Raw genomic sequence first — 57,671 nt, 5'->3', positions numbered from 1 at the left:
CAGGGCATCAGCGAGGTGGAAGCACGCCGCCTGGCCGTCGTCTCGGCACAGAGCGCGTACGACGCCTCGCAGGTCGGCCTGGAAGTGGGTACCCGCACGGTGCTGGACGTGATCCAGAACCAGCGCATCCTGTTCTCGGCACAGCTGGACTACGCGCAGGCCCGCTACACCTTCCTGCAGAACCGCCTGCTGCTGAGCCAGTCGCTGGGCGCGCTGGACGTGGCCGAACTGCAGGACATCAATCGCCTGCTGACCCAGGACGCGGGCAATCCCGCCACGACCACGCAGTAAGTCGTCACCCGCGTTGACGGAAAGCCACCCGACCGGGTGGCTTTTCTGTTTGTGCAGCTGCGATGTGATCTAGCGCAGGAGCGGCAGCAGGCACAACGCTGCTGCCGCCATGCCCAGCACGGCGTCGGCAGGCGAGCGCGTCACCTCGCTGCGCCGCTGAAGTCCTCCCAGGCACACGGCGGCCACCACCAGCAGTCCCACCGGCCCCGGCATCGTCGGCAAGACGCCGGCCGGCAGCCACAGCGCCAGCAGGGTCGCCAACAGGATGATCGCCACGGTCGCCACGCACGCCGCCGGTGGGTCGCCCTCGTTTCCAAGCGGCCACAGCGGCAGCGCCAGCCGCGTCGCCAGCATCAGCAGCACCAGCTGCAGCGCCGCCAACCCTGCATAGCCTGCCAGCGGCAGCCACGGCAACATCCAGGACAACTGGGGATGGCTTCGCAGCGCAACCGTCAAGGGCCGGCTGCTGGCCAGCGCTGGATAGTCGACCAGGCCCGCCTGCAGTGCGGCCAGTGCGATCAGCATCAGCGTCGCCGCGACGAGCACCATGAGCATCGTCAGTGGGCGTCGCGCCAGCCCGCCAACAGGCACCCCGGGAACACCCAGTGCCAGGCCGGCGCTGGCAAAGATGCCCAGCAGCGGCACAGCCGCAGCGAGCACGCCTCCCAGGCCGAAGCGATACGGTGCAGTGGCGGGGGGAACCCATGGGATCCAGTGCGCGTAGTGCACATACCGGGCCGCCAGCGCCAGCAGCAGCACGCCGATGCCGATCTTCACGGTCAACAGCGCACACACCAGCAGCACCGTCCGCGCCGGTCGCATCAGCGCGGTGGCTCCCAACAGCAGCAGGCCTGCAGCGGCCGTCACCTGCACCGGCAGCGTACCGGCGCTGGATGCGCTCGCCGCCGCCAGTGCCGCATGCAGATGGCCAGCCCCGGACTGCGCCGCACCCGCCAGCGTCGCCGTGCACTCCAGCAACAACGCCAGGCACAGTACGCGGGCAATCGACCGCCCCCAGCCGGCCACCAGCAGGCCATGCAGGCCATCGGCCATATCCGCCTGCGTCACCACCCTGTACAGGCGTGCCAGCACCAGCGCCGCACCGAGGGCTGCGAGCAGCAGACTGAGAACGACGGCCGGCCCCGCCTGCGCCGCCGTGTACTGACCGACCCGTGCGATGACACTGCCACCGAGCAGCAACGTCATCAGGATCACGCCCAGATGATCCATTCCAAGCCGATGGCCATCGCTGCCGCTCATCTCAAGCTCCCTTGATGCCGTCCAAGCACGGTCGACATCAGGCTGGCAGCCTGTGTTGGCAATCGATAGTCAATTTGCATCTGCATGCCGCGAGGTGTGATCCGAGGCACGTTGCGGCGTCGGCAATCGGTCCTGCGGCGACAGAACAATGGCCGTCAAGCAGGCTTAATCCAGTTGATCGCGACAGTACGGCGGCGAGCGCGCCGCGTGCGGCTCAGCCGCGGGGCGGTGGCAGGTGCGGGGCCACCAGCGCCAGCGTCCGCTGCAGCGCGCCGCGCCCATTGCTGACCAGCGTGCATCCAGCGTGCGCCATGTCCTCGCGGGCCTGCGGATCCTCCAGCAGGTGCTGCAGCAGACCGCCGACCGCCTGCACGTCTTCGCCGATCAACAGCGCACCGGCCTCGCGCATGCGCCGCGAGATCTCCGAGAAATTGTGCAGGTGCGGACCGGTCACCGCGGCAGTACCCATCGCCGCCGGCTCCAGCAGGTTGTGGCCACCGATCGGCTGCAGGCTGCCGCCGACGAAGGCGACCTGCGCACAGCCATAGAACGGCATCAGTTCACCGAGGGTGTCGATGATGAAGGCGTCGGTATCGGCGGACGGCCACTGCTGCGCACGGCGGGTCGCCACGTTCCAGCCCTGCTCGCGCGCCAGCGCCTCCACCTTCGGGAAGCGCTCGGGATGCCGGGGTGCCCACAGCAGCAGCAGGTCCGGATGGTGCTGGCGCAGGCGCCGGTGCAGTTCGATCACCGCCTGCTCTTCGCCATCATGGGTACTGGCCGCGATCCAGACCGGTCGCGTGTCCGGCACCCGTGCGTGGAACTGTTCGATGAAGGCCTGCACGTCCGGCGTGGCGATGTCGAATTTGAGGTTGCCCAGTGCCTGCACCTGGTCAGGCGCCGCCCCCAGCTGCACGAAGCGCTCTGCGTCGTCCTGCGACTGGGCTGCCACGCACGTCACCGTGCGCAGCGCGCGGCGGATCAGCGCGGCCAGCAGCCGGTAGCCACGCAGCGAACGGGCCGACAGGCGGGCATTGAGGATGTAGACCGGAATGTCGCGGTCACGGCAGCCGAACAGCATGTTCGGCCACAGCTCGGTTTCCAGGATCAGCGCCAGGCTGGGCTGGAAGTGGCCGAGGAAACGGTTGACGCTGCCGGGCACGTCATACGGCAGGTAGACGTGGTCCAGCGCATCGCCCCACAGCGCGCGCACGCGCTCGGAGCCGGTGGGGGTGATGGTGGTGATGACCCAGCGGATATCCGGGCGCTGCTGGCGCAGGGCGTTGACCAGCGGCGCGGCGGCGTTGACCTCGCCCACCGAGACCGCATGCAGCCAGACCCGTGGCTGGCCGCTGGGCTGGGGATAGGAGGCGTAGCGCTCGTCCCAGCGGCGGAAATACTCACGGACCCGGAAGCCGCGCCAGACCAGGTGGTACACGGTGATCGGCAGCAGGATGTAGAGCACGACCGAATACAGGCCGCGCAGGATCCATTCGACAGGGTCTTTGCGCATGCGGCAAGGATACGGGACACCCCCGGGAAAGACACGCAACCGGATTGCTAGAATGGCGCCATGTCCGATGCCTCCACTGCCGTCCGCCCGTCACTGCGCGATCCCCGCAACTGGCCGATGTTCGCCGCCATGTACGGCGCTTTCGCCATCGCCCGCCTGCCGTGGATGCTGCAGCGCGCCCTCGGTCGCGGGGTGGGGTCGATCGCCTGGCGCCTGGCCGGAAGCCGTCGCCGTGCAGCCGAGGTCAATCTCGCACTGTGTTTCCCGGAAAAGGACGATGCCTGGCGCAAGCGGTTGGTTCGCGACAGCTTCGATGCCCTGGGCGTGGGCGTGTTCGAGTGCATCCGTGCCTGGTGGGGCAGCATCGACAGCATCCGCCCGCAGGTGCAGATCGAAGGGCTGGAGCACCTGCGGCAGATGCAGGCCGAGGGTCGCGGCGTGCTGCTGGTGTCCGGGCACTTCATGACCCTGGAGATGTGCGGCCGCCTGCTGTGCGACTACGTCGACCTGTCCGGCATGTACCGCAAACACAAGAATCCAGTGTACGAGTGGGCGGTGAAGTTCGGCCGCCTGCGCTATGCCAAGGCGATGTTCGCCAACGAGGACATCCGCGCCACCGTGCGCCACCTGAAGAAGGGCGGCTTCCTCTGGTATGCCCCCGACCAGGACATGCGTGGCAAGGACACCGTGTTCGTTCCGTTCTTCGGCCACACCGCCGCCACCATCACCGCCACCCACCAGCTGGCGCGGATGACCGGTTGCGCAGTCATTCCGTACTTCCACCGCCGCGAAGGCGGGAAGTACTTCCTGAAGATCGGCGCGCCGCTGGAGAACTTCCCGAGCGAGGATGTGGAAGCCGATACCGCGCGCGTCAACCAGGCGATCGAAGAGATGGTGCGCGAAGCCCCTGACCAGTACCTGTGGATCCATCGCCGCTTCAAGCGCCAGCCCGGCGGGCGCAGCGACTTCTACAAGTAGACCCAGGCACGCCTCGATCCGCCCGGATTACCTGCCCGTCTCCATCGCGCGTGAGGGCTCATCCACGTCACGCGCCAGCAGGCTGCCGGCAAACAGCGCCGCCAGCAGCACGGTCAGCCCACCCCAGAACGCAGAGTAGAACGCCAGGTGGGTGTTGAGCGGGAACACGGTGACCGCCAGCGCCAGCATCGCCGGCCGCGCCCGCTCGCGGGCCGCAGGCGGTGCGAAGCGCCACGCCCGCCAGGCCTGTGCCACGGCGGCCAGCCACAACAGCAGGCCCAGCACGCCGGTCTCGGCCAGGATCTCCAGCACGATCTGGTGCGCGTGCAGGGCCGGTTCCGCGCCCCACACCGCGGTTCCCTCCCCTGCGACGCAGGCGGGATACGCATCGCGGAAGCCACGCGCGCCGACACCGTTGATCGGATGTGCTTCGATCATGCAGGCCGCTGCGCTCCAGATCCGCGCACGCCCGGACAACGCCTGGTCGACGCCCGTCTCGCCCCCCTCCCAGGCCATCGTCGTGCGCAGCACGCGCTCGCGCAGCTGCGGCACGCTGGCAACCAGGGCTCCGGCCCCCAGGACCCCGACCATCGCCAACAGCGCCAGCCGCTTCCAGCCGAACTGGCGCATGCCGCTGTAGGCCAGCACGAGCGCGAAGGTGATCCACGAGGCGCGTGAGCCGGCCAGCAGCAACACACTGCCGAGGGCCGCAGCGGCCAGCAGCCAGCCGGCAGCACCGAAGCGGCGCGCCAGCGGCAGCAGCAGGAACGGCGACAGGCTGGCCAGCACCTGGCCGAATTTCAGGTTGCACGGGCCCAGTACGCCACTGAGCCGGTCGGCCAACGCCGCTTCATCGGCCGGGCACAGCGCACGCCCGCTGATTGCCAGTTTGAGCTGCTCCAGCGACCAGAACCATGGGCTGGTGCCGGCCACCGCCTGTACCAGCGCATCCAGCGTCCAGGCGCCGGTGATCACCGCCAGTCCACCCAGGGTGAGTCTGCGCCGCTCCGGCGTGGCCACCGCGATCGCTACCAGCCACATGAAGGGCAGGTAGCGCAGGCCTGCTGCTGCCTTGGTCCACGAGGCCGACGGGTCGATCGCATCGAATGCGGAAAATGCCTGCGGCAACCAGTAGCCGAGGAACAGGATCGAGGTCAGCGCCCAGGCCGCCGGGCTCAGCAGATGCGGCCGGCGCTGCAGGCGGCGGATGACCATGCGCACTGCGGCATAGATTGCACCCAGGCCCAGGACGGTCTCGGCGATGCCTGGCAGCGGCCACAACGCCACGTAGGCAAGCACCCACCAGGGCGCCCAGCGCCCGGCGCGTTCATCGCGCAGGACGGCTGCGGTGTCAGCCTGCGAGGTCGGCATAGAGACGGAGGGTATCGCGCTGCATGGCCTGCAGGGTAAACGGGATACGGCCCGGCAACGATGGCGGCTGCGCCAGAAGGGCCAGCGCACGTTCACCCAGTGCCTGCGCATCTCCCAGCGGCACCGCACCGGTGGGCTGGAGCTGCTGCAGCAGTTCGCCCACCCCACCGTGGTTCCAGCCGAGCACCGGTCGGCCCACCGACAGTGCTTCCACCACGGTACGGCCGAAGGCTTCGGGCTTGTCGGACAGCTGCAGCACCAGATCGCTGGCGGCATAGGCCTGGGCAATGCGGGCGGTCGGCGTGCTGATGTGGACCGCGTCTGCGATGCCGAGCGTGGCGGCCTGGCGGCGCAGGTCGGCCACATAGGCTTCGCGCCCCGGCTCGTCGGTGCCCAGCATCCACAGCTGCGCCGGCACGCCGGCAGCGCGGACGTCGGCCAGCAGCTGCAGCGCGTGCGCGTGCCCCTTCAGGCGCGTGCCACGGCCCGGCAGCAGCAGCAGCGGCCCGTCCACCCCGGCCAGCCACGGGTAGTCCGCCACCAGCGACAGGCGCGGCCGGCGATCACCGCGCGCCACCCGCGGGAACTGACTGACATCGACACCACGCGGGATCACCCGCAGGTGGTCCTCCGGCACGGTCGGATAGTGGCGCTGCACGTATTCGCGCACGCTGTTGGAGACACAGATCACGCGCTCGCCGCTGGTCATCACCGCGCTGTAGCGGCTGGGCGAGTTCAGCCCGTGCACGGTGGTTACCCAGTGCGGCCGCTGCGCCTGCGGCATCGCCCGGATCGCATACAGCCCCAGCCACGCGGGCAGGCGCGAGCGGGCGTGCACGATATCGGCGCCGACCTCGGCGAACAGGCGACGCAGGGTCGGCAGATGACGCAGGGTCAGCAGCGACTTGCGGCCGATATCGAGGGTGAGATGCTCGGCACCGCTGGCCAGCAGCGGTTCAACGAGGCGGCCACCGGCAGACACCACCAGCGCGCGATGGCCGGCTGCCACCAGTGCCGACGCGATTTCCAGGGTCGAGCGCTCGACGCCGCCGGAGTGCAGCGCCGGCAGCAACTGCACCACGGTCAGTCGACGCATCGGTGAAGGCCGTTCAGTCAGCCAGTACGAACACGGAACCGCAGTACGGGCACTGCGCTTCACCGTTGGGTTCGTCTTCGATCGCCAGGTAGACCCGCGGATGCGAGTTCCACAGCGCCATCTCCGGGGTCGGGCAGCTCAGCGGCAGGTCGCTGCGGTGCACGGTGTAGCGCTTCTCGGCGTTGGCGGGCGCGGTGGCGGTATGGCTCATGGCGGATGTCGATGAACGGATTGCGAGGCCTGCGATTCTAGCACCTGGGGCGGCGACCCGGCCGCCCCTGTCCTTTCCTGGCCCCCGCCCCCTGACAGCCGGGACCTGCCAGCGCCCGGCCTACTGGAAGTCCAGCGACAGCTCCAGGAAGGCCGAGCGGCCATAGGCGTTGTAGATGCCCTGGTCGTAGTACGGCCAGTTGCCGTTGCTGCGGTCGATCGGCGGCATCTCGTCGGTCAGGTTGTTGACCGTCAGCAGCAGGCTGGCCAGGTCATTGATGCGGTAGCCGACCGTGGCGTTCCAGGTGGTCCATGGGCCGATGTTGCGCTGCTCGCCACGGCTGTCCCAGGTGGGTGCGTTGCGCACGCCGAACGCGCTGGCGCTGAACGGCCCGCGCTTCCAGTTCACGCCCAGCGTGGCCCGGTACTGCAGTTCATTGGAATTGCCGCAGCACAACTGGTCGTAGACCGGATCGCCTTCCTTGTCCTGGGTGGTGTGCTTGAGCGGGCGGTAGTAGCCCGCATTGACCGTGAAATCTCCCACCGACGACGTACCCCAGCGATAGTCCAGCGCTGCCTGCACACCGGTCTGGCGTTGGCTGGCGATGTTGATCGGGTAGGAGAACACCTTGTCCACACCGTTGGGGTTGAGCGGATCGGTGGCCGGCTTGCGCTGCACCTGGCCCAGGACCTGCTGGCAGGTGGGCGAGGTGATGTCGAAGCGGGTCTGCCCGTTCTCCGATACGCCCAGCCGGCAGTTGGCCTCGGTGTCAAGGATGCTGTCGGTGCCGAGGATGCGCACTTCGTTCTCGATCACCACCGAGTTGTAGTCCACCGACAACGTCAGCGCGTTGTCCAGTGTCGACCACACCGCACCATAGGTGAACGTGCGTGCAGTGATGTCCTTCAGATCGCGGTTGCCGGTACTGGAAGACAACACCGCCAATCCGGACTGCTCGCAGTCATCGAAGTTGTCGGAGGTGTAACCGGCCTGGCGGCACTGGTAGAGGTCGGTGTTGGTGGTATAGCCGCTGCTCTCGCGGGAGAACAGATAGAACATGTCCGGCGAACGGAACGCAGTGGCGTAGCTGCCACGCAGCAGCAGCGATTCGATCGGCCGGTATTCCAGGCCAAGCTTCCAGGTGGCCTTGCCGTTGCCGCCACCGCCCTGCAGGGCGTACTTGTCGTAGCGGCCGGACAGATTGGCGCTGAAGGTATCGATGATCGGCACCTGCAGTTCCGCACCCAGCGCGTACAGATCCCGCTGGCCCTGCGCCGAGGTGCCGGCGGTCTGCCCGCGGAACAGCACACCGGCATCGGGATCGGCCGACTGGTTGAAGAACTTCTCGCGCTGGCCCTGGGCGATCAGCGCGAAACCGACGTCGCCGGCCGGCAGGGTGAACAGCGAACGATGGGTCAGCAGTGCCGTCACTGCTGTGCGCGACGCGCTGGATGCAGCACGGTTGAGGCCGCTGAAGCTGTCGTACTGGTCACGGGTGATCGGCTGGTACAGGCGCGACAGGTCCGGTGCGTAGACCTCGTAGCCATCCTGCATGCCCAGCATCGGCCCCAGGTAGTAATCGTCCACGCCGTTCCGGGCGAGGAAGTCGGTGGATTTGCGGGTGACATCGGTGCTGGAACGGTTGACGTAGACGTCGTAGTCGAAGCTGCCCAGCACGCCACGCACGCCGGCGGTGACGTTCAGCGATCGCGTGTAGACGCGCTGGTCCTTGGCATCCAGGCCGACTTCCTCGGGCGCGTAGATGCGCTGCCACTGCTCGTACTGGCCGCTGGTGCGGTTGTAGAAGGTCTTGTTCCAGAACGGGCTGCCACCGCTGTAGGTCGGCCGGCTGAAGCCGAACAGGATGTCCGAGTACAACTCGGTATCCGGGCTGAGGTGATAGCGCAGGAAGGTGGTCGCGTTGACGTCCTGGCTGGCGTTGTACAGCGACGCGGTGCCGACGTTGTCGGGGGTGCCGCAGTAGTAGCCACCGCCGGAAATGTCGCGGTGCGCGTACACGGTGCTGCCACCGAACAGATTCGACAGCGGCGCGCAGGTGGCCGCGCCCGGGTCGATGTAGGCGTTGGGCCCCTGGCGCATGCGCAGGAAGCTGCGCGATGGATCCTGCGGCCCGGTCGGGTTGTCGTTGACGCTGTCGATGCGGCTGCGGTCGAAGGCGTAGATCGCCTTCTGGTTGGTGTATTCCAGCCCGTAGCTGATATCGAGGTTGCCGAAGGTCTGTCCACTGCTGGCGCTGAAGCGCTGGCTGGAACCGCCGCCCTGGCTGTAACCACCGACGCGGTAGCGCAGATGGGTGCCTTCCACGCGGTCTTTCAGCACGATGTTGACTACGCCGGCCACGGCCGACGAGCCATACACCGAGGACTGGCCACCGGTGAGCACATCGATGCGTTCGACCATGCCCAGCGGGATGTTGGCAATATCGGCGATGCTGGTGTTGCCGTTGTAGGCCAGCGGATAGCTGTTGATCGGCCGCCCGTTGATGAGGGTAAGGGTGTAGCTGGGGTCCAGACCGAACAGGCTGATGGTCTTGGCGCCCGGAGTGTAGAAGCCGGTTCCCTGGGAATCCTGCACCGACCCATTGGAGACCGGCAGCGAGCGCAGCGCATCGAACACCGTGGTGAAACCCTGCGCCTGGATCTGCTCGGCGGTGATGGTCGTCACCGGTGAGGGGCCCTCCACCTGCGCGCGCGGAATGAGCGACCCGGTCACCGTGACCGCATCCAGGTCGCGCGTACGCGGCGGATCGGCGCCCTCCCCTGCGTTGGAGGACTGGGCCTGCACGGCCAGCGGCGACAGCAGCAGCGAAGACATCAACAACGACAGCAACCTCGGTTTCATCAAGCGCTCTCCAGAGACGGATGACGGTCCTGCCGGTGGGGGACGGACGGGAGGGTCGTGGATGGACGGTGGTGACGGGCAGCAGCAGCAAGCGCAGGCCGCCCGCCCGGATCAGGGCATGCAGGGTGTTCCGGGACAGATGGAAGGGTTGGGATCGGGACGGGAAGGACGCCGCATGGACCCCGGCCACTTTTAAATCGATCCAATCCACTCTGTCAATAATTTGAAATGAAACGTTTTTCCCGTATTTGGATCGAACTAATTACCCTTGTCAGGGGCAACGCACTGAGGCAGGATCGGGGCCACTCCGACGACCCGATCGCATGGCCCGCCCCCACCGGACCGGCATCGCTCCTTTCCACCGCCCTTGGGCGGCGGGCGCGATGCTGGCCGTGGTACGTGCCGATGCGGGTCCTGCCTGCCGCCTGCCCTTCCGGGAGACCCTGCATGACCCTGTCCGATCCGCGCCGCGCCCTGCTTCCGCTCGCCCTGGCCCTGGCCTGCGCCACGCCCGCCCTGCCCGCAATGGCACAGGGCCTGCAGACCTCGTTCGAAGCAGGTGAGCCCGCACCGGCCAAGGCCGGCGGCGCGCTGCAGGTGCAGATCGGCACCGGTCCGGCGGCGCCGTATGCGGCCAAGCGCAACGCCGGCTACAGCGGCCTGCGCGCGCTGCACTACCAGGCCGACGGCGGCGCGGCGCGGCGCGACCTGTTCAGCACGGACCTGACCATCGACGCCGACACCACCCTGTCCTGGCTGGTGCTGCCGGAGATCGTCGACAAGGACACGGTGGCCTCCACCTACGTCTCGCTGGACCTGCGCCTGGACGATGGCAGCCGCGTATCGGCCAGCTCCGCGCGTGATCAGCACGGCATCGCCGTGGGCGCGCGTGCGCAGGGCGATTCGAAAACGCTGTATCCGCAGCAGTGGGCGCGCAAGGCCGTACGCCTGGGCGATGTGCCTGCGCTGCGCGGCCGCCGGGTGGTCGCCATCGAGCTGGAAGTGGCCAGCGCCGACGGTGCGCCGGTGTCCGGCTGGATCGATGACGTGCGCCTGGATGCGCAGCCGCGGCAGGTGCCGCAGCGGGTCTCGGACTGGGTGCTGACCACCCGCGGTACGCAGGCCAACGGCACGTTCTCGCGCGGCAACAATTTCCCGGCCACGGCGATGCCGCACGGCTTCAACTTCTGGACCCCGGTGACCGATGCCGGTGCACTGAACTGGCTGTACCGCTGGAACGAGCAGAACGATGCGAACAACCGCCCGCAGCTGCAGGCGCTCGCGCTGAGTCACCAGCCCAGTCCCTGGATGGGCGACCGCCAGACCTTCCAGGTGATGCCATCGGCCAGCCGCGGTGTGCCCGAGGCCGACCGCAGCAAGCGGGCACTGTCCTTCGACCGCACGCACGAGAACGCGCGCCCCTACCGCTACGACGTGCGCTTCGACAACGGCATCGCCGCCTCCATCGCGCCGACGGACCACGCCGCGGTCTTCCGCTTCGATTTCCCTGCGGAAGGTGATGCCAACCTGCTGTTCGACAATGTGGACGCACGCGGCGGGCTGACACTGGATGCGGCCACCCAGACACTGTCCGGCTACACCGACACGCGCAGCGGCCTGTCCAACGGTGCCGGCCGCATGTTCGTGGTGGCCCGCTTCGACCGGCCCTGGCGCAGCAGCGGACGCATCGACAGCGGCCGCCCGACCGGCTACATCAAGTTCGATGCCGGCAGCGATCGCCGCGTCACCATGCGCATTGCCACCTCGCTGATCTCGCTCGAACAGGCGCGGCACAACCTTGCTCTGGAGATTTCCGCCACGGATACGCTGGAAAGCGTGGCCGGCCGCGCCCAGGATGCCTGGGATGCGCGCCTGGCCCGCTTCGATATCGGCGATGCCACGGACGACCAGAAAACCACGCTGTACTCCAGCCTCTACCGGTTGTACCTGTATCCCAACTCCGGCCACGAAAACGTCGGCAGCGCTGCCGCCCCCGAGTGGCGTTACGCCAACCAGGCCAGCGCCAGCGAGAACAACACCGATGGCAGTGACAGTCGCACCTTCAGTGGCGTGCGCGATGGCCGGGTGTTCGTCAACAATGGCTTCTGGGATACGTTCCGCACGACGTGGCCGGCGTACGCACTGTTCACGCCGGAGGACGCCGGCCAGCTCGTGCAGGGTTTCATCGAGCAGTACCGCGCGGGCGGCTGGATCGCCCGCTGGTCATCGCCGGGCTACGCGGACCTGATGGTCGGCACCAGTTCCGACGTGGCCTTCGCCGACGCATGGCTGAAGGGCGTCGGCGGTTTCGATCCCGCCGAGGCCTATGCCGCGGCGCTGAAGAATGCCACCGTGGTACCGCCCGATCGCCATGTAGGGCGCAAGGGCATGGACCGCTCGACGTTCCGCGGCTATGCCAGTGCCGACGTGCATGAAGGCATGTCATGGACGATGGAAGGCGCGCTGAACGACTTCGGCATCGCCAACATGGCCGAGGCACTGGCCAAGCGCGCGACCACCGCCGCGCAGCGCGAGCGCTACAGCACCGAAGCCGACTACTTCCGCTACCGCGCTGCCGGCTACGCGACCCTGTTCGACCCTGCCGCCGGCTTCTTCCAGGGCCGCAAGGCGGACGGCAGCTGGCGCGTGGACGCCAAGGACTACGATCCGCGCGTGTGGGGCCACGACTACACCGAATCCAACGGCTGGACGTTCGCCTTCACCGCCGCGCACGATGGCGAGGGCCTGGCCGCGCTGTACGGTGGCCGCGACAGGCTGGCCGCCAAGCTCGATGCCTTCTTTGCCACGCCGGAGACCGCCGATGCAGCGTTTGCAGGCTCCTACGGCGGCATCATCCATGAGATGACCGAAGCGCGCGACGTGCGCATGGGCATGTACGCGCACAGCAACCAGCCGGCGCACCATATCCCGTGGATGTATCTGTACGCCGGGCAGCCCTGGAAGACCCAGCAGCACGTGCGCGAGATCCTGTCGCGGCTGTACGTGGGCAGCGAGATCGGCCAGGGCTATCCGGGCGATGAGGACAATGGCGAGACCTCTGCATGGTACGTGCTGGCTTCGCTGGGCCTGTATCCACTGCGGATGGGCGCGCCGGAATACGTGATCGGCTCCCCGGCATTCAGGCACGCCCGGGTGGAACTGCAGGGTGGCGCGGTGCTGACCGTCAACGCGCCGCAGAACTCCGCGGAGAACGTCTACGTCCAGTCGCTGAAGATCAACGGAACGCCATGGACCCGGACCTGGGTACCGCACGAGGTGATCGCCAAGGGCGCGACGCTGGACTTCGAGATGGGCCCGCAGCCTTCGCGCTGGGGCACAGGCGCCGACGACGTGCCCCGTTCGCTGACCGCACCGGGCCAGCGACCGCAGATGCTGCACGATCTGCTGGGCAGCAGCACGCGCGCTGCGCTGGCCGATGGCCGCGCCGTGCCCGCGCTGTTGGACGACGATGCGACCACGGCCGTTCCGCTGGGCGCGGGTGCCACCCTCATGCTGAGCGCCGTGGGTGACGGCGCGCCGACGATGTATACGCTGACCAGCGGCGAAGGGCCGATCCGGGGGGCCGGATGGACCCTGGAAGCCCGTAACGGCGACGACCGCTGGACCACGCTGGACCAGCGGCGTGGCGAAGACTTCAGTGCTGCGCGGCAGACCCGTCCGTTCCGCATCGCCTCGCCCTCACGCTATGCCGAGTACCGCCTGCGCGTAACTGCGCCGGGACGCCTGCAGCTGGCTGAGATCGAACTGCTGTCCCCCTCCACTGTACGGTGACCCCATGCGCATTCGCCTGCTGACCCTTGCACTTGCTGCATTCACCCTGCCCGGCATTGCGCTGGCCCAGCCGTCGCAGCCCCGGGCCTTGGATGGCCAGTTCACCCGCGAAGGCATCACGTTGCACTACCAGGATGCGACCGGTGCGCTGGCCGCACCGGCACGCCAGCGCATCGTCGATACGTTCTATTCCGCCTACCTGCGCGAACGGGCGGACTTCCACCCGGCGGCACCGGCCGAGGTGCACATCGTGATCGATCCGGCCTACGACGGCGTCGCCTACGTGGGCGAGAAGGACAAGGCGAGCACCATCACCATCAACCCGGGCTGGCTGGTGAAGCACCCCGATGACATCGACCTGGTGACCCACGAGGCGATGCACATCGTGCAGGGCTACCCGAGCTACGGCGACACGCGGGTACCGGGCTGGCTGGTGGAAGGCATCGCCGACTACGCCCGCGACCGCTACGGCACGGACAATGCCGCAGCGGGCTGGGCGCTGCCGGAAAAAGTGGGCAAGGGCCAGAGCGTGGAAAGCGGCTACCGGGTAACCGGGGCCTTCCTGAAATGGGCCGAAGCTGGACACCCCGGCCTGGTGCTGGCGCTGGACAAGGCCCTGCGCAACGGCCAGTACACCCTGGCGCTGTGGCAGCAGCACACCGGCAAGGGCCTGCCGGCGCTATGGGCCGAGTACGCCAAGCCGCGTTCGGATGCCCCGCCGCCGGCACCGGCACGAGGCGGCAAGCGCTGAGCGGTTGCGCCGGGCCATGCCCGGCGGAATGCCTGATTTGCCGCGCTGCGCGCTCGCCGGGCATGGCCCGGCGCTACCGATCGCGGTGACGAAGGATTACGCCTTCTTTTCCGCTTCCAGCTGCTTGCGGATCTGCGCATCGACCGCAGCGATGGCGGTCATGTTCAGGATGCGGCGCGAGGTCGCGCTGGTGGTCAGGATGTGCACCGGCTTGTTCACGCCCATCAGGATCGGGCCGATCGCCACGCCATCGGTGAATACACGCACCAGGTTGTAGGCGATGTTGGCCGCTTCCAGATTGGGCAGCACGAACAGGTTGGCGCGACCCTGCAGGGTGGAACCCGGCAGCAGTTTCTGGCGCAGCGCCTCGTCCCAGGCGGTATCGCCCTGCATCTCGCCGTCCACGTTCAGGCGCGGATTGCGCTTGAGCAGCAGCTCGCGGACCTGGCGCATCTTCAGCGCGTCCTTGGAATCGTGGCTGCCGAAATTGGAGTGCGACAGCAGCGCCACCTTCGGTTCGATGCCGAACAGTTTCATGCGGTACGCAGCCTGCAGGGTCGCCTCGCAGATCTGCTCGGCACTGGGATCTTCCTGCACGTGCGTGTCGACGAAGAAGAACACGCCCTGCTGGTTGATGACGCCGGTCATCGCCGAGGTCGAGGTGACCTTCGGCTCCAGTGGCAGCACGCTGCGGACATAACCCAGCTTCTTGTGGAAACGGCCGACGATGCCGGTCAGCATTGCATCGGCTTCGCCACGCGCGACCATCACCGCGGCGATCAGGGTCGGCCGCGAACGCATCAGGTTCTTCGCCGCCGCCACGGTGACGCCGCGACGACCGGTCAGCCCGTGGTAGTACTGCCAGTATTCGTTGAAGCGCGGATCGTCATTGATGTTGGTGATCTCGAAGTGCTCACCGGCCTTCAGGCGCAGGCCCAGGCGCTCGATGCGCGCTTCGATCACGTCCGGCCGGCCGATCAGGATCGGATGTGCGAGCCCTTCATCGACCACGTTCTGCACCGCCTGCAGCACCACTTCCTCTTCGCCTTCGGCGTAGACCACGCGCTGCTTGTCGGTGCGTGCACGGTCGTACACCGGCTTCATCATCAGGCTGGTGCGGTAGACGAACTGGGCCAGCTTGTCACGGTAGGCGCCCATGTCGGCGATCGGCCGGGCGGCCACCCCCGAGTCCATCGCGGCCTGGGCCACGGCAGCGGACAGCTCCACCAGCAGGCGGCGATCGAACGGGCGCGGGATCAGGTACTCGCGGCCGAAGCTCGGGGTTTCACCGCCGTAGGCCGAGCCCATGTCGGTCGCGGCGCGGCGTGCCAGTGCGGCGATGGCGCGCACGCAGGCGATCTTCATTTCCTCGTTGATCGCGGTGGCGCCCACGTCCAGCGCACCGCGGAACAGGTACGGGAAGCACAGCACGTTGTTGACCTGGTTCGGGTAATCCGAACGGCCGGTGCCGATGATCGCGTCCGGACGCGCCGCACGCGCCACTTCCGGCATGATTTCCGGGGTCGGATTGGCCAGTGCGAAGATCACCGGGTCCGGCGCCATGGTCTTGACCATTTCGGCGGTGAGGATGCCGGGTGCCGACAGGCCCAGGAAGATATCCGCGCCGTCGACGATCTCGGCCAGGGTGCGCTTGTCGGTGTCGCGTGCGTAACGCTGCTTTTCCGGGTCCAGATCGGTACGACCGGTGTGGATCACGCCCTCGCGGTCGAACGCCAGGATGTTCTCCGGCTTCAGGCCCAGCTGCACCAGCATGTTGACGCAGGAAACGCCCGCCGCGCCCATGCCCGTGGTCGCCAGCTTCACCTCCTCGATCTTCTTGCCGGTGATCGCCATGGCGTTCAGCACCGCCGCGCCGACGATGATCGCCGTACCGTGCTGGTCGTCATGGAACACCGGGATCTTCATGCGCTCGCGCAGCTTGCGCTCGACCACGAAGCATTCCGGCGCCTTGATGTCTTCCAGGTTGATGCCGCCGAAGGTCGGCTCCAGCGAGGCGATGATGTCGACCAGCTTGTCCGGATCGGTTTCGTCCACTTCGATGTCGAACACATCGATGCCGGCGAACTTCTGGAACAGCACGCCCTTGCCTTCCATCACCGGCTTGCCGGCCAGTGCGCCGATGTTGCCCAGGCCCAGCACCGCGGTGCCGTTGGAGATCACCGCCACCAGGTTGCCGCGGGCGGTCAGCTCGCTGGCCTGCTGCGGGTCGGCCTTGATTGCTTCACAGGCGTACGCCACGCCCGGCGAGTACGCCAGCGACAGGTCGCGCTGGGTCAGCATCGGCTTGGTCGCGGAGACCTTGATCTTGCCCGGCGGGGACATCCGGTGGTAATCGAGGGCGGCCTGTTTGAAATCTTCGTTGGACATCGACGTTGGATACATGAATGGGCAAGAGGGACAGGGGATCATACCCCCGTTGGGGCGCCCGGACCTGTCGCTATCCTGTCGCAGGCATGCTGCGACCGCACAATTCCCTGGCGTATGCGACAACCTGGAGCCACCAGCTTCGGCGCTGCCCATGACAGCCATGGGACGCCTTGAAACGCCGCGGGGCCGCACCACTCACGTGACCGGCCCCGCGGTACTACACACCTGGATCAGCCCTTGGCGGGCAGTGCCTCCGGCACGGCATCGACCGGCGGCGGCAGTTCGCTTTCGCGACCATCCAGCGCCAGCTTCAGGCGGTCACGGTCCAGTGCGCCTTCCCAGCGCGAGACCACCACCGTGGCCACGGCATTGCCGATGAAGTTGGTCAGCGAGCGGCATTCGCTCATGAAGCGGTCCACGCCGAGGATCAGCGCCATGCCGGCCACGGGCACTTCCGGCACCACGGCCAGGGTGGCCGCCAGGGTGATGAAGCCGGCACCGGTGACGCCGGCCGCGCCCTTGGAGCTGAGCATGGCGACCAGCAGCAGCGCGATCTGGTGGCCCAGGGTCAGTTCGGTGTTGGTGGCCTGGGCGATGAACAGCGCCGCCAGGGTCATGTAGATGTTGGTGCCGTCCAGGTTGAACGAGTAGCCGGTGGGGACCACCAGGCCCACCACCGACTTGCTGCAGCCGGCCCGCTCCATCTTCTCCATCAGCGACGGCAGCGCCGACTCGGACGAAGAGGTACCCAGCACCAGCAGCAGTTCGGCCTTCAGGTAGCGCGCCAGCTTGAACACCGAGAACCCGCACAGGCGGCAGACCACGCCCAGGATGACCGCCACGAACAGGAAGGCGGTGATGTAGAACGAACCGACCAGCCAGGCCAGGTTGATCAACGACCCCACGCCGTACTTGCCGATGGTGAAGGCGATCGCGCCGAAGGCACCGATCGGAGCAGCCTTCATCAGCATGTGCACCAGCTTGAACACCGGAGCCACCAGCGCTTCGAGGAAGTTCTGGATCGGCTTGCCCTTCTCGCCGACCGACGCCAGCGCGATGCCGAACAGCACGGCCACGAACAGCACCTGCAGGATGTTGCCGTCCACGAAGGCGCTGATCAGCGTCTTCGGGATGACATCCATCAGGAAGCCGACCAGGGTCAGGTCATGCGACTTCTCGACGTAGCTGTGCACCGCGGTCTGGTCCAGCTCGGCCGGGTTGATGTTCATGCCCGCGCCAGGCTGTACCACGTGGGCCACGATCATGCCCACGACCAGCGCCAGCGTGGAGAAGAACAGGAAGTAGGCCATGGCCTTGGCGAACACGCGGCCGACCGTGCGCAGATGGGTCATGCCGGCAATGCCGGTGACGATGGTCAGGAAGATCACCGGCGCGATGATCATCTTCACCAGGTTGATGAAGGCATCGCCGAGCGGCTTCATCTTCTCGCCGATCAGGGGTTCGTAATGGCCGAGGATGGCGCCCAGGACGATCGCCACGATCACCTGGAAGTACAGCTGGCGGTAGATCGGCAACGGCTTTGCAGGCGCCGGGGCAGCGGTCGGGATGTGCATGGCGGACTCCGGGGAAGGGCGTTTTCAGGCACGTACGGCCCCGGAACTGCATGGGAGCCGATACCGTGGAAGCTGGTCACCGCCCCCTCGCTCCACGCGCAGGGTGGCGACCAATGGACGCCTTTGTACGCGCCGGGCACGCCAACGCAGATAACCTATTGGTACTAGCCCCCCGGTTCAGGTGGCCGGGACCCCTAAACTGGCCCGGCATCGCACCGCGCCGGGAGGCCGGTGGCGCGGGCTGAACGGCCCGTGGCGTCCCTGCCCAAGTTCCGGCCCTGGCGGCCGTTGTTGTCCTGACCCTACGCAATCCGAGAGAGCCGCACCCAACATGCGCCCCATTCCCACCCTGCTGGCCCTGTCGCTGGCCGCCCTGCCCGCCTTCGCGTCCGCTGCTGATTTCGACAACTGGCCGACCAAGTACGCGTTCGGCGACGGCACCGAGCTGGCGGCCACCGCCAACATCGCCTACGACTACAACGATTTCTCCTCCGGCAGTGGCCTGGACGATGACGATGCCGTGCGCCGCAAGGAATTCGGCGCCACGCTGAAGAAGAAGGGCGTGTACGACGCGATGGTGTACTACGACTTCCAGGCCGACACCTGGCTGGACGTGTTCCTGCGCCTGGAGAGCAAGGCCTTCGTGGGCCGCGACATCGGCCGCTTCCGCTTCGGCTACATGAAGACGCCGGTCGGCCTGGATGCCAACACCTCCTCGCGCGCCGGTAGCTTCCTGGAGACAGCGCTGCCGGTGCAGGCGTTCTACGCCGGCCGCCGCACCGGTGTGGAATGGGTGCTGGAGCGCCCGCAGTACCTGCTGCAGGCCGGTGCCTACGGCGGCAAGGACCTGCAGGGCGACAACCCCGGCACCACGCAGGCGGTACGTGCGGTGTGGACGCCGGTGAAGGCGCCTGGCGATGTGATCCACCTGGGCCTGGCCTACTCGCAGGAAAACCCGCGCGGCTACCGCGATGGCCGTGACGTCCATCACGAGGCCAGCGCACGGTTGCGCGCGCGCCCGGAAGCCGGCCTGACCGACATCCGCTACGTGGATTCCGGCGCGCTGGTGACCGCCGACCAGATCCGCCGCACCGGCCTGGAAGGCATCTGGATCCGTGGCCCCTTCTCGCTGCAGGCCGAAGCGCTGCAGGCCACTGTCACCCGCAACGACGGCAAGCCCGACTACACCGGCCACGGCCAGTACGCGATGGCCAGCTGGGTGCTGACCGGCGAGTCCCGTCCGTACAACGCCGGCGCCGTGGCCAACATCAAGCCCGCCCACGACTACGGCGCGGTCGAGCTGGTGGCACGCTACAGCCGCCTGGATCTGGACGACGGCAGCATCCTGGGGGGGCGTCAGCACGACCTGACCCTGGGCGCGAACTGGTACCTGACCAGCCATTTCAAGTTCCAGGCCAACTACGTCAAGGTCGATGCCAGCCGCCGCGGTGTGCACAGCACCCCGGAGATCTTCGAACTGCGCGCACAGATGCACTTCTGATCCGCGCCACGGTGCGGAATCCGGCGGGCATGCACGTCATGCCCGCCCTCACTGCGTAGACTGCCGCCATGTACTGGCTCGGCCGCCACAGGATGCTGCTGCTGACCCTCCTCGCGCTGGCCGGAGGCACCGTGCTGTGCGCGATCGCGGCGGGCCACTACGCGTGGCGCAGCGCCCTGGCTGCCGAGAGCACGCAGGTCCAGCGCCAGCTGCAGCTGTACGGCCAGGGCCTGCAGCAGCGTATCGACCGCTTCGGCACCCTGCCGCAGGTGATGGCACTGGACCCGGACCTGCTGCGCGTACTGCGCACGCCGCCCTCGCCCGCCGAGCGCCAGCAGCTGAACCTGAAACTGCAGCGCGCCAACCAGGTCACCCGAACCTCCACCCTGACCCTGGTCGGCCGCGATGGCGTCGCGGTCGCGGCCAGCAACTGGGACCAGCCGACCACCAACGTCGGCGAGGACTACAGCTACCGGCCCTACTACCAGCAGGCCCTGGCCCACGGCCGCGGCCGCTTCTACGGCATCGGCATGACCACCGGCGTGCCCGGCTATTTCATGTCCGAGGCGATCGTCGACGACCGCGGCCAGCGCATCGGCGTGATCGTGATCAAGATCGAGCTGTCGGCGCTGGAACAGGAGTGGCTGAACAGCCCGGACGTGGTGCTGGCCAGCGACAACCATGACGTGGTGTTCCTGTCCAACCGCGATGCCTGGCGCTACCGCCTGCTGCGGCCGCTGGGCGCGGACGAGCGCCGCGAGATGCTTGATGCCCGCCAGTATGCCGACCGCTCGTTGCAGCCCCTGCGGGTGCGTACCGAGGATGTGCTGGCCGATGGTGGCCGCATGGTGCGCCTGCTCGACCCGGTGCTGCCGCAGGCGATGCTGTGGCAGAGCCTGGCGCTGCCCGACGAACACTGGAACCTGCATCTGCTGCACGATGCCAGTGCCGCCACCAGCGCCGGACGCGGTGCCGCCCTGGCCGGCGCCGCTGCGTGGCTGGCGCTGGGGTTCCTGCTGCTGTTCGTGCAGCAGCGCCGACGCCTGGCCCGGCACCGCCAGCGCAGCCGCAGCGAACTGGAAACCCTGCTCAAGCAGCATGCACAGGAACTGCGCACCGCCCAGGACGGATTGCTGCAGGCTGCCACCGATGCCGACAGCGGCCTGAGCCGCAGCCTGGAGCACCTGCCGCAGGGCGTGGTGATCATTGATCGCGAACAGCGCCTGGTCGCCTGGAATTCGCGCTATCTGGAACTGTTCCGCTTCCCGCCGGGGCTGGTCCGTGTCGGCCGGCCCATCGAAGAGCTGTTCCGCTACAACGCACGCCGCGGCCTGCTCGGGCCGGGGCCGATCGACGAGGCCATCGAGCGTCGCCTGAACCACCTGCGCAGTGGCCGCCCGCACATGCGCGAGAGCGAAAAGGACGATGGCACCGTTCTGGAGATCCGTGGCAATCCGCTGCCTGATGGCGGCTTCGTCACCAGCTACGCCGACATCACCAGCTACAAGAACGCTGCACGCGAACTGCGGTCACTGGCCGATGCGCTGGAACACCGCGTGGCCGAGCGCACCCATGACCTCGACGAGGCCCGCCGCGAAGCCGAACAGGCCAACCGCTACAAGACCCGTTTCGTCGCATCCGCGGTGCACGACCTGCTGCAACCGTTGAACGCCGCGCGCATGTTCGTCTCCGTGCTGCGCGGCAAGCTGACCGACCCGGCGCAGCAGCAGACCACCGACCACATCGATGCCGCACTGGCCGCGCAGGATGCCATCCTCAACAGCCTGCTCGACATCGCGCGACTGGAGTCAGGCAGCCTGCCCACGCGCGTGCATGCGTTCCGGCTGGGCCCGCTGCTGCAGACGCTGGCACGCGAGTTCGGCATCGCCGCGCAGACACGCGGGCTGGTCGTGGACTGGGTGGATACCCGCGCGGTGGTGGTCAGCGACGAAGCACTGCTGCGCCGCATCCTGCAGAATTTCCTGTCCAACGCACTGCGCTACAGCGAGCGTGGCCGGGTGCTGCTCGGCTGCCGCCGGCGCGGAGACCAGTTGTGGATTGAAGTGCATGACCAGGGCCCCGGCATTCCTGATGCGCTGCAGGGTGAAATCTTCGAGGAATTCCGCCGCCTGCACGATGGTCACCAGCGCGGCGCCGGCCTGGGCTTGGCGATCGTCGACCGTATCGGCCGCCTGCTTGGCCATCCGATCCGCCTGCGCTCGCAGCTGGGGCGAGGCAGCGTGTTCGCAGTGGGCGTACCTCTTGGCGATGCCAGCGCGATTCCCGCCGTTGCGCAGGCACCGGCGCTGGCACAGGAACCGGCGGCGGACAATCCGCTGCGCGGCCGCCGCGTGTGGGTGATCGATGATGATCCGCATGTCTGCGCAGCCAGCCGTGCCCTGTTGGAGCGCTGGGGATGCGAGGTGGTCCTGGCCGATGGCCCCCAGGCCGCGCTGCAGCTGGCCGGCGTGGAATCCGTGCCGGAACTGGTGCTGCTGGACGTTCGCATGGGCGACCATCACGGGCCGGTACTGTACGAAGTGCTGGCCGAGCACTGGCAGGCACGGCCGCCGGTGGTGCTGGTGACCGCCGAGCGCGACGCAGGACTGCGCGAAATGGCGGCCGAACGTGGCTGGGGCATGATGGCCAAGCCGGTGAAGCCGCCGGCGCTGCGGGCGCTGATGACACAATTGCTGCTGCGACACCGCGGGTAGCGCGGTTCTGCCACGCAGGGCACCGCTGCACCACTCCCCGAGTAGCATCGTACTCCGCAGATTCCGCTCGCTTTGCGCAAGCCATTGTTCGCGCGATACCGGCCGAGCGGGAAAGCCCAGCATGCCCCTCAGATGGGTATGGATGCGCAGTACACGGAAAAATGCGGAGTGAAGACAGGTAGTTTCCCGACTGACATGCGCCGCAGAACGGAGGACCATCTCGTGACCTGGCCGATCGGGCGACCACACTCAGCGCAATGGATGGACAAACGTCATCCTGGCAGCGTCGTTCTGGCAGCAGGCCTGGCAATGACAGACAGCGAAGCGCGTGCAGAAAGCGAAACGATCTTCAACGGCGTCAGGTATCGCTGCACAAACAGCTGTGTCGTCACTGTCGGCACGGCCGGAAACTGGAGAGTCACCGACTGCTGCGGCGGAAGAGTGAAGACTGTGTTTCAGACAACTCGTCCGCCGGACTGCAACGGTCCCTTCGATTGCCCTCTGGATTGACTGCCGCGACCCACGACCGAGGATCCACCGTGCGCTTCCCTGACATATCCCGCTCAATCATGCCGTTCGCTCATCTGGCCACTGCAATGCTGCTTTGCTTTTCCTGTGCAGGGTGCACCGACGACAGAACCTCAGACCCCAACGCCAGTCATCGAAATGCGGCGGCGGGACCGGAGCTCAATCAAGACGGATCAAATGCTGCCAGCACAGAACCGCCAACCAAGCGGCCGACAACAGACATTCCGGCGGCGACCATCCAGCACGCAGCATCATCACCCGGGCATCTGCGTTCAGAATCCATGCTCATGTTCGAGCATGGCATCTCAGGCCAGGCTGCTGAAGACCTCCTGCACTCCAGCAGAAGCATGTCAGATGCGATGGATCGCATGGACAAGGACGCTGCGTCCATCCCCGAAGCGCAGGATCTGACCAGGCACTATCGGTCATCACTCACGCGCGCAATGGGTCAGGAGGCTGTATTGGAGCAGCTGTCATGCGGCCTGACCATCTGCCTCGGCATCGCCCGGGCCCGAAGCAACGCCGAGCATGAAGCCTGGGGCCGCAGGTTCGCATCGGATGCGTCCTCACCCACCTACAGCTACGCCGAAGCTTCTGAGCATCTTGGCTCGAGCTACCAGAACAGATTCATCTTCTCCACCGATCCTGCAGCGAACTCTATCGGCGGAAACTGATGGATCAATCAGACTGAAGCATCCCGTTGCATCAGGCCACAGACAGCCCCCTCTCCGAAGAATGTGAAGAAGACAATCTTCGTGCAGATACCGAGCTATCGAGACCCCCAGCGGGTACCCACGCTGAAGGACATGATAGAAAACGCCACCTCGCCATCCCGGTTGCGCATTGTTGTCTGCTGGCAACATGGAGCAGAGCAGGGTATTCAGTTCTTCGAATCAGCTGGATTCGACCTGATCGATACAACAAGCGAAGAAGGCACAACGGTCCACCGCCTTCAGAGGCATGGGGCCAGCATCGAGTTGATCGACATAGATTACGTCCACGCCAAGGGATGCGGCTGGGCCAGAAACATGGCGCAGCAGCGCTATCGGGGTGAGGACTACAATCTTCAGATCGACTCACACCACCGCTTTTCAAGCGATTGGGACGCCAAGATGATGAGTCTGCTCGAGCTTCTGAAAGCGCGCTCACCAAAACCACTTCTGACAGGATACCCCCCTAGCTTCGATCCTGGCACCTACCCCAGGGGACGTCAGGAATTCTCCGCCGCAATGATCTTCGACGCGTTCTCATCAACTGCCGTAGTCAGATTGCGATCTGCCCCCCTTCCGCCCCCGGCCCATGGTGACATCGCATTCGGAGCGAAATTCCTCGCCGGCCAGCGCACCGACAGATCATCAGCTTTCAATTTTCGTTGAAGAGGTTCTTGCCTGACTGCAGCAGACGAAGCATAGCCGTCTGGATGCCTGCCTCCATCAGCCATTCAGTCCTGTCCGCGCATCACCTTCCGGCTCAAGCGCCTTCACCAGCACCGCGGCCTGCGTGCGGCTGTGGCATTCGAGCTTCTTCAGGATCGCGGTGACATGCACCTTCACCGTGTTTTCGGCCAACCCCAGCGTGTAGGCAATCTGCTTGTTGAGCAGGCCATCGGCCAGGCACAGCAGCACCCGGAACTGCTGCGGTGTCAGCTGCGCCAGGCGGCTGGCCAGCAGTGCATCGGCCTCAGAACGCTCGGCCGCCATCGCCGGGAACCACAGGCCACCCTCCAGCACCGCCGTCACCGCCTCGCCAATGGTCTCGGCGGGCGCCGACTTCGGGATGAAACCGGCTGCGCCGAACTGCTGCGCGCGCCGGATCACCCGTGGATGATCGTTGGACGACAGGATCACCACCGGAATGTCCGGATGCGAGCCACGCACGTGCAGCAGCGCGGAGAAACCGTGGGCACCGGGCATGGTCAGGTCGAGCAGCACCAGGTCCACGTCAGGATGCGCATCCAGCGCCTCGGCGAGCGCTTCGGCACTGGCCACCTCGCGCACCTGGGCAAGCGGCAGGCTCTGCCGCAATGACTGCACCACCGCCGAACGCAGCAACGGGTGGTCATCGGCGATCAGGATGGTGTATTCGCTCATGCGGCCATTGTACGGGCAGCGCACTGCATCCGCCGGGCATGGCCCGGCGCTACCAGGGCATCAGCGCCCCGCCGGCTCCACGCTGCTGCGCCAGGCATCGAGGAACTGGCGCCGCTTGAGCGCGTCCAGGTAGACCAGCAGTCCCGGCCCGAGCTGGATCGGGCGCCGGCTGCGACCGGGCGCATCATCGCGCCGGGCATCGCTGCGCACGATCGGCATCAGCCGCGCCTCGCGCGACAGCACCTGCTGGCCACGCGGCGACAGCAGGTAATCGAGGAAACGCCGCGCCTCCTCCGGATGCGGACCGGTGCGCGGGATCACGGCCGTGCGCAGCACCACCAGCGTGTAGTCCTCCGGCTCGATGATGGCCAGTGGCGCACCGGCATCGATGCGCGCCTGCGCGTACGAGCCGAGCACGTTGTAGACCAGCGACAGCTGGCCGCTGGCAACCTTGTCCAGCAGCACCCCGGTGCGCTCCTCGCGAACCACCTCGTTGTCGCCGAGCGCCCCGAGCAGCGCACCGGCAATGCTGCCACGCTGCGCATCCTGCGTGGCCAGCAGGTAACCCACGCTGCTGCGTTCGATGTCGTAGGTGCCCACCCGTCTGCGCAGGGGCGCGCCTTCCGCGCGCAGCAGGTCCAGCAGCTGCCGGCGTGTATGCGGCACCTTGGCAGCAGGCAAAGTGCGCGTGTTGTGGACCATCACCACCGGCTCGTAGCTGATCCCGAATGCCTCGCCCCGCCACTGTGCCCAGGCCGGCAGCGCCGCGGTCTGCGCCGAGCGGTGTGGCAGGGCATGACCGTCATTGACCAGCTTGGTCTGCAGGTCCATGCCGCTGGAGATCAGCAGATCCGGCGACGCAGGGCTGGTGCGGTCCTGCAGGTAACGCGCGTACAGATCCTGGGTGATGATGTCCTCGTACACCACTTCCGTGCCGGGATGCAGCCGCTGGTAGTCGGCGATCACCACGGCGAACACCTCGATGTCGGTGGTGCCGTGGATGCGCAGCTGGGCAGTGGCGCTCTCACGTGCGGGGAAACGGCGCACATCGCCGGGTGCAGCCTGCGCAGGCAGAGCCAGCAGCAGCGCGATGACGGCGGCAAACAGGCGGATCATGGGTTGCTCCGGGGCAGGCGGATGGTGGCGATCAGCCCCCCCTGCGGGCGGTTGCTGAGGTCGATATGGCCTGCATGGCTGTCGATCACGCGTTTGACGATGGCCAGCCCCAGGCCGGCGCCACCGGATGGCACGCCTTCGCCACGGGCGAATCGCTCGAACACCCGTTCGGCGTCGGCCGCGGCGATGCCCGGGCCGTGGTCGGCAATGGTCAGCACCGCCTGGCCGCCCTCGACCGTCAGTGCAATCTGCAGCGGGCCATCGCCGCCATACTTCAACGCATTGTCCACCAGGTTCTTGATCGCCTCGCGCAGCAGCAGCGCATCACCGTGCACATGCACCTGCTCGGAAGTGACGGCCAGCTGCACGCGGGGCGCGGGACCGGCCTGCGGCAACGCATCGTGCAATGCCTGGTGCACGGTTTCTGCCAGATCCACCGGCGCGAACCGCTGCAGATGCGAACGGTGGATCACGCTGGCATCGCTGAGCAGCTGGTTGAGCAGCCGGCTCATGTGCGTGGCATTGCGCTCGATGGCCTGCAGGCTGCGCCGCATGTCCTGCGGGTCGTCATCATCCAGCGCCAGCTGCGCCTGCGCGCGCAGGGCGGCCAGCGGGGTACGCATCTGGTGCGCGGCTTCCGCCATGAACGCGCGCAGGGTCTCGTTGCTGCTCGACAGCCGCTCCATGAAGCGGTTCAGCGCCGCCACCATCTGGTCCATCTCACGGGGCACACGTGCATCCAGCGGCTTCAGGTCCGACGGTTCACGGCGCGAGAGTTCGCGTTCCACCCTCACCAGTGGCCGGAATGCACGGTGTACACCGAAGGCGACCAGCGCCAGCAGCAGACCGGACAGCACACCGATCGCCAGCAGCGACCGGTTGACCATGTCCTGCGCCACCGCCTCGCGCGCGCGCCGGGTCTGGCCGACCTGCACCAGCACCTCCCCCTGCGCGGACGCAGCAGCGAAGCTGCGGCCCACCACCACGAAGCGCACGGTCTCACCGCTGTAGCGCGCATCGAAGAACTGCGGTTGGCTCCCCGGCCGCCGGGGTGGCACCGGCAGGTCGCCGTAGCCAGTGATCAGCGTGCCGCGACTGTCCGCGACGCGGTAGAACACCCGGTCCTCCGGCGCCATCGCCAGCAGGTCGAGCGCCGCGTACGGCAGGTCGACCTGCCATTGGCCATCGGCCAGCGCCACCGAATCCGCGATGGACAGTGCAGAGGACGCCAGCAGGTGATCGTAGGAGCGATTGGCCGCACGCTGGCCGTAGTCGCGTGCGGCAAACAGCAGGGCGACTGCGAACACCGCCAGCAGCGCACCCAGATACAGCAGCAGGGTCCGCCGCAGCGAACCCGGCGCGGCCGCTGCCGGGCGCGCGTCAGCCATCGCTGTCCACGCCTTCGTCGCGGGCCTCGAGCAGGTAGCCGACGCCGCGCACGGTCGTGATGCGCAGCGGCGCGTCGGCGAGCTTCCTGCGCAGGCGGCCGACATAGAGCTCGATCGCGTTCGGCCCGGCCTCGTCGTCGAAGCCGAACAGGCCGTTGCCGATCTCATCCTTGCCGACCACGTGGCCCAACCGGCCGACCAGGATTTCCAGCAGACGGTACTCGCGGTTGGGCAGCTCGATGGGCTCGCCATCCAGGGTGACCCGATGCGCGGCATTGTCGAACTGGAAGCCGCCCACCTGCACCACCTCACTGGCCTGGCCGCGGGCCCGCCGCAGCAGCACGCGGCAACGCGCCTCGAACTCGCGGAAGTCGAAGGGCTTGCCGAGATAATCATCGGCACCCACGTCCAGCGCCTGCACGCGGTCCTCGATGCCGTCGCGCGCGGTCAGCATCAGCACCGGCGTGCTGTCGCCGCGCTCGCGCATGCCGGCCAGCACGCGTAGCCCATCAAGCTTGGGCAGGCCGATATCCAGCACCACCAGATCAAAACTCTGGTAGCGCAGCACGCTTGCGGCGGCCAGGCCATCGGCCTGCCAATCCACCGCGTGCCCACTGCGGCGCATGCGACGGATGATCGCATCGGCCAGATCCGGGTTGTCTTCAACCAGCAGCAGGCGCATGGGGACAAGCGTGGGAGGGGAAGCGAATGCTACCGCATGCCGCCCGGCCTGCCCGCCGGGCGTGGACCGGCGCTACCGGGCAGCCTGCACGGGGGTAGCGCCGGGCCATGCCCGGCGAGCGCAGCGGCCGCTTTTACGCTGCAACGCACAAACCGCTGACAGGCGGATGACAGCTTGCGCGACCCAGACTGCGGCCGCGCACCATCCGGTGCCCACGATTGCCGCGCGCCTGGCGCGCACCTGGGAGGGTTTGTGGAATTCACGTTTGCCTGGCCGCGTTCCGCCGCCATGATGGCCCTGGCTGCGTTGGCCGCGCCGGCCTTTGCCGCTGATGACGAGCGGCCGGTCACCGCCACGCTGGGCGGTCGCCTGCACCTGGACTTCGCCACGTTCGACAATGACAACCGCGGTACGCCGAACAAGGATGACACCGAGATCCGCCGCGCCTGGCTGGATGTCTCGGGCAGGTTCTTCGTGGTTGACTACAAGATGGAAGCCGACTTCTCCGGCGACCGTGTGGAAGCCAAGGACGTCTACCTGGCACGCAGCTTCGGCAAGGCCGGCAAGCTGACGGTCGGCCAGTTCAAGCAGTACTTCTCGCTGGATGACCGCACCAGCTCCAACTACGGCAGCTTCCTGGAGCGCGGCAATGCCGGTACCACGCTGGCGCCGCTGTACCGGCTGGGTGCCTCGTGGCAGGCCAATCCGGGTGACTTCACCTGGGCCGCCAGCGTCTACAGCCTGGAGAGCATCGATGCCTGGCAGGTGAAGGGGCGCGCCGCCGGCGGCCGCGTGACCTGGGCGCCCTCGCCCAGCGACGGCGATGTACTGCACCTGGGCCTGTCGCTGGCCCGTGAGGCGTACGACAACCCTGGCGCCAACGGTGTGCCGGCACTGCGCATCCGCCCGCGCCCCGCCGGCCATCTGTCCGATGAGAGCCGCCTGACCTTGGTCGATTTCTCCGCAGGCCGCGATACCGACGTCAACAAGTGGTCACTGGAGTACGCCCAGGTCCGCGGCCCGTTGTCATGGCAGGGCGAGTTCAGCGGTGCGACCTTCGATGACGGCGCCCAGCGCGGCGACGTCATGGCCGGCTACGGCATGCTCAGCTGGTTCGTTACCGGCGAGAGCCGCGCCTACGACCGCAAGACCGGCCGCTTCGCCAGGGTGAAGGACATCCGTCACAAGGCCGGTGCCTTTGAAGTCGCGCTGCGCTACGACCGGATGTGGGGCGCGCAGCACCTCGACGGCGCTCCCGACCTGCGCCGCGGCAGTACCGAAGCCTGGACGCTCGGCGGCAACTGGTACCTGCGCGACAACCTGCGATTCATGCTCAACGTCATCGAAAGCCGCAACCGTGACCGCCTGGCCGGGATCACGGTGGACCGCACGCGCGCCGTGACCGGCCGCCTGCAGTACGACTTCTGAGCCTCTTCCGCGCCCGCCCCTCCCTTTCCCACGTCCTGTTTTCTCAAGGAGTCCGCAGATGATGCTGAGCATCCTCGGCTTTGGCATGGTCATTACATTCATGTACTTGATCATGAGCAAGCGGCTGTCACCGCTGGTGGCCCTGATCACCATCCCGATCCTGTTCGCGCTGATCGGTGGCTTTGGCGCCGGCATCGACGAAATGATGCTGGAAGGCATCAAGAAGATCGCGCCGACGGGCGTGATGCTGATGTTCGCCATCCTCTACTTCGGCGTGATGATCGACGCGGGACTGTTCGATCCGCTGGTGCGGGTGATCCTGCGCTTCGTCAAGGGCGATCCGATGAAGATCGTGCTCGGCACCGCCGTGCTGGCGATGCTGATCTCGCTCGATGGCGATGGCTCGACCACGTACATGATCACGGTCTCGGCAATGCTGCCGCTGTATCAGCGGCTGGGCATGAACGCGCTGAACATGACCTGCGTGACCATCCTCGCCGGTGGCGTGATGAACCTGACTCCGTGGGGCGGCCCGACCGCACGCGCCGCCACCGCACTGCACGTTGATCCTGCTGATGTGTTCGTGCCGCTGATCCCGTCGATGGTGATCGCCTGCGCGGGCGTGCTGCTGCTGGCGTGGTACCTGGGTCTGAAGGAACGCCGCCGGCTGGGCGTGGTGACGCTGCCCAAGGGCGGCAGCTGGATGGACAGCAGCGTGTCCGACGACAGCAATGCGCTGCCGACGGTCGAGGATGCCGAGGACATCAAGCGACCCAAGCTGCTGTGGGTGAACCTGGTGCTGACCCTGGTCCTGATGACCGCGCTGATCGTCGGCGTGCTGCCGATGCCGGTGCTGTTCATGGTCGGCTTCGCCATTGCCCTGGTGATCAACTACCCGAACCTGGCTGAGCAGCGCCGTCGCGTGGTCAACCACGCCGGCAACGTGCTGTCGGTGGTGTCGCTGATCTTCGCGGCGGGCATCTTCACCGGCATCCTCAACAACACCGGCATGGTCGAGGCGATGTCGCACAGCTTCCTGGCGGTGATTCCGGATTCGTGGGGCCCCTATCTGGCGGTGATCACTGCCGTGGCCTCGATGCCGTTCACCTTCTTCATGTCCAACGACGCGTTCTACTTCGGCGTGTTGCCGATCCTGTCCGAAGCCGCTGGCAACTACGGCATCACGCCGGTGGAAATGGCCCGCGCCTCGCTGGCCGGCCAGCCGGTGCATCTGCTCAGCCCACTGGTGCCCTCCACCTACCTGCTGGTGGGCCTGGCCAAGGTCGAGTTCGCCGACCACCAGAAATTCACCCTGAAGTGGGCCATCGCCATCTCGCTGCTGTTGATGGTCGGCAGCCTGCTGTTCGGCCTGTATCCCCTCGCCGCCTGATCCCGTTACCAAGGAGCGTTCCGCAATGACTCTTCGCATCGCTTACGTCACCAGCGGCATGGGCAGTGTCGGCACTGCCATCTGCCAGAGCCTGGCCCGCGCCGGCCATACCGTTGTTGCCGGCTGTGCGCCGAACTCGCCGCGGAAGGCCAACTGGCTGCGCGAGCAGCGCGAGCAGGGCTTTGACTTCATCGCCTCCGAGGGCAATGCCACCGACTGGGCCTCGACCAGCGCCGCCTTCGCCAAAGTGCGCGCGGAAGTGGGAGAAGTGGACGTGCTGGTCAACAACTCCGGCGGCAGCCGCGACCTGCTGTTCCGGCAGATGACGGTGGAGGACTGGAACGCGGTGATCGCCTCCAACCTCAACGCGCTCTTCAACCTGACCAAGCAGGTGGTCGATGGCATGGCCACGCGGGGCTGGGGACGCATCATCAACATCGGTTCGGTCAGCGCCCACAAGGGGCAGATCGGCCAGGTGAACTACGCCACCGCCAAGGCCGCCATGCATGGCTTCAGCCGGGCGCTTGCCGCCGAAGTAGCGTCACGCGGAGTGACGGTCAACACGCTCTCGCCGGGCTACATCGCCAGCCAGGCCATCAGCAGTTTCCCCCCGGATGTCCTGGACCGCCTGGCCGCATCGGTGCCGGTACGGCGCCTGGGCCGTCCGGAAGAAGTCGCCGGCCTGTGCGCCTGGCTGGCCTCGGACGAGGCGTCGTATGTGACCGGCGCCGATTATCCGGTCAATGGTGGGCTGTACATGGGCTAATGAGCCGCCCTGGGTGCGCCGCCATCGCGGCGGCGCGTACCCGCATGGGTGTTCCGTAAAGAAGCTTTCATGTTCCGTTCGCATAGTGGGGCGGCATCGCGCACGCACGCCGGTGCCCATCCCCCATGCAACGGACCACCATGCAGACTCGACACCTGACGATCGCCGTAGCGATCGCGCTTTCCGCCGCTGCCAGCGCCTCCGCCGCCGATACCGACGCCGACGCCGCGCCCAGCGCGCAGACGCTGGATACCGTCTCGGTGATCGGCCAGGGCGAGACCCGTCAGGTGCAGCGCATCACCAGCGTCGACAAGCAGGTGCTCCCGCCAGGCACCAGCGGCCAGAAGATCCTCGATCGGCTGCCGGGCGTCTCGGTGCAGTCCAACGATGCGTTCGGCGCCAATGAGGAGTCGCAGACCATCAGCCTGCGCGGATTCGACAAGAGCCGGCTGGGCTATACCCTCGATGGCATTCCGCTGGGCGACAACAGCTACGGCAACTACAACGGCCTGAGCATCGCCCGTGCGCTGATCGCCGAAAACCTGGCCGGCGCCGAGCTGTCGCAGGGCATCGGTTCACTCGGCGTGGCCTCGACCAGCAATCTCGGCGGCACCATCCAGTACTTCTCGTCCGATCCGTCCACCGAGTTCGGCGGCCGTGCCAGCGTCACCGTCGGCGACGACAATCAACGCCGTGGTTACCTGCGCGTGGATACGGGCGACCTCAACGGCTTCTCTGCGTATGTCTCCGGCGTTCACCAGGACCAGGACATGTGGGCCGCGCCGCATCAGAACCAGACCACCCGCCAGTTCAATGCCAAGGCCGTGTGGAACGTGGGCGACCATCGCTTTGGCGCGTTCGTGGCGACCTCGCGTGCCAGCCAGGCCAACTACGCCTACCTGTCCAAGGACATGCTGGCCCGGGGCCTGGGCTGGGACTGGAACATCTATGCGCCGGACTGGAACCGCGCGGTGGCCGCCGCCTACTGCGCGCCGGCTACGCGTGATCCGGCGCGATGTGCCTACAGCGGCGGCGTGACCAGCATCGACGATGCGTACTACCAGAGCCGTGCGCTGCGCGATGACAACCTGTACTCGATCGATGCCGACCTTCGCCTGGGCGAGCAGGGCCGCCTGAAACTGCTGGCCTACCACCATGACAACCGCGGCCAGGGTCACTGGTGGGCGCCGGGCCAGCCGTCCTACCCCGGCACCGACCGGATGCTGCCGATCTCCATCCGCAGCACCAACTACACGATCAACCGCGACGGCGTGACCGCAGCGCTGTCATGGACGGCCGGCATCCACGAGCTGGAAGCCGGCCTGTGGTACGAGCAGAACGACCACAACGTGTCGCGCAATTTCTACTACATCAGCGGTCCGTTCCTGGACGACCTGTACCTGAAGAATCCGGACCGCCTGCTGTTCAACCAGGACTACGACATCCGCACGCAGCAGTTCTACGTGCAGGACCGCCTGCGCTTCCTCGACCAGCGCCTGACCGTTGATGTCGGCATCAAGAGCCCGAACACCCGCATGCGTGCCACGGCCCGCCCGGGCGTGGAAACCCGCCTGGCGTCCGGCACGCTGACGGCCAAGGAGTCGGTGCTGCCGCAGCTGGGCGTGGGCTTCAAGCTCAACGCCAACAACGAGCTGTTCGCCTCGTACGCCGAGAACATCGCCGCCTTCGTCGGTGGTGGCAGTGGCGGCCCGTTGCAGGTGGCACCGGAATCGTTCGCTGCCAGCGCCGACCTGGAACCGGAAAAGTCGAAGAGCCTGGAGGCCGGTTTCCGCACGTTCGGCGAGAAGTACCAGGCCTCGATCGCCGCCTACAACGTCACGTTCGACAACCGCCTGCTGTCACTGAACCCGTGCTCCAGCATCGAAGTGGGCACCCGACCGGAGTGCGTGACACGCTTCATCAACGTCGGCTCGGTGAAGAGCCACGGCGCGGAACTGACCTTCATCCTCAAGCCGGTCGATGGCCTGCAGTGGTACAACGCGCTGTCCTGGAACAAGACCACCTACGAAGATGACTACATCTCCGGCGGCGCGGTGGTGCCGGTGGCCGGCAAGATCACGGTGGACACGCCGCAGCGCATGGCCTCCAGCGAAATCAGCTGGAACCGCGATGGCTTCTTCGCCAGCCTGCGTGCCAAGTACACCGGCAAGCGTTATTACACCTACACCAACGATCAGTCGGTGCCGGGCGTGACCACCTTCGATGCGGGTGCCGGCTATGACTTCGGCCCTGGGCTGGGACTGCGCAACGTGCGGGTCTCGTTGAACGCGACCAATCTGACCAACAAGCGCTACGCCGGCCAGCTGAGCTCGTTCGCGCCGACCGACCCGGAAGGCAAGCGCTACGCGATCCACGCCAGCGCACCGCGGCAGGTGTTCATGACGGTGGCGGCAGAGTTCTAAGTCAGAAGCGGGCGCTGCGGCACATCGAGTGTTCCTGCATGGCGCGGGCAGGCAGGCCCATGCAGGATCCGCCAACGCATGTCACTCCGGCGCCAGCTGGTCCATCCGTATCCGGTTGGCAAACAGGGAAAACGCCAGCATGCCGGCCAGGCCATTGGCCCGGCTGACCCAGTGCGGCAGCCAGCGTGGTGGCTTCAACACCCCGGCCTGGAACAACGGCGCGAACGCGATGGCGTCCTGCAGGCTCATCTTGCCCGCGAACAGCCACCGGCAGACCTGCAGGCGATCCTCGGCCAGCATGTGGCGGAAGAAGGTGTGCACCGATACCAGCCCGCGCAGGTACACGGTGTCCTTGGTGAAGGCCAACCCGCCGCCGGGGGGCACCCCGCGAAACACGCGCTGGGCCGATGCGAAGCTCTCTTCCGGGTTCTGCCCGGCATCGCAGAAGTAGCGGAACACCTCGATGAAGTCGGCGCCCTCGCGGGCCATCGCGATGGCTTCGGTACGCAGGCTGATCCGCTTCAGGCGCTCGATGTCGATGCTGCCGGTGATCTGCTCGGCAAACGTGGCCAACCCTTCCTGGGTAGCCGTCACCCGCGGTGAGGACAAGGCCAGGCTGGGCAGCACCGGTTGCTCCCGGCCATTCAACGCGGTCAGCGAATGCACCAGCGCTTCGTGATGGAACAGCTGTGCACGATCGTAGGCGCTGAAGCGCGCACTGGTACGCAGGCGGATCCGCGTCGGTCCGGCGGCCGCCTTGGACACCAGTTCCGGGTCCAGCTGCACCTGGATGATCCGCGATTCGAAGAAGGCATCCAGATCGTTCTGCAACTGCAATTGCAGCGCGATCGCAGACACCGGCACCTGTTCTTCCGGCGCCAGCAGTTCATGGTCCAGCTCGGCCGCGATCTGGATGAAATGGCGCGCTGCATCGCGCGTGCTCGGGCCATTGCCCGGCAAGGGCTGTTCGGGGGCGCCGAACAGCTGCACCGAACAGGTGTCCACCGCTGCGGTACCCAGGCCCTCCAGCAGGCGTGCGGCCAGGTCCCAGCTGTGCGCGGACTGCTGCACGTAGTGACCCAAGGGATGCCCCGCGTCGCAGTCGGCGGCGATGGCTGCCAAGGTGCGGCGTTCCTCGCTGAAATCCAGCTTCGGGTAGTCCACCTTCGGCAACTGCGGCTGCCCGCGCGCAACGCTGTCCAGGAACGGTGCCTGCACCGTCGCCGGCCAGCTGGTCAGGCCCAGCAGGCGGATGCCACCCACGGCCTCGACCAGCCGCGCATCGAGCGCCGCATGGTGGGCCACCTCGCGATCCAGCACGGCGGTCGTTTCCATGCGTGGACTATAGCGCCCTGCCCGGCCGTGCGCTGTCCACCGCGGGCCCCGGCATCAGCGGGGGCGTTACCCCAGCAACCCGGGATGAATCTCCATGCAGCCGCGCCCGTGGCCGGCTGCCTCATCAACGACGTCGCGGCTTTCCTGCCGGACGGAACTGCTGGCCCTTGCCTTTCCTGCCACCACGTTCCTGCGCGGTCTCGGCCTGGCGCACGGCCAGCTTGGCGGCCGCAGCCGCCACTTCTTCCTTCAACTTGAAGTAGTTCAGCAGCCGGCTTTCCTCGATCTCACCCGCGTCGATGGCCGCCCGTACCGCACAACCGGGCTCCTGGTGATGCGAGCAGTCGCGGAAGCGGCACTGTTCGGCCAGTGCTTCGATATCGGCGAAGCCCCCTTCGGCCAGCGTCTCCTCGCCGGTCGGCTTGAGCTCGCGCATGCCGGGCGTGTCGATCAGGCAGGCACCGGTCGGCAACGGCATCAGCGCACGATGGGTGGTGGTATGACGCCCGCGTGAGTCGTTGGCGCGCACCGCATTGGTCTTCATCCGCTGCTCGCCAAGCAGCGTGTTGGTCAGCGTGGATTTGCCGGCGCCGGAGGAGCCCACCAGCACCACGGTGCGGCCCGGCCCCAACCATGGCTGCAGCACAGCCACGCTGCCAGCATCCAGGCCATTGATGGCATGCAGGGCGATCCCCTGCATTTCCAGTTCTTCCAGCACCGCCAGCGCATCTTCGCTGTATTCGGTCTGGTCGGCCTTGGTCAGCACCACCACCGGTTCGGCACCGCCGCCGCCCACCAGCAGCAGGTAGCGCTCGATACGGCGTGGATTGAAGTCCGCATCCAGCCCGCAGACGATGAACACCGTATCGATGTTGGCCGCGATCACCTGCTGGTGATAATGCTCGCCGGCGGCACCGCGCTTGATCGCGGTGCGACGTGGCAGCAGCGCCACGATGCGGATGCCGTCGAGCAGCACCCAGTCGCCGACCGCCGGCCGCTCATGGCTGGGAAAGCGTGGCCGCTGCCATTCCGGCAGTGATTCGGCCTTGATCGCAGCGTCCGGGGCGTCGGCCACGACATAGTGCGTACGGTGCTGCTCGATCACCCGGGCCGGGCGGGCCTGCGGGTGCTCGGCCATCATGGCCTGCCAGTCGGCCTGCTGCGCCGGGCCCGGCCAGGGCCAGCCGATGGTCTGCAGGGCGGTGAAATCGGGGGTCTGGGTCATCGCCTCCATTCTACCCGTGCCAACGCCGCTCCAGCCCAGCAGCGGCGGGCCCTGGGGGGCCTTGCCATGCAGTGCAGCAATTCCGCTACCATGGAACCTCCATGCCATCCGACGGCTCACCGACCATGTCAACCTCCGCGCCCAAGCCCCTGGCCACCCGCGAGCGCCTTTCCGAAGTGCGCTACGAAATCCGCGGAGAACTGGCCCGGCGAGCCCGGGAGCTGGAGGCGCAGGGCCGCAAGCTGATCAAGCTCAACATCGGCAACCCCGGCAATTTCGGCTTCCGCGCCCCGGAACACCTGCAGCGCGCGATCGCCGACGACATGGGTCGCACCGATCCCTATACCCACCAGCAGGGCCTGCCGGTGGCGCGCGAGGCGATCGCTGCCTACTACACCCGTCGCGGCGCTCCCGACGCGCACCCGGACCGTGTGTTCGTCGGCAACGGCGTCAGCGAACTGATCGACCTGTCGCTGCGTGCGCTGCTCAACCCCGGCGATGAAGTGCTGGTGCCGTCCCCGGACTACCCGTTGTGGTCGGCCTCCACCATCCTCAACGACGGCCGGCCGGTGTACTACCGTTGCGCCGCCGAGAACGGCTTCCAGCCGGACCCGAGCGAGATCGAGACCCTGGTGTCCTCGCGCACCCGCGCGATCGTGCTGATCAATCCGAACAATCCCAGTGGCGCCAGCTACCCGCGCGAACTGCTTGAACGCGTGGTGGACATCGCGCGCCGGCACAACCTGCTGCTGCTGGTCGACGAGATCTACGACCAGATCCTGTATGACGAGGCGGTGTTCCAGCCGGTCGCACCGCTGGCGGGCGACCATCCGTGCCTGACCTTCAGCGGGCTGAGCAAGGTGCATCGCGCCTGCGGCTGGCGCGTGGGTTGGGCGCACCTCAGCGGCGATGACGCACGCCTGGGCGACTTCCGCGCGGCGATGGACCTGCTCAGCGCGCTGCGCCTGTGCGCCAATGTGCCCGGCCAGTACGCCATCGAGGCTGCGGTGAACGGGCCCGACACCATTTCGGCACTGTGTGCCCCGGGCGGGCGCCTGTACGAAACCCGCCGCGCGGTGATCGAAGCATGCGAGGCCAGCGAGCATCTGTCGCTGGTGGCCCCCGCCGGCGCGCTGTATGCCTTCCCGGCGGTGGTCGGCGCTGCCGCCAAGGGCTTCGACGATCACACCTTCGCCCTGGACCTGATGGACAACGAGGGCGTGCTGGTGGTGCCAGGTTCCAGCTTCAACGTGCCCTACCGCAACCACTTCCGCGTAACCCTGCTGCCGGAGGCCTCGGTGATGCGCGATGTGTTCGCCCGCATCGACCGCGTGCTGGCCCGCCGCGCCGAGGATGCAACCAAGGTCGTACCGATCAAGCCACGCCGTTCGGTGGCCTGAGTCGTGGGCTTGTCCTATCTGGCGCTGGGCGACTCCTACACCATCGGCGAGGCCGTCGCGGTCGAAGGCCGCTGGCCCCATCAGCTGGCCGCCGCGATGCGCGCACAGGGCGTCGCGCTGGCCGATCCGCAGACCATCGCCACCACCGGCTGGACCACGGACGAGCTCGATGCCGGCATCGACGAGGCCGCCCCGCAGGGGCCGTTCGACTTCGTCAGCCTGCTGATCGGGGTCAACAACCAGTACCGCGGCCGTCCGCTCGACGAATACCGCACGCAGTTCCAGGCCCTGCTGCAGCGCGCGATCGGTTTTGCCGGCGGCCGTACCGATCGGGTGCTGGTGCTGTCGTTTCCCGATTGGGGCGTGACGCCGTTCGGCGCCAGCAGCGGCCGACACCGTGGCCGCATCGGCATCGAAACCGACGCGTTCAACGCGGCTGCGGAGCAGGTCTGCAGTGGCCTCGGCGTCGACTTCGTCGACATCACCGACATCAGCCGCGTCCACGGTCACGACCCGGCGATGATCGCCGAAGACGGTCTGCACCCCTCCGCGCGCATGTATGCATTGTGGAGCGAGCGCGCCTTGCCGGTCGCCCTGCGCCGGCTCGGCGACGCCGGCTGACCCGATGGACGGCACGCCACGGAATGGCACGCCCCTGCCCTGCTCCCCGCTGACCTCCCCGCAGGCCCGCGCGATCGCCGAGGCGTTCCGACCTGCACAGGCCTGGGGCAGCCGCCGCGACTATTACTACACCCGCGGCAAGCTCGGCAGCGATCCGTTGTACGACGGCGTGCTGCAACAGCTGCCCGAGGATGGCCAGCCGGTGCTGGACCTGGGTTGCGGACTGGGCCTGTTCGCGCATGTGCTGCGCCAGCGCGGGCGCGGCCAGCCCTATCTCGGGGTGGACGTGGACGCCGCCAAGATCGAGCGGGCGCGGCAAGCCGGTGAAGGCCTGCCGGCCGTGCGCTTCGAATGCCTGGATGTGCAGGCTGCGCTGCCGTCGCACGTCGGCCATGTACTGCTGCTGGACGTAGTGCAGTACCTGGATGCCGGACCGCAGCAGACGCTGCTGCGTGCCGCAAGCGCGCGGGTGTCCCCCGGAGGACGGCTGCTGCTGCGCACGCCGCTGGCGACCGGTGATGGCCGGGACCGCACCACGCGGGTCGCGGACCGCCTTGCCTGGCTGGTGGGCTGGATGGGTACCCGCCCGCGGCACTATCCCCAGCCGAAGACCCTGCTGGCGACACTGAGCGAAGCGGGATTGCGCGTCGCCGCACCACGGCCGCTGCACGGGCGCACACCGTTCAACAGCTGGCTGTTGGTGGCCGAACGGCCTGGATGACGCCGGGCGTGGCCCGACGCTACCGGATGCCTGCCCACCCCTTGGTAGCGCCGGGCCGTGCCCGGCGGATTCCGTGCGCGCCGCTGCGCTATACCGAAGGCAGCGTTGCCTTCAATCCACGCTGATCCAGTGCCTGCAGCACGCGTTCGATGATTACCAGGTTGTGGCCATGGGCGGCCCCCTCATGCAGCAGCACGATGGCGCCCGGGCGAAGATCCGGCAGCAGGCGCTCCAGCACGCGCTCGGGCGTACAGCCGACACCATCGAAGCCGCGGGCGCTCCATCCCACCCGCACCAGGCCCAGGCGGCGCAGCACCGGGCCCACGAACGGATTGGTCATGCCCACCACCGACCGGTACCAGCGCACCGGCGAGCCCGACAACGCCTGCAGCGCATGCTGGCAGCCCTCGATCTCCGCCCGCATCGCCTTCGGTCCCAGCCGCCAGAAGCGCGCCTGCGGATGGCTGAAGCTGTGGTTGCCCAGATCGTGCCCGCGGCGCAGGATCTCGGCCACCAGCGCCGGCTGGGCCAGCGCCCGCTCGCCCACCAGGAAGAATGTCGCCCGCGCCTGGTGCCTATCCAGCAGATCAAGCACGGCCAGCGTGTCGGTACCGGGCCCGTCATCGATGGTCAGCCAGACCGCGTCGTCCGTCTGCGCCAGGCGGCTCAGCACCGGCGTGTAGAAGCGACTGTTGGGCAGGAATACCGGCACGATGAACACCGCGTGGCTGGCCACCATCAGCGGCAGACCCCAGTGCCATCCCCCCAGCACCCAGGCCAGGATCACCCCCAACTGCGACGCCACCAGCCAGGGCAGCCAGCGCCATGGCCGGGGCGGAATGCGATGCAATGTTCCTGCGCTGCTCATACCCCATGATGCCATGAGGGGTAGAATCGAAGATTCGAATTACTGGACCCCCGACTTCCCATGTCTCTCGATCCTGCCCTGCGTTCGCGCATCGAATCCCTCCTCAACGCCAACCGCGTCGTGCTGTTCATGAAGGGCCAGCCGTCGATGCCGCAGTGCGGCTTCTCGGCCAAGGCCGTGGGCGCGCTGCAGGACCTGGGCGTCGAGTTCGCTCACGTCAACGTGCTGGCCGACCAGGAAATCCGTGAAGGCATCAAGGCCTACGGCGACTGGCCGACCATCCCGCAGCTGTACATCGACGGCGAACTGGTCGGTGGCAGCGACATCGTGCTGCAGATGGCCGCCAGCGGCGAACTGAGCAGCGTGCTGGGCCTGCCCGCGCCGGACCGCACCCCGCCGCGCATCACCGTCACCCCGGCCGCGGTGGAGATGCTCAAGGGCGCGCTGGCCGACGCCCCGGGCGCCGCCCTGCAGCTGAGCATCGATGCAGGCTTCCAGCCCAACTTCCAGCTCGCTCCGCATGACGAGGCTGCGATCGCCGCCGAATCCAATGGACTGCGCGTGCAGTTCGACCTGGCCAGCGCGCGCCGTGCCGAAGGCATCACCATCGACTGGGTGGACGACATCCGCGGCAAGGGCCTGGCCATCGACAACCCGAATGCACCCAAGCCGGTGCAGGAAATCAGCGTGCGCGACGCCGACGACCTGGTGCGCGCCGGCAACGTGATCCTGGTGGACGTGCGCCCGGCTGACGAGCGCGCCATCGCCGCCGTCGGCGTGCCGTTCAAGGTGTTCGACGGCAACGGCCGCGCCGAGCTGGAAGCACTGCCGAAGGACACCGCACTGGCCTTCCTGTGCCACCACGGTGGTCGCAGTGCGCAGGCTGCCGAGCAGTTCCGCGCGCTTGGCTTCACCAAGGTCTTCAACATCACCGGCGGCATCAACGCCTGGTCCGAAGAGGTGGACAACGGCGTGCCGAAGTACTGATCGGCTGCAGCGCGGAACAGGAGAACGCCGGCGCACGCTGGCGTTTTCCGTTTCCTGCCTGTCGCGAGCGTGGCCGGCCCCGCCCGGTCAGCCGGCAAACCCGCCTTCGGCCAGGTAGTCCAGTTCCTCCGGCGTGGGAATGCGGCCCAGCACGGCGTTGCGGTGCGGGAAGCGGCCAAAACGGCGGATGATGTCGCGATGCAGGTCGGCGTACTGCAGGTATTCCTTGTCACCCAGCACGTCGAACATGGCCACCGAACGGTCCTGGTCCAGCGGATCCTCGGAATGCTCGAACGGCAGGTAGATGAAGGCCCGCAGCTTCGGAACCAGCTGCAGGTCCAGCCCTTCCTCGATGGCACGCATGGCGTAGTGCCGGGCCAGCCCATCGGTGGCGTAGGAGTGGGCGGTGCCACGGAAGCAGTTGCGCGGGAACTGGTCCAACAGCAGCATCAGGGCCAGCGCACCCTCGGCGCTGCCCAGCCAGTGTTCGCGCGCACGCGCGGCCGCAGCGAAATGCTCATCGAGGAACAATCGGCGGAACTGCGCGTCGAACGCATCGTCGCGGGCGAACCACTTCGCAGGGCCCGCCTCCTTCCAGAATTCCACCAGCTGCGCGGCAACGTCCATTACCTACTCCCGGGCCCGGACGTCCCGCGCCCGGCCCTCATCATCATTCGTCGAAGCGCAGATGGCGGACCGACTTGCCGTTGCGCCGGATAAGCTTAAGCGCCTCGATGCCGATCTGGATATGGTTTTCCACGAACTGGGAGCTGACCTTGGCATCGGAGGCCTCGGTCTTGACCCCGTCGGGAATCATCGGCTGGTCCGAAACCAGCAGCAGGGCGCCGCTGGGGATGTGGTTGGCGAAGCCGGCGGCGAACACCGTGGCCGTTTCCATGTCGATGGCCATGCAGCGCATCGCGCGCAGCCGTTCCTTGAATGCCTCGTCGTGTTCCCAGACCCGCCGGTTGGTGGTGTAGACGGTACCGGTCCAGTAGTCGTGCCCCAGATCGCGGATCATGGTCGAGACCGCGCGCTGCAGGGCGAAGGCCGGCAGTGCCGGTACTTCCGGTGGCAGATAGTCGCCCGAAGTGCCTTCACCACGGATCGCGGCGATCGGCAGCACCAGGTCGCCCAGCTGGTTCTTGCGCTTCAGGCCCCCGCACTTGCCCAGGAACAATACCGCCTTGGGCATCACCGCCGACAGCAGGTCCATGATGATCGCGGCATTGGGGCTGCCCATGCCGAAGTTGATCATCGTGATGCCATCGCTGGTGGCGCTGGCCATAGGCCGGTCCAGGCCGACGATGGGCGCACCGGTCAGTTCGGAGAAGGTGTGCAGGTAGCCGCCGAAGTTGGTCAGCAGGACGTGCGGGCCGAACTGGTCCAGGGGCACGCCGGTATAGCGCGGCAGCCAGTTGTCGACGATTTCCTGCTTGCTCTTCATGCTCGGTCCGGAACGGCGGGGACCGCCTATTTTCGGCCAGTGGGGCGACGCCGTCGAGGCACGCGGTGGCACCCTGTGAAGAAGGTCACTTGGCAACCCCACCGCTGCCCGGCTAGCGTCAGCGGTTGCTTACGTAGCCGAGGGGATCTGCATGACGTCGTCGTTGTTGCGCGCCGGGCTGGGGCTGGCGCTGGTTTCGCTGGCCACCGCGCCGGCACTGGGCGCCTCGCGCTTCATGGCCGATCCTTACCCCAGCACCTATCGGGCGCAGCCCGATGCGCCGGTGCTGATCCGCAACGCAACGGTGCTGACCGGCACCGGCCAGCGCCTGGACAATGCCGACCTGCTGCTGCGTGAGGGCCGCATCGTTGCCGTCGGCCAGCAGCTGCAGGCCGAGGCCGATGTCACCCGCATCGACGCGCAGGGCAAGTGGGTCACCCCCGGGCTGATCGACGTGCACTCGCACCTGGGCGTATATCCCAGCCCGGGGGTGGGCGCCCACAGCGATGGCAACGAGATGACCGCACCGGTCACGGCCAATGTCTGGGCGGAGCACTCGGTGTGGCCGCAGGACCCCGGCTTCGCTGCCGCCCTGGCCGGCGGCGTGACCAGCATGCAGGTGCTGCCCGGCTCGGCCAACCTGGTCGGTGGCCGCGGCGTGACCCTGAAGAATGTTCCGGCCATCACCTACCAGGCGATGAAGTTCCCCGGCGCGCCGTGGGGCCTGAAGATGGCCTGCGGCGAGAACCCCAAACGCGTCTATGGCGAAGGCAAGGGTGTGACGCCTGCAACCCGGATGGGCAACGTCGCCGGCTACCGCGCAGCCTTCATCGATGCCGCCGACTACATCACCAAGAACACGCCCAAGGCAGCCAAGCGCAAGCGCTGGTTCGGCAGCGACAAAGGTGACAGCGCGGGCGATGCCGGTGGCAAACGCGATCTCAAGCTGGACACCCTGGCCGGCGCGATCCAGGGCGACATCCGCGTGCACATCCACTGCTACCGCGCCGACGAAATGGCCACCATGCTCGATCTGGCCAAGGAATTCGGTTTCAAGGTGGCAGCGTTCCACCACGGCGTGGAGGCCTACAAGCTGGCCGACCGGCTGGCGGCGGACGGCGTCTGCGGTGCACTGTGGGCCGACTGGTGGGGCTTCAAGATGGAAGCCTTCGATGGCATCCCCGAGAACATCGCGCTGGTGGACCGGGCGAAGAACAGCTGCGCCATCGTCCATTCCGATTCGCCCGAAGGCATCCAGCGCCTGAACCAGGAAGCCGCAAAGGTCATGGCCGCCGCGCGCCGCGCACGCATGGCCCCGATCACTCCTGAACATGCGATCACCTGGATGACCGCCAATGCCGCCAAGGCGCTGGGCATCGAGAGCCAGACCGGCACGCTGGAGCCCGGCAAGATGGCCGACGTGGTGGTGTGGAACGGCAATCCCTTCAGCTCCTACGCATTGGCCGAGCAGGTCTATGTCGATGGCCGCCGCCTGTACGACCGCAGTGCGTTGCCGGCAACGCCGCAGTCGGACTTCCAGCTCGGGCAGGAGGTGCACTGATGGCCGGTTCCATGCAGATGGCAAGGTCTTCCAGCCGCAACCGGGCATGGCTCGGCGCTGCGATCATGGTGCTGGCAGGCATCACCGGCACGGCATCGGCACAGGATCTGCTGGTGCGCGGCGCAACGGTTCACACCGCCAGCGCACGCGGCAGCCTGCAGCACGCCGATGTGCTGGTGCAGGGCGGCATCATCCGTGCCGTGGGTATGGGTCTGGCCGCACCGGCCGGCACGACCGTGGTTGAAGCCGATGGCCGCCCGCTCACGCCCGCGCTGTTCGGTGGCATCGCCGAGATCGGCATCGAGGAAGTCTCGGGAGAAGCGAGTACGGTCGACAGCAGCCTGAAGATCGGCGAGCAACCGCTGCGTCCGGAGTTCGACGTGACCCTGGCCTACAACCCCGCGTCGGTGCTCATTCCGGTGGCGCGACTGGAGGGCATCGGCTTCACCGCGCTGGGCGCCGTCACCGGCGGTGGCTTCGTGGCGGGCCAGGGCGGGGTGATGCGGCTCGATGGCAGCGCCGACCCGCTGGGTCCACGTGCGCTGTTCCTGCGGCTGGGCGCCGCAGCGTCGGAACTGACCGGTCATTCGCGTGCAGCACAGTGGATGCTGCTGCAGCAGATGGTGGATGAAGCGCGCGGCCAGGTCGCCGCCGATTCACCGCACGCCGTGCTGACACCGGCCGGTCGCCGCACACTGTCGCGCTATCTGGCCGGCCAGGGCCGCATCGTGGTTGAAATCGATCGCGCTGCCGATATCCGCCAGCTGCTGCGCTGGGCTGCACGCGAAAAGGTGAAGATCGCCCTGTCTGGAGCCAGCGAAGCCTGGCAGCTTGCGCCGGAGCTGGCTGCGGCCGGGGTGCCGGTATTCGTCGACGTGCTGGCCAACCTGCCGGCCAGCTTCGACCAGATCGGCGCCACCCTGGAAAACGCGGCACGACTGCAGCGTGCGGGCGTGCCCGTCAGCTTCGTGCAACGTGGCGATGCCTCGCACAACGCACGCAAGATCCGCCAGCTCGCAGGCAATGCGGTAGCCCATGGCCTGCCCTGGGCCGACGGGCTGGCAGGCCTGACCCGGGTTCCCGCACAGGCGTTCGGGGTGGCCGACCAGATCGGCAGCATCGAGCCCGGCAAGCGCGCCGACCTGGTGCTGTGGGAAGGCGACCCGCTGGATGTGGCGCACTATGCCGAACAGGTCTGGATGGGCGGGCGGCCGATGCCGATGCGCTCGCGCCAGACCGACCTGCGCGACCGCTATCTGCAGCGCAACGCGCAGCCCTGACCGACGAGGAAAGCCCCATGGCCCCGCTGCACTGGTACTTCGATTTCGTCTCGCCCTACTCCTACCTGCATTGGCAGAAGGTCAAGCAACTTCCCCAGTTCGCACAGGTACAGCCGGTGCCGATCGCCTTCGGGGCGGTGCTGCAGCAGCTTGGCAATCTCGGCCCGGCCGAGATCCCGGCCAAGCGGCGCTTCATCTACCGCCAGTTGCTCTGGAACGCGCAGGCGGAAGGCGTGACGCTGCGCTTCCCGCCTGCCCACCCGTTCAACCCGCTGGCCGCTCTGCGGCTGTGCCTGGCCGCAGGCGGCGGCGCGCAGGCCGTGGACGTGCTGTTCGACTGGATCTGGCGCGAGGGCAACGCCGCCGACAGCGCCGAGGCGCTGCGCGAACCCGGCGCGCGGCTGGGCATCGCGGATGTGGCGGCCGCCACGGCAACCGCAGAGGTCAAGGAGCAGCTGCGGCGCAACACCGAGGCTGCGCTCGCGGCCGGCGTGTTCGGCGTACCGACCTTGGCCATCGGCGACGAGCTGTTCTGGGGCAATGACGCGCACCCGCTGATGGCCGCTGTGCTGGCCGATCCGGACCTGCTGAAGCAGCCGGAATGGCAGCGGGTGGAGGCCCTGCCGATCGCGGTACAGCGCAGACGCTGAACAGGGCGCCTGCGCTTCCCTCGCGCGCGGGCTCCCGTTTTGAGATATTTTTCACACTTCCGAACCAACAACCGCCCTGGAGGGGGAGCCGCGGATGCGCATCGGAATCGTCGTCGACTCGGCCTGCGACCTGCCGCAGGCGTTCATTGCCGAACACAACATCGTGCTGCTCCCGATCACCGTACGGATCGGCGAAGCCGTACTCGCCGACCACCGCGATGAACAGGCCACGCTCAGCTTCCTGCACGCACACGTGGCCGAACATGGTGCCGAGGCGGAGACCATCCCCTTCAGCGTCAACCAGATCCGTGACCTGTTCCTGCAGCAGCTGGTGATCGACTACGACCACGTCTTCTGCATGACCATCACCAAGACCCGCAGCCCGATCCACGACAACGCCCTGCAGGCCAGCTTCGCCATCCTCAACGACTACAAGCCGGTGCGGCAGGCCGCGGGCTACAACTCGCCCTTCGCGCTGCGCGTGCTCGACACCCAGAACCTGTTCGCCGCGCAGGCGGTGACGGCGGTGGAAGCGGTTCGCCTGCGCGACAGCAACGCCAGCGTGCAGCAGATCCGCGAGCGGCTGGAGGAACTGGCCGGCAACGTGCATGGCTACATGGTCACCCGTGACCTGTATTACATGCGGGCCCGCGCGCGGCACAAGGGCGACCGCAGTGTCGGCCTGCTCAGTGCCGCGCTGGGCAGCGCACTGGACATCAAGCCGGTGCTGCACGGCTACCGCGGTGAGACCGGCCCGGTGGCCAAGATCAAGGGCTTCGACAATGCCGTGCAGAAGCTCTTCGCTGTGGTCGGCCAGCGCGTGCGCAGTGGACTGATGACACCGACAGTCTGCGTCAGCTATGGCGGTGAGCTGGAGGAGCTGCGCGCCCTGCCCGGCTATGCGCAGCTGACGGACGTCTGCGCCACCCACGGCGTCACCGTGTACGAATCGGTGATGAGCCTGACCGGCATGGTCAACGTCGGCAAGGGCGCCGTTACCGTGGGCTTTGCCGATGGGCCGCATCGGTTCGAATGAGGGCAGACGACGCCTGCATGCAGGTGCGCCGGATGTACACAAGCATTGCACCGCGTCTATGCCAGCCTTGCCGCACTTCAAGGAGATCACCATGCCTGCGCAGTACCACATCAGCCTTCCCGACCCGTCCAAGGCCCGCGGCAACGACCCCGACCTGTCCTTCCATTCGCAGGGCGCCGCCGGCTTTGCCGAAGAACTGCAGGACGCCCTGCGCAGCGGCGCGCTGTTCGAGCGCTGGAAAGCCAAGCAACCCGATCCGGATGCAGTGGAGCCGCAGTGGGGCGTGACCGACCCGGACGCCACCGTAACCGGTGAGCAGAAGGACCTGCGCATCAACCTGGTGGCCACCACCCGCATCGACAGCGATGTGTTCAAGCAGCGCCTGCGTCTGCTGGCCGGCCATCACTGGGAACTGCGCGACGTGCGTTGAGCGGCGAACGCGCTGGCGTCTGCTGGGCTTCGCCCGTCGAAGCCCTCATCGCGCGGACGTGGGGCGGGCCTGGCCGTATTCGGCCCGCAGCGCATCGCCACGGATGAAGTCCGTCATCAGCTGGAAGTACCCGGCCGGCTGCCGTGTCGATACACGTTCCCCGGCCGCATCCAGCTCGAACTCGTACATGCCATGATCGGCGTCTGCATACACGGCCGTGTAGATCGGCCGTCCCTGGCCCTGCAGAACCGCAAGACGCCTGAGCGTCTCTCCCGGCGGTGCATCGCGGTCCTGCCCGCCAAAGATCCACAACTGCGGCACCTGCAGATGCGTGAGCACCGGTAAAGGGTCGTAATGGGCCGGCACCCCGTCCAGCAACCGTGGCCCCTGCTCGCGTGCAGTCACCTCCGGAGTCGACAAGAGATACCCGGTAATGTTCCCGCGTACCGCAGGGAACCAGGGCGCATGCTGGTAACGCTGCTTCACCTCCGCCAGTACATCGAATCCCTCGGTGAATCCGCTCTCGACGATGGTCGCCACCGCATCGGCGATCTGCATCGCCTGCGCAGTGGCTTCTGCGTCCTGGCCGGCCCGCTGCATGTCGAAAGCGATCGCCTCGCGGTCTTCCTCCAGCGGCGAGACCGCCAGGCCGAAGCTGATCACGATGAAATCCACAGGCTCGATGCGTGCCGCCAGCGGCGCCACCCAGCCACCCTGGCTGCCGGCCTGGTAGCCGACCCGCTGCGCACGTGCCCCCGCCAACCGGCGTGCTTCGCGCGTGGCCAGGATCAGATCATTGGCCAGGGTCAGGTAGTTCTGAGTGTACCGCCCGCCAGAGCGTCCCGTGCCCCGCTTGTCGTACGCGAACACGGCGATGCCGGCACTGGCGAACTCGCGCTGCAGCGAGTAGCGCTCCAGCGCGGAGCTGTTCTCCGCACCATGCACCAGCACCACCAGTGGAACCGGCGCATCGCCCGGAGGCAGCGTCAGCCGCCCCTGCAGCGTTGCGCCGGCACCGCTGAAACGGGTGTCGATCTGCCGCAGCGGAATGCGCTCGCCCTTCATTCCATCGACGCTGATGCCGCGCTTCCCACAGTCCGTGAGCACCATCCGGTGCCCGTCCGGCTGCCCGGTCCAGCCGCGGGTACTGGTCCAGGCATCGCCCGCGGTGCGCTGCAGTGCGCCGCTGCGACCATCTGGCGTGCGCCAGCGCAGCTGATCGCCCGCACCCGGGCCGATGTCCAGCGTACTGCCATCGGCCATCCGGTAGCTCGCAGCGGCGCAAGGCGACGCCGCCGTGGCCGCGACCGCCTGCGCACTGAAGGCCATCGCGCTCCACGCGGCCAGCGACACCAGGGTTCTGTGCATGTCTGCTCCTCTCCACACTGGTGGGTGACGGTGAACCAGCTCCCGCGTGATCGCCAGCGCGGTGCGACGAAGTGCGGGTACCGCCGACGAAGGCGCGTCCGCGGGCGACAGCCACCGGCAGCGGAGCCCCGTTCCCCTGGCGAATGCGCGGGGGCGGGGTCTAGCGGCGGTCTGCGCCGGCCGGCGCTTCGCCCTGCATCACCACACGATTGCGTCCCGCGCGTTTGGCCGCATACAACGCCGCGTCCGCATCGGCGAGCAGCTGTCCGGCATCGGCTGTTGCCGGTGGATGCAGGAATGCGATGCCGACGCTGATGCTGACCCGCCCTTCCGGCAGCTGCAGCGCTTCCACCGCGCGTCGCAGTCGCTCGGCCAACGCCTGCACGCCGTCCAACGCCGTGCCGGGCACGATCACCGCGAATTCCTCACCGCCGTAACGCGCCACGCTGTCGCCCGCACGCCCGGCGCTGTGCTGCAGCAGCGCCGCCACGGCCTGCAGGCAACGGTCGCCGGCGGGATGACCATGGGCATCGTTGAACGCCTTGAAATGATCGATATCGACCAGCAGCAGCGCCAGTTCGCTGCCGCTCCGCCGCGCCCGGTTCCATTCGGCCTGCAGTTCGGCATCGAACTGGCGGCGGTTGGCTACGCCGGTCAGGCCATCCTGGCGCGCGAGCTGGTCGAGCCCGGCCTGCCGTTCCAGCAGATCGATCTGCAGAAGCGCACTGCGCAGGCTGAAGCCCAACGTGGCCAGAACGAATCCAGCCAATGCCAGGGGCCTGGCATGGTCCACCACCAGGGTACCCACCACCAGCAACAGCAGCGGCAGGATGATCGGGCCGCCGGCCTGCACCAGCCGGGCCAGCCGCGGCTGCAGCACGAATCCGGTAGCCGGCGACCGCCGCAGTGCCAGCAGCGCGAGCAACAGGAACGGCACGTCGATCAGCAGATCGTTGTAGGCGCCGAAAGACTGTTCGGAGGTGAAGTGGTTGATGTAGTAGGCCACCAGCAGATAGGCCAGCGCGTACAGCGCCAGCGCGCGGAACACGCTGCGTCGCTCCGGGACATCACAGGACGCCCAGCGCACGATGGCAAAGACAGCGATGCACAGGTTCTGGATATCGAACATGCGCTGCATGTTGGCCAGCGCCTGGTCGTCGATGCCGACATGGTCGGCAAATGACTGGGTATGCACGAAGAACAGCACGCCCAGCAGGGCCGCCATGATTCCGTCGATCACGCTGATGGCCCAGCGCTCCCGCCGCGAGCGGGCCAGGATGAACACCAGCGGCACGCCATACAGCACGTACAGCAGCAGGCTGGCGCCCGGGGTGATGTCGGGGCGGTCGGCACTGAGTGCATCGAGCATGTTGATGCCCATGCCCCCCGCCCACAGCAGCAGTGCCAGCGCGATCGCACGCCAGCCCAGCGCGGCGCGATCCGCACGCGCGCGCCACAGGCATGCGGCGGCGGCCAGCAGCGGAGCGCCGGTGAGGAACACGAACGAACCCAGGCCTGCCGGCCCCGGCAACAGGGCCACGACCAGGCCATGGCCGAACACGTACAGCAGCGCCAGCACTACCGGCATGCATCCCCCACTGCGCAAGCCTGTCTGCACGCACGATAGCGCGACAGGCCGCCATGGAGGCGTGATCCACGCCACACCTGCTTCCCCTGCCCCTGCGCCGGGCATGGCGCGGCGCTACATCGACGCAGGCGTTCCGTCGCGCCGGGGCATGCGCGGTTGCGTCCCCGGGACCGCAGCTGTCACGCGGGCTATTCAGCCGTGCAGCGCGCGGGCGTGGTGAGCGATGTGCTCGCCGATGAAGCTGGCGATGAAGTAATAGCTGTGGTCGTAGCCATCCTGCAGGCGCAGGGTCAGCGGATGGCCGACGGCGTCGCAGGCCTGCTGCAGGCGCTGCGGCTGCAGCTGGCTCTGCAGGAACTCATCGGCCCCGCCCTGGTCCACCAGCAGCGGCAAGGGTTCGCTGGCCGCAGCGATCAGTTCGCAGGCATCCCACGCGGCCCAGTCGGCGCGGTTGTCGCCCAGATAGGCCTGGAACGCCTTCTGTCCCCAGGGCACCTGGCTGGGGGCAACAATCGGCGAAAATGCCGACACGCTGCGGTAACGCCCCGGATTGCGCAGCGCGACCACCAATGCACCGTGACCTCCCATCGAGTGACCACTGATCGCGCGTGCCCCGGTCACCGCGAAGTTCGCCTCGATCAGCGCCGGCAGTTCCTGCGCCACATAGTCATGCATGCGGTAGTGCTTGGACCACGGCTCGCGGGTGGCGTTGAGGTAGAAGCCGGCACCCTTGCCCAGATCGTAGCCCTCCGCGTCGGCGACATCGTCGCCACGCGGGCTGGTGTCGGGCGCGACCAGAATCACGCCATGTTCGGCCGCATAGCGCTGCGCGCCCGCCTTGGTGATGACGTTCTGTTCGGTGCAGGTCAGTCCGCTCAGCCAGTACAGCACCGGCAGCGCCTGCGTTTCCGCCTGCGGCGGCAGGTAAACGGCGAACTGCATGTCGCAGCCCAGCGTGGACGAGGGATGACGGTACACGTCCTGCCAACCGCCGAAGCAGGCACGATGTTCGATGCGTTCCATGGTGTCTCTCCAGAAGGGTGGCAGCCCTGACGGCCTGCCACCCGGGATGGCTCAGTAGTGCACGACCGAACGGATCGACTTGCCTTCGTGCATCAGATCGAAGGCATCGTTGATCCCGTCCAGATCCATGGTGTGGGTGACGAACGGCGCCAGTTCGATGTCGCCCTTCATCGCGTCCTCCACCATGCCCGGCAGCTGGCTGCGACCCTTGACGCCACCGAAGGCCGTGCCCATCCACTTGCGGCCGGTGACCAGCTGGAAGGGACGGGTGGAGATTTCCTGGCCGGCGCCGGCCACGCCGATCACCACGCTCTGGCCCCAGCCACGGTGCGCGCACTCCAGCGCCGCGCGCATCACGTTGACGTTGCCGATGCACTCGAAGCTGTGGTCCACGCCCCAGGTGGTCATTTCAACAATGACCTGCTGGATCGGCTTGTCGAAGTCCTTCGGATTGATGCAGTCGGTCGCACCGAACTCACGCGCCAGCTCGAACTTGGACGGATTGGTATCCACCGCGATGATGCGGCCGGCCTTGGCCTGGCGCGCGCCCTGGATCACGGCCAGGCCGATTCCGCCGAGGCCGAACACTGCCACGCTGTCGCCTTCCTGCACCTTGGCCGTGTTGTGCACCGCACCGATGCCGGTAGTGACACCGCAACCGAGCAGGCAGACATGTTCCGGGTTCGCCTGCGGATTGATCTTCGCCAGCGAGACTTCGGCCACCACTGTGTACTCGCTGAACGTCGAGCAGCCCATGTAGTGATAGATCGGCTCGCCGTTGTAGCTGAAGCGGCTGGTGCCATCGGGCATCACGCCCTTGCCCTGGGTCGCGCGTACCGACACGCACAGGTTGGTCTTGCCACTCTTGCAGAACAGGCATTCGCCGCACTCGGCGGTGTACAGCGGAATCACGTGGTCACCCGGCTTGACGCTGGTCACGCCCTCGCCTACGTCCACCACGATGCCGGCACCTTCATGGCCCAGCACCACCGGGAACAGACCTTCCGGATCATCCCCTGACAGGGTGAACGCATCGGTGTGGCAGACGCCGGTGTGGGTGATCTTGACCAGCACTTCGCCGGCCTTCGGCGGGGCGACGTCGATCTCGACGATCTGCAGCGGCTGGCCGGGAGCAAAGGCGACGGCGGCACGGGATTTCATGGCGGGATTCTCCAAAGACAGGCAGTAACAGATGGACGACGCTATGCTGCGCCGTTGCTTATTTCAGGTACGAGCGGATCAGCCCGCTCATCTCGCGCACGCGCTCGGCGCGCTGTTCATCGGACGCTGCGGGTTGCCCGAACTCTTCGCGCAGGTGGGCTTCCATCACCTCGGACATCAGCCCGTTGACCGCCCCGCGGATGGCGGCGATCTGCTGCAGCACGGGCCCGCAGTCGGCGCCGGCTTCCAGCGCACGGTCCAGTGCATCGCACTGGCCGCGGATGCGGCGCACGCGGGCCAGGACCTTCTTCTTCTCTTCGGGAGAGTGTGGCATGGCAGGGTGACCCAGGAACTATACTGGGGGATAGTATACACAGGTGGCGGAAAGGTACATCCTGCGCCTCAGCGCAGGCGGTGCGCGGGTACGCCCTCGTGCGTCATCTTCACCGGCAGGATGCGGCCCTGCGCGTCGAAGTACAGGCGATCGATCGCGGTGACGCGGGCATTGCGGTCGGTCTGGTCGAGCGGCCGGCGGTGGTAGACGATGTACCACGTGTCATCGCCGGGCGCGTGGATCAGGGAGTGGTGCCCGGCGCTGGTCGCGATGGCCGGGTCCTGCTGCAGGACCCGGCCGATGCGTGTGAACGGCCCGGTCGGCGCGTCGGCGATCGCATAGGCCACCGAGTAGTCCGGCTCGCCCCAGCCGCCTTCGGACCACATGAAGTAGTAGCGACCGCCCCGCTTGAACATCAGCGGACCTTCCACGTACTCCGGCGCCGGCGTGATCTCCTTGAACAGCGTGCCGTCGTCCCAGGGCAGCAGGCCGCTGAAATCCGCCTTCAGGCGCACGATGTTGGCGTGCTTCCAGCCGCCATAGATCATGTACCAGGCACCATCGTCATCCTTGAATACATACTGGTCGATCGGCTGCGCTCCATTGTGGAACGCGCCCACCAGTGGCTTGCCGAGCAGATCGCGGTAAGGCCCTTCGGGCTGGTCGGCCACGGCCACGCCGATGCCACCGGTCTCGCCGTCGTTCTGGATGTCATTGGCGGAAAAGAAGAAGTAGTAGCGCCCGTCGTTGGCCACCACCGAGGGTGCCCACAACGCCTGCCTGGCCCAGGGAATGTTCTCGATGGACAGCACGCTGTCGTGCCGGCGCCAGTGCACCAGGTCGGGCGACGAAAAGGCATCGAAGGCAACCTGTTCTGCATAGGGCCGGGAGCGCGTGGGGAAGATCCAGTAGGTGCTGCCGAATACGGCCGCCTCCGGGTCCGCGTACCAGCCCGGCAGGATCGGATTGCCGGACATCACCGGTGCCTGGCTGTCACGCGCATCCGCGATGCCGACGCCAGTGGCTGCGAGCAGCACGGCCAGTGCGGCTCCCCTCCCCCATTCGCGCAGTCCCATCAGAGCCACTCCCATGCAGGTTCGATCGCTCGAGTCTAGAACGATCGCCGGCGCCTTTCCGCGACGCGCTGCCTCAAACCGCGCACCCTCTTGATCGACGGGAATCATCGGCGCATGGTGCCTGGCACAACGCAGGGCCCGGGCCATGATCCCCTTCATCATCAATCTGGACGTTCCGGACCTCGCGGCCGCCGAGGCGTTCTACACACGCGCCTTCGGCCTCCATGCCGGGCGCCGTCTCGGCCCGGAGGTGCTGGAACTGCTGGGCGGCCCGACCCCGCTCTATCTGCTGCAGAACGAAGCGGGCAGCGCGGCCACCGTCGACGGTGACGTGCGGAATTACGAACGTCACTGGACCCCGCTGCACATCGACTGGATCGTGGAGGACCTCGACGCCGCGCTTGCCCAGGCGTTGGCGGCAGGCGCGGCGCTCGAGCAGGCGCCACGCGAGCGTTCATGGGGGCGCATCGCAGTACTGGCGGATCCGTTCGGGCACGGCTTCTGCCTGATCCAGTTCACCGGCCCCGGCTACGACGCCCTGCTGGATTGATCGGCGGAATGCACCGGGCCCGCCGCCAGCATCAGCGCACGTAGGCGAATGATTCGTCCAGCCGCTCGAATCCGATCAGCTGCTGCAGCAGCGCCTGCGCCTGATCCTCATCGATCTCTCGCTGCTCGATCTCTGCGCTGCGTGCAAACAGGGCCTCCAGCGCAGTGGCCTGGTCGTCCCGCAGCCACGCGCGATGCGAGCCCAGCCAGCGCTGGAGATTGTCGGCCAGGTCACCGTGCGACAACAGCGTGTAGGGGGCCTCGTAGTCCGCCACTGCCTCCACCATCTTGCGGAACAGGAAATCCTGGAGGTTGCGGGCCAGTACGTCAGCGCGATCATCGTCGTGCCACACCAGCAGCACCGGCGGCTCGTCGCAGCCCGGCGCATTGGTCCAGAAGCAGTAGCTGTCACCGGCCCCCGTGCGGGCGAACGGCAGCAGCTGCAGATCCTCGCGCAATGGGTTGTAGTGATCCTCTGCAGTCAGCTCCTGCCAGGCCTCGAGCAGTTCGCCACGCTCAAGCGGCTCGTAATCCTGCGCATACAGCAGAATCGGCGGTACCGGTTGCAGCTCCGGAAGGCACACCTGCGCCCATTGCGGATGGGTCGCCCCCCAGCTCAGCCGGTCTTCTGCATCGAGCCGGTGGTAGAGAGCAGGAAAGGTCTGGCCGGTGGCCAGTTCGATCTCGGCAAGCGTATGCATGAACGTCCCTGTGATTGGATCGGCACGCACTTTACCTCGACAGGCAGCGTCCGCGCAGGCATGGATCTATTCGCGCAGCATGTCCACGAATGCGCGCAAGGCCGACGCCATCTGCCGTTGCCTGGGGTAATACAGCACGAAGCCGGGAAACGGTTCGCTCCAGTCCTGCAGTACCGCCACCATCCGCCCGGCCTCGATGTGCGGGCGCGCGGCATCCTCGAGAACATAGGCCAGGCCGAAGCCATCCAGCACCGCGCGCATGATGGTGGTCTGCTCGCTCAGCGTCAGTCGCCCACGCACGTCGATTTCCAGCGACTGCCCATCGCGGTCGAACTGCCACTTGTACAGGTGACCGCTGGCGAAGCGGAAGCGGATGCATTCGTGCTGCAGCAGGTCGCGGGGATGCTGCGGTGCCGGGTGCTGGCGCAGATACCCGGGCGAGGCCACGATCATGCCGTGCAGGGCCGGGCCCAACGGCACGGCCACCATGTCCTCGGGCACGAACTCATGCAGCCGCACGCCGGCATCGAAGCCTTCGGCAACGATGTCCACCAGCCCATCGTTCTCGGTCAGCTCCAGGCGCACATCGGGGTGCGCGCGCAGGAAGCGGGTCAGGCGTGGGCCGAGCTGGGTCGGCACTGCGGCGCGGGCCGCGTTGATGCGCAGCAGGCCCGTCGGGCTGTCCCTGAACTGGTTCATTTCCTCCAGCGCCTCGTGCACCTGGCCCAGCGCCGGCTGCAACCGGTCCAGCAGGCGCTGCCCGGCCTCGGTCAGGGCCACGCTGCGGGTAGTTCGATGGAACAGGCCCACCCCCAACCGCTCTTCCAGTGCCCGGATCGCATAGCTCACCGCCGAGGTCGACAGGGCCAGCTCGGCGCCGGCCCGGCGGAAGCTGCGGTGGCGGGCCACCGCCGCGAAGGCGGCCAGGTGGGTGAGATTGTCAGTGGCCATGATTGTGCAGTCTGCCTTGATGAATCATGCCGATATCCACGCTTTGTGGGCGGGTATGAGGGGCGTATTGTAAAACGCCTTTCCACAAACCCGCCAAGGATTCCCCATGTCCCTCGCCCATGGTTATGCGGTGCGTACCAACACCGCTCCGCTCGAGCCCTTCACCTTCGAACGCCGCGCTGTCGGCGCCAACGATGTCCGCATCGAAGTGCTGTACAGCGGCATCTGCCACTCCGACCTGCACCAGGCCCGCGACGACTGGGGCGGCGCGGAGTACCCGATGGTTCCCGGCCACGAAATCATCGGCCGCGTGGTCGAAGTCGGTCCGGCCGTCACCCGCCTCAGCGTCGGCGATATCGCCGGCGTCGGCTGCATGGTGGATTCCTGTCGCCATTGCGATGCCTGCGACCACGACCTTGAGCAGTACTGCGAAAAGGGCCCGACCTATACCTACAACAGCCGCGACCGCAATACCGGTGAGCTGACGATGGGCGGCTACTCCGACCACATCGTGGTCGAGCAGCGCTTCGTGGTGAAGGTCTCCGAGACGCTGGACCTGAAGGCCGCCGCGCCGCTGCTGTGCGCCGGCATCACCACCTACTCGCCGCTGCGCCACTGGAAGGTCGGCCCCGGCCAGAAGGTGGGTGTGATCGGCCTGGGCGGTCTGGGCCACATGGGCGTGAAGTTTGCCAAGGCGATGGGCGCCACCGTAGTGATGATCACCACCACCCCGGAAAAGGGCGCCGACGCCAAGCGCCTGGGCGCGGACGAGGTGCTGGTCTCGCGCGATCCGGCGCAGATGAAGGCGCACGCCAACAGCTTCGACTTCCTGCTCAACACCGTGCCGGTCAGCCATGACACCAACCCGTACATGAGCCTGCTCAAGCGCGATGCCACCATGTGCCTGGTCGGCGTCATCACCGAGCTGGACCCGCCCCTGATGGGTGCCAGCGTGATCTTCGGCCGCAAGCACGTCACCGGCTCGGCCATCGGCGGCATGGCCGAGACCCAGGAAATGATGGATTTCTGCGCCGAGCACAACATCGTCAGCGATGTTGAGGTGATCGACATCAAGGATGTCAACCACGCGTGGGAGCGCATGGCGAAGAACGATGTGCGCTATCGCTTCGTGATCGACATGGCCAGCCTCAAGGCCTGACGGCCCGGGTGATGGAATGAAAAACCCCGGCGTCGAGGCCGGGGTTTTTTCTGCGCGCAACACCCGCCGGGCATGGCCCGGCGCTAC

The 57,671-nt window shown here is 67.3% G+C and carries 48 protein-coding genes (1 of these 48 running past the window's edge); 23 read left to right on the top strand and 25 right to left on the bottom strand.

The genetic code is table 11. The features are described from left to right. A protein-coding gene (locus tag N7367_RS10870) for a TolC family outer membrane protein (RefSeq protein ID WP_065175111.1) crosses the window boundary here: on the top strand, positions 1–291 show its final stretch. Its footprint begins 1,068 nt before the window's first position; the window shows 291 of its 1,359 coding nt (coding positions 1,069–1,359); the start codon falls outside the window, past its left edge; its stop codon occupies positions 289–291. Between the two features lie 69 nt (positions 292–360). On the opposite strand, the gene N7367_RS10865 is transcribed toward N7367_RS10870, so the two are convergent. Together N7367_RS10865 and waaA are read right to left on the bottom strand one after the other, a co-directional pair. Beyond that, the gene (locus N7367_RS10865; protein WP_279942377.1) at positions 361–1,551 is read right to left on the bottom strand and encodes an amino acid transporter; all 1,191 of its coding nucleotides are present in this window, start codon (positions 1,549–1,551) and stop codon (positions 361–363) included. A 214-nt stretch (positions 1,552–1,765) separates the two neighbouring features. After that, on the bottom strand, positions 1,766–3,064 hold the full coding sequence (gene waaA / locus N7367_RS10860; protein WP_111186158.1) for a lipid IV(A) 3-deoxy-D-manno-octulosonic acid transferase: 1,299 nt from the start codon (positions 3,062–3,064) through the stop codon (positions 1,766–1,768). Between the two features lie 60 nt (positions 3,065–3,124). Here waaA and N7367_RS10855 point away from each other — a divergent pair, with 60 nt between their 5' ends. Then, positions 3,125–4,042: an LpxL/LpxP family Kdo(2)-lipid IV(A) lauroyl/palmitoleoyl acyltransferase gene (locus N7367_RS10855; RefSeq protein ID WP_053517401.1), complete on the top strand. Its 918-nt coding sequence runs from the start codon at positions 3,125–3,127 to the stop codon at positions 4,040–4,042. A 27-nt stretch (positions 4,043–4,069) separates the two neighbouring features. Here N7367_RS10855 and N7367_RS10850 read toward each other — a convergent pair whose 3' ends face one another. The 4 genes from N7367_RS10850 to N7367_RS10835 all read right to left on the bottom strand — a co-directional run bounded on the left by N7367_RS10850 (position 4,070) and on the right by N7367_RS10835 (position 9,582). Next, positions 4,070–5,413, bottom strand: a complete 1,344-nt coding sequence (locus N7367_RS10850) for an O-antigen ligase family protein (protein ID WP_279942376.1) — start codon at positions 5,411–5,413, stop codon at positions 4,070–4,072. Then, on the bottom strand, positions 5,394–6,509 hold the full coding sequence (locus N7367_RS10845; RefSeq protein ID WP_065181722.1) for a glycosyltransferase: 1,116 nt from the start codon (positions 6,507–6,509) through the stop codon (positions 5,394–5,396). The genes N7367_RS10850 and N7367_RS10845 overlap by 20 nt, the downstream gene beginning before the upstream one ends. Positions 6,510–6,522: 13 nt before the next feature. After that, the gene (locus N7367_RS10840; RefSeq protein ID WP_053517405.1) at positions 6,523–6,720 is read right to left on the bottom strand and encodes a zinc-finger domain-containing protein; all 198 of its coding nucleotides are present in this window, start codon (positions 6,718–6,720) and stop codon (positions 6,523–6,525) included. A 120-nt stretch (positions 6,721–6,840) separates the two neighbouring features. Next, positions 6,841–9,582, bottom strand: a complete 2,742-nt coding sequence (locus tag N7367_RS10835; protein ID WP_080375260.1) for a TonB-dependent receptor — start codon at positions 9,580–9,582, stop codon at positions 6,841–6,843. A gap of 447 nt (positions 9,583–10,029) precedes the next feature. On the opposite strand from N7367_RS10835, the gene N7367_RS10830 reads away from it, so the two are divergent. Together N7367_RS10830 and N7367_RS10825 are read left to right on the top strand one after the other, a co-directional pair. Then, complete coding sequence (locus tag N7367_RS10830; RefSeq protein ID WP_279942375.1) at positions 10,030–13,374, top strand: GH92 family glycosyl hydrolase; 3,345 nt, start codon at positions 10,030–10,032, stop codon at positions 13,372–13,374. A gap of 4 nt (positions 13,375–13,378) precedes the next feature. After that, positions 13,379–14,125, top strand: coding sequence for a basic secretory protein-like protein (locus N7367_RS10825; RefSeq protein WP_279942374.1), 747 nt, complete (start codon positions 13,379–13,381; stop codon positions 14,123–14,125). A gap of 96 nt (positions 14,126–14,221) precedes the next feature. On the opposite strand, the gene N7367_RS10820 is transcribed toward N7367_RS10825, so the two are convergent. Beyond that, complete coding sequence (locus N7367_RS10820) at positions 14,222–16,513, bottom strand: NADP-dependent malic enzyme (protein ID WP_065175119.1); 2,292 nt, start codon at positions 16,511–16,513, stop codon at positions 14,222–14,224. A gap of 230 nt (positions 16,514–16,743) precedes the next feature. Further along, entirely contained in the window at positions 16,744–18,087 is a 1,344-nt protein-coding gene (locus N7367_RS10815) for a dicarboxylate/amino acid:cation symporter (protein WP_053517411.1), read from the bottom strand. 331 nt (positions 18,088–18,418) lie between these two features. On the opposite strand from N7367_RS10815, the gene N7367_RS10810 reads away from it, so the two are divergent. From N7367_RS10810 to N7367_RS10795, 4 genes are all read left to right on the top strand, one after another. Further along, positions 18,419–19,588, top strand: a complete 1,170-nt coding sequence (locus N7367_RS10810; protein WP_053517412.1) for a porin — start codon at positions 18,419–18,421, stop codon at positions 19,586–19,588. A gap of 68 nt (positions 19,589–19,656) precedes the next feature. After that, positions 19,657–22,302 carry a PAS-domain containing protein gene (locus N7367_RS10805; RefSeq protein WP_279942373.1) on the top strand — a complete coding sequence of 882 codons (2,646 nt, stop codon included), beginning with the start codon at positions 19,657–19,659 and terminating at the stop codon, positions 22,300–22,302. Positions 22,303–22,841: 539 nt separating this feature from the next. Next, positions 22,842–23,504 (top strand): hypothetical protein, encoded by a 663-nt coding sequence (locus tag N7367_RS10800; RefSeq protein WP_279942372.1) that lies wholly within the window; start codon positions 22,842–22,844, stop codon positions 23,502–23,504. Positions 23,505–23,567: 63 nt separating this feature from the next. Further along, complete coding sequence (locus N7367_RS10795) at positions 23,568–24,206, top strand: GlcNAc-transferase family protein (protein ID WP_279942371.1); 639 nt, start codon at positions 23,568–23,570, stop codon at positions 24,204–24,206. A 57-nt stretch (positions 24,207–24,263) separates the two neighbouring features. Here the strand turns inward: N7367_RS10795 and N7367_RS10790 are convergent, their stop codons facing one another. From N7367_RS10790 to N7367_RS10775, 4 genes are read right to left on the bottom strand one after another with little or no spacing between them, the layout of a single operon-like run. Continuing rightward, positions 24,264–24,920 carry a response regulator transcription factor gene (locus tag N7367_RS10790; RefSeq protein ID WP_074899758.1) on the bottom strand — a complete coding sequence of 219 codons (657 nt, stop codon included), beginning with the start codon at positions 24,918–24,920 and terminating at the stop codon, positions 24,264–24,266. A 60-nt stretch (positions 24,921–24,980) separates the two neighbouring features. Continuing rightward, entirely contained in the window at positions 24,981–26,036 is a 1,056-nt protein-coding gene (locus tag N7367_RS10785) for an ABC transporter substrate-binding protein (RefSeq protein WP_279942370.1), read from the bottom strand. Further along, on the bottom strand, positions 26,033–27,424 hold the full coding sequence (locus N7367_RS10780; protein WP_065181726.1) for a sensor histidine kinase: 1,392 nt from the start codon (positions 27,422–27,424) through the stop codon (positions 26,033–26,035). Before N7367_RS10780 ends, N7367_RS10785 begins: the two co-directional genes overlap by 4 nt. Then, positions 27,417–28,106, bottom strand: a complete 690-nt coding sequence (locus tag N7367_RS10775; RefSeq protein ID WP_053517418.1) for a response regulator transcription factor — start codon at positions 28,104–28,106, stop codon at positions 27,417–27,419. The genes N7367_RS10780 and N7367_RS10775 overlap by 8 nt, the downstream gene beginning before the upstream one ends. Positions 28,107–28,394: 288 nt before the next feature. Between N7367_RS10775 and N7367_RS10770 the strand changes: the two genes are divergently transcribed. The 4 genes from N7367_RS10770 (at position 28,395) to N7367_RS10755 (ending at position 34,113) form a co-directional block, all read left to right on the top strand. Further along, positions 28,395–29,534: a porin gene (locus N7367_RS10770; protein ID WP_065175123.1), complete on the top strand. Its 1,140-nt coding sequence runs from the start codon at positions 28,395–28,397 to the stop codon at positions 29,532–29,534. 61 nt (positions 29,535–29,595) lie between these two features. Continuing rightward, positions 29,596–30,924 (top strand): CitMHS family transporter, encoded by a 1,329-nt coding sequence (locus tag N7367_RS10765; RefSeq protein WP_053517450.1) that lies wholly within the window; start codon positions 29,596–29,598, stop codon positions 30,922–30,924. A 25-nt stretch (positions 30,925–30,949) separates the two neighbouring features. Next, positions 30,950–31,690, top strand: coding sequence for an acetoacetyl-CoA reductase (gene phbB / locus N7367_RS10760; protein WP_053517420.1), 741 nt, complete (start codon positions 30,950–30,952; stop codon positions 31,688–31,690). A 140-nt stretch (positions 31,691–31,830) separates the two neighbouring features. Continuing rightward, the gene (locus N7367_RS10755) at positions 31,831–34,113 is read left to right on the top strand and encodes a TonB-dependent receptor (RefSeq protein ID WP_279942369.1); all 2,283 of its coding nucleotides are present in this window, start codon (positions 31,831–31,833) and stop codon (positions 34,111–34,113) included. Between the two features lie 81 nt (positions 34,114–34,194). Here the strand turns inward: N7367_RS10755 and N7367_RS10750 are convergent, their stop codons facing one another. Further along, the gene (locus tag N7367_RS10750; protein WP_065175125.1) at positions 34,195–35,448 is read right to left on the bottom strand and encodes a flavohemoglobin expression-modulating QEGLA motif protein; all 1,254 of its coding nucleotides are present in this window, start codon (positions 35,446–35,448) and stop codon (positions 34,195–34,197) included. Positions 35,449–35,572: 124 nt separating this feature from the next. Then, a complete protein-coding gene (rsgA, locus tag N7367_RS10745) occupies positions 35,573–36,682 on the bottom strand; it encodes a ribosome small subunit-dependent GTPase A (protein ID WP_065175126.1) in 1,110 nt (369 codons plus the stop codon). Between the two features lie 116 nt (positions 36,683–36,798). Between rsgA and N7367_RS10740 the strand changes: the two genes are divergently transcribed. The 3 genes from N7367_RS10740 to N7367_RS10730 are packed head-to-tail and all read left to right on the top strand — an operon-like array spanning position 36,799 to position 39,415. Then, the gene (locus N7367_RS10740; RefSeq protein ID WP_065175207.1) at positions 36,799–38,073 is read left to right on the top strand and encodes a pyridoxal phosphate-dependent aminotransferase; all 1,275 of its coding nucleotides are present in this window, start codon (positions 36,799–36,801) and stop codon (positions 38,071–38,073) included. A 3-nt stretch (positions 38,074–38,076) separates the two neighbouring features. Next, positions 38,077–38,694, top strand: coding sequence for an SGNH/GDSL hydrolase family protein (locus N7367_RS10735; protein WP_065175127.1), 618 nt, complete (start codon positions 38,077–38,079; stop codon positions 38,692–38,694). A gap of 4 nt (positions 38,695–38,698) precedes the next feature. Continuing rightward, positions 38,699–39,415: a class I SAM-dependent methyltransferase gene (locus N7367_RS10730; protein ID WP_279942368.1), complete on the top strand. Its 717-nt coding sequence runs from the start codon at positions 38,699–38,701 to the stop codon at positions 39,413–39,415. A gap of 88 nt (positions 39,416–39,503) precedes the next feature. Here N7367_RS10730 and N7367_RS10725 read toward each other — a convergent pair whose 3' ends face one another. After that, positions 39,504–40,283: a polysaccharide deacetylase family protein gene (locus N7367_RS10725; RefSeq protein WP_279942367.1), complete on the bottom strand. Its 780-nt coding sequence runs from the start codon at positions 40,281–40,283 to the stop codon at positions 39,504–39,506. A gap of 60 nt (positions 40,284–40,343) precedes the next feature. Here N7367_RS10725 and grxD point away from each other — a divergent pair, with 60 nt between their 5' ends. Next, complete coding sequence (gene grxD, locus N7367_RS10720; protein ID WP_128989886.1) at positions 40,344–41,270, top strand: Grx4 family monothiol glutaredoxin; 927 nt, start codon at positions 40,344–40,346, stop codon at positions 41,268–41,270. A gap of 87 nt (positions 41,271–41,357) precedes the next feature. Here grxD and N7367_RS10715 read toward each other — a convergent pair whose 3' ends face one another. Both N7367_RS10715 and N7367_RS10710 read right to left on the bottom strand, forming a co-directional pair. Further along, the gene (locus N7367_RS10715) at positions 41,358–41,897 is read right to left on the bottom strand and encodes a DUF924 family protein (RefSeq protein WP_279942366.1); all 540 of its coding nucleotides are present in this window, start codon (positions 41,895–41,897) and stop codon (positions 41,358–41,360) included. 43 nt (positions 41,898–41,940) lie between these two features. Further along, on the bottom strand, positions 41,941–42,717 hold the full coding sequence (locus N7367_RS10710) for an AMP nucleosidase (protein ID WP_053517431.1): 777 nt from the start codon (positions 42,715–42,717) through the stop codon (positions 41,941–41,943). A 151-nt stretch (positions 42,718–42,868) separates the two neighbouring features. Here N7367_RS10710 and N7367_RS10705 point away from each other — a divergent pair, with 151 nt between their 5' ends. The 5 genes from N7367_RS10705 (at position 42,869) to N7367_RS10685 (ending at position 47,674) form a co-directional block, all read left to right on the top strand. Continuing rightward, the gene (locus N7367_RS10705; protein ID WP_279942365.1) at positions 42,869–44,278 is read left to right on the top strand and encodes an amidohydrolase; all 1,410 of its coding nucleotides are present in this window, start codon (positions 42,869–42,871) and stop codon (positions 44,276–44,278) included. A gap of 17 nt (positions 44,279–44,295) precedes the next feature. After that, on the top strand, positions 44,296–45,558 hold the full coding sequence (locus tag N7367_RS10700; RefSeq protein WP_279942364.1) for an amidohydrolase family protein: 1,263 nt from the start codon (positions 44,296–44,298) through the stop codon (positions 45,556–45,558). Positions 45,559–45,575: 17 nt separating this feature from the next. Continuing rightward, on the top strand, positions 45,576–46,208 hold the full coding sequence (locus N7367_RS10695; protein WP_065181734.1) for a DsbA family protein: 633 nt from the start codon (positions 45,576–45,578) through the stop codon (positions 46,206–46,208). 94 nt (positions 46,209–46,302) lie between these two features. After that, positions 46,303–47,244, top strand: a complete 942-nt coding sequence (locus N7367_RS10690; protein ID WP_053517434.1) for a DegV family protein — start codon at positions 46,303–46,305, stop codon at positions 47,242–47,244. Between the two features lie 91 nt (positions 47,245–47,335). Continuing rightward, positions 47,336–47,674, top strand: a complete 339-nt coding sequence (locus N7367_RS10685; protein WP_053443843.1) for a hypothetical protein — start codon at positions 47,336–47,338, stop codon at positions 47,672–47,674. Between the two features lie 45 nt (positions 47,675–47,719). Here N7367_RS10685 and N7367_RS10680 read toward each other — a convergent pair whose 3' ends face one another. The 6 genes from N7367_RS10680 to N7367_RS10655 all read right to left on the bottom strand — a co-directional run bounded on the left by N7367_RS10680 (position 47,720) and on the right by N7367_RS10655 (position 54,239). Further along, positions 47,720–49,042, bottom strand: a complete 1,323-nt coding sequence (locus tag N7367_RS10680; protein WP_279942363.1) for an alpha/beta hydrolase — start codon at positions 49,040–49,042, stop codon at positions 47,720–47,722. A gap of 160 nt (positions 49,043–49,202) precedes the next feature. After that, the gene (locus N7367_RS10675; protein WP_279942362.1) at positions 49,203–50,630 is read right to left on the bottom strand and encodes a GGDEF domain-containing protein; all 1,428 of its coding nucleotides are present in this window, start codon (positions 50,628–50,630) and stop codon (positions 49,203–49,205) included. A 192-nt stretch (positions 50,631–50,822) separates the two neighbouring features. Then, a complete protein-coding gene (fghA, locus tag N7367_RS10670) occupies positions 50,823–51,653 on the bottom strand; it encodes an S-formylglutathione hydrolase (protein WP_279942361.1) in 831 nt (276 codons plus the stop codon). A gap of 51 nt (positions 51,654–51,704) precedes the next feature. After that, positions 51,705–52,814 (bottom strand): S-(hydroxymethyl)glutathione dehydrogenase/class III alcohol dehydrogenase, encoded by a 1,110-nt coding sequence (locus N7367_RS10665; RefSeq protein ID WP_164152833.1) that lies wholly within the window; start codon positions 52,812–52,814, stop codon positions 51,705–51,707. 58 nt (positions 52,815–52,872) lie between these two features. Next, positions 52,873–53,148 (bottom strand): metal/formaldehyde-sensitive transcriptional repressor, encoded by a 276-nt coding sequence (locus N7367_RS10660; protein ID WP_053517440.1) that lies wholly within the window; start codon positions 53,146–53,148, stop codon positions 52,873–52,875. A 68-nt stretch (positions 53,149–53,216) separates the two neighbouring features. After that, positions 53,217–54,239 (bottom strand): glycoside hydrolase family 43 protein, encoded by a 1,023-nt coding sequence (locus N7367_RS10655; protein WP_241685994.1) that lies wholly within the window; start codon positions 54,237–54,239, stop codon positions 53,217–53,219. 130 nt (positions 54,240–54,369) lie between these two features. Here N7367_RS10655 and N7367_RS10650 point away from each other — a divergent pair, with 130 nt between their 5' ends. After that, on the top strand, positions 54,370–54,774 hold the full coding sequence (locus N7367_RS10650) for a VOC family protein (RefSeq protein ID WP_279942360.1): 405 nt from the start codon (positions 54,370–54,372) through the stop codon (positions 54,772–54,774). A 31-nt stretch (positions 54,775–54,805) separates the two neighbouring features. On the opposite strand, the gene N7367_RS10645 is transcribed toward N7367_RS10650, so the two are convergent. Together N7367_RS10645 and N7367_RS10640 are read right to left on the bottom strand one after the other, a co-directional pair. Beyond that, complete coding sequence (locus N7367_RS10645; protein ID WP_279942359.1) at positions 54,806–55,474, bottom strand: SMI1/KNR4 family protein; 669 nt, start codon at positions 55,472–55,474, stop codon at positions 54,806–54,808. 66 nt (positions 55,475–55,540) lie between these two features. Further along, entirely contained in the window at positions 55,541–56,425 is an 885-nt protein-coding gene (locus tag N7367_RS10640; RefSeq protein WP_065181739.1) for a LysR family transcriptional regulator, read from the bottom strand. Positions 56,426–56,531: 106 nt separating this feature from the next. Here N7367_RS10640 and N7367_RS10635 point away from each other — a divergent pair, with 106 nt between their 5' ends. After that, positions 56,532–57,584 carry an NAD(P)-dependent alcohol dehydrogenase gene (locus N7367_RS10635; protein WP_053517445.1) on the top strand — a complete coding sequence of 351 codons (1,053 nt, stop codon included), beginning with the start codon at positions 56,532–56,534 and terminating at the stop codon, positions 57,582–57,584. Positions 57,585–57,671 lie beyond the last annotated feature (87 nt).

The sequence above is a fragment of the Stenotrophomonas sp. GD04145 genome (assembly GCF_029835135.1).
Taxonomy (GTDB): domain Bacteria; phylum Pseudomonadota; class Gammaproteobacteria; order Xanthomonadales; family Xanthomonadaceae; genus Stenotrophomonas; species Stenotrophomonas maltophilia_P.
Note: the sequence above shows the minus strand (reverse complement) of the source record. Positions and strands in the feature narration are given on the sequence as shown.

Bases quoted from the DNA above. Each gene is read 5' to 3' on its own strand.
- N7367_RS10865 (WP_279942377.1), bottom strand. From the start codon at position 1,551: ATGAGCGGCAGCGATGGCCATCGGCTTGGAATGGATCATCTGGGCGTG.
- waaA (WP_111186158.1), bottom strand. From the start codon at position 3,064: ATGCGCAAAGACCCTGTCGAATGGATCCTGCGCGGCCTGTATTCGGTC.
- N7367_RS10855 (WP_053517401.1), top strand. From the start codon at position 3,125: ATGTCCGATGCCTCCACTGCCGTCCGCCCGTCACTGCGCGATCCCCGC.
- N7367_RS10850 (WP_279942376.1), bottom strand. From the start codon at position 5,413: ATGCCGACCTCGCAGGCTGACACCGCAGCCGTCCTGCGCGATGAACGC.
- N7367_RS10845 (WP_065181722.1), bottom strand. From the start codon at position 6,509: ATGCGTCGACTGACCGTGGTGCAGTTGCTGCCGGCGCTGCACTCCGGC.
- N7367_RS10840 (WP_053517405.1), bottom strand. From the start codon at position 6,720: ATGAGCCATACCGCCACCGCGCCCGCCAACGCCGAGAAGCGCTACACC.
- N7367_RS10835 (WP_080375260.1), bottom strand. From the start codon at position 9,582: ATGAAACCGAGGTTGCTGTCGTTGTTGATGTCTTCGCTGCTGCTGTCG.
- N7367_RS10830 (WP_279942375.1), top strand. From the start codon at position 10,030: ATGACCCTGTCCGATCCGCGCCGCGCCCTGCTTCCGCTCGCCCTGGCC.
- N7367_RS10825 (WP_279942374.1), top strand. From the start codon at position 13,379: ATGCGCATTCGCCTGCTGACCCTTGCACTTGCTGCATTCACCCTGCCC.
- N7367_RS10820 (WP_065175119.1), bottom strand. From the start codon at position 16,513: ATGTCCAACGAAGATTTCAAACAGGCCGCCCTCGATTACCACCGGATG.
- N7367_RS10815 (WP_053517411.1), bottom strand. From the start codon at position 18,087: ATGCACATCCCGACCGCTGCCCCGGCGCCTGCAAAGCCGTTGCCGATC.
- N7367_RS10810 (WP_053517412.1), top strand. From the start codon at position 18,419: ATGCGCCCCATTCCCACCCTGCTGGCCCTGTCGCTGGCCGCCCTGCCC.
- N7367_RS10805 (WP_279942373.1), top strand. From the start codon at position 19,657: ATGTACTGGCTCGGCCGCCACAGGATGCTGCTGCTGACCCTCCTCGCG.
- N7367_RS10790 (WP_074899758.1), bottom strand. From the start codon at position 24,920: ATGAGCGAATACACCATCCTGATCGCCGATGACCACCCGTTGCTGCGT.
- N7367_RS10785 (WP_279942370.1), bottom strand. From the start codon at position 26,036: ATGATCCGCCTGTTTGCCGCCGTCATCGCGCTGCTGCTGGCTCTGCCT.
- N7367_RS10780 (WP_065181726.1), bottom strand. From the start codon at position 27,424: ATGGCTGACGCGCGCCCGGCAGCGGCCGCGCCGGGTTCGCTGCGGCGG.
- N7367_RS10775 (WP_053517418.1), bottom strand. From the start codon at position 28,106: ATGCGCCTGCTGCTGGTTGAAGACAACCCGGATCTGGCCGATGCGATC.
- N7367_RS10770 (WP_065175123.1), top strand. From the start codon at position 28,395: ATGATGGCCCTGGCTGCGTTGGCCGCGCCGGCCTTTGCCGCTGATGAC.
- N7367_RS10765 (WP_053517450.1), top strand. From the start codon at position 29,596: ATGCTGAGCATCCTCGGCTTTGGCATGGTCATTACATTCATGTACTTG.
- phbB (WP_053517420.1), top strand. From the start codon at position 30,950: ATGACTCTTCGCATCGCTTACGTCACCAGCGGCATGGGCAGTGTCGGC.
- N7367_RS10755 (WP_279942369.1), top strand. From the start codon at position 31,831: ATGCAGACTCGACACCTGACGATCGCCGTAGCGATCGCGCTTTCCGCC.
- N7367_RS10750 (WP_065175125.1), bottom strand. From the start codon at position 35,448: ATGGAAACGACCGCCGTGCTGGATCGCGAGGTGGCCCACCATGCGGCG.
- rsgA (WP_065175126.1), bottom strand. From the start codon at position 36,682: ATGGAGGCGATGACCCAGACCCCCGATTTCACCGCCCTGCAGACCATC.
- N7367_RS10740 (WP_065175207.1), top strand. From the start codon at position 36,799: ATGTCAACCTCCGCGCCCAAGCCCCTGGCCACCCGCGAGCGCCTTTCC.
- N7367_RS10730 (WP_279942368.1), top strand. From the start codon at position 38,699: ATGGACGGCACGCCACGGAATGGCACGCCCCTGCCCTGCTCCCCGCTG.
- N7367_RS10725 (WP_279942367.1), bottom strand. From the start codon at position 40,283: ATGAGCAGCGCAGGAACATTGCATCGCATTCCGCCCCGGCCATGGCGC.
- grxD (WP_128989886.1), top strand. From the start codon at position 40,344: ATGTCTCTCGATCCTGCCCTGCGTTCGCGCATCGAATCCCTCCTCAAC.
- N7367_RS10715 (WP_279942366.1), bottom strand. From the start codon at position 41,897: ATGGACGTTGCCGCGCAGCTGGTGGAATTCTGGAAGGAGGCGGGCCCT.
- N7367_RS10710 (WP_053517431.1), bottom strand. From the start codon at position 42,717: ATGAAGAGCAAGCAGGAAATCGTCGACAACTGGCTGCCGCGCTATACC.
- N7367_RS10705 (WP_279942365.1), top strand. From the start codon at position 42,869: ATGACGTCGTCGTTGTTGCGCGCCGGGCTGGGGCTGGCGCTGGTTTCG.
- N7367_RS10700 (WP_279942364.1), top strand. From the start codon at position 44,296: ATGGCAAGGTCTTCCAGCCGCAACCGGGCATGGCTCGGCGCTGCGATC.
- N7367_RS10695 (WP_065181734.1), top strand. From the start codon at position 45,576: ATGGCCCCGCTGCACTGGTACTTCGATTTCGTCTCGCCCTACTCCTAC.
- N7367_RS10690 (WP_053517434.1), top strand. From the start codon at position 46,303: ATGCGCATCGGAATCGTCGTCGACTCGGCCTGCGACCTGCCGCAGGCG.
- N7367_RS10685 (WP_053443843.1), top strand. From the start codon at position 47,336: ATGCCTGCGCAGTACCACATCAGCCTTCCCGACCCGTCCAAGGCCCGC.
- N7367_RS10680 (WP_279942363.1), bottom strand. From the start codon at position 49,042: ATGCACAGAACCCTGGTGTCGCTGGCCGCGTGGAGCGCGATGGCCTTC.
- N7367_RS10675 (WP_279942362.1), bottom strand. From the start codon at position 50,630: ATGCCGGTAGTGCTGGCGCTGCTGTACGTGTTCGGCCATGGCCTGGTC.
- fghA (WP_279942361.1), bottom strand. From the start codon at position 51,653: ATGGAACGCATCGAACATCGTGCCTGCTTCGGCGGTTGGCAGGACGTG.
- N7367_RS10665 (WP_164152833.1), bottom strand. From the start codon at position 52,814: ATGAAATCCCGTGCCGCCGTCGCCTTTGCTCCCGGCCAGCCGCTGCAG.
- N7367_RS10660 (WP_053517440.1), bottom strand. From the start codon at position 53,148: ATGCCACACTCTCCCGAAGAGAAGAAGAAGGTCCTGGCCCGCGTGCGC.
- N7367_RS10655 (WP_241685994.1), bottom strand. From the start codon at position 54,239: ATGGGAGTGGCTCTGATGGGACTGCGCGAATGGGGGAGGGGAGCCGCA.
- N7367_RS10650 (WP_279942360.1), top strand. From the start codon at position 54,370: ATGATCCCCTTCATCATCAATCTGGACGTTCCGGACCTCGCGGCCGCC.
- N7367_RS10645 (WP_279942359.1), bottom strand. From the start codon at position 55,474: ATGCATACGCTTGCCGAGATCGAACTGGCCACCGGCCAGACCTTTCCT.
- N7367_RS10640 (WP_065181739.1), bottom strand. From the start codon at position 56,425: ATGGCCACTGACAATCTCACCCACCTGGCCGCCTTCGCGGCGGTGGCC.
- N7367_RS10635 (WP_053517445.1), top strand. From the start codon at position 56,532: ATGTCCCTCGCCCATGGTTATGCGGTGCGTACCAACACCGCTCCGCTC.